Source organism: Pseudomonas canadensis (assembly GCF_000503215.1).
GTDB lineage: Bacteria > Pseudomonadota > Gammaproteobacteria > Pseudomonadales > Pseudomonadaceae > Aquipseudomonas > Aquipseudomonas canadensis.
Genome location: NZ_AYTD01000010.1, coordinates 57672 through 115342, shown reverse-complemented (window position 1 = coordinate 115342; position 57671 = coordinate 57672). Strand labels below are relative to the sequence as shown.

Below are 57671 nucleotides of genomic sequence, written 5' to 3'. Positions count from 1 at the left end.
CCACCTCTTTTGACAAACCGAGGGTGAAGGTGTCGAGTGCACCTTTGGAAGCTGCGTAGTCGACATATTCACCTGGCGAACCCAAGCGAGCCGCCACCGACGACACGTTGACGATACTGCCGCCCTGCCCGCCATGCTTGGGCGACATGCGCAGCACCGCATGCTTGGCGCACAGGATCGGGCCGAGCACGTTGGTCTTCATGATTTTCAGGATGCGGAACTCGGACATCTCGTCAACGCGGGACTTGTGCCCCACCGTGCCCGCATTGTTGACCAGTGCGGTCACACGGCCCAGCTCGGCGTCTACACGGTGGTACAACGCGATCACTTCATCCTCGATGCTCACATCTGCCCGCACGGCAATGGCTTGGGCGCCCAGCGCACGCACTTGTTCGAGTACGCGGTGGGCCGCCTCTTCGTCGGACTGGTAGTTGATGCAGATGCGATAGCCTTGGCGAGCGGCCAGCAAGGCCGTCTCAGCGCCAATCCCACGACTGCCCCCGGTGATGATGACGACTTTGTCCATGCGTGCGGTCTCCTGATTCAACCTGATGTTTAGGGTTGGATCCAAGAATACCTGTCACGCGCGGCTTTTGTCAGGCGCAACGGCTTCTTCGGCGCGTTGGATATCTGCCATGAAGCCCTCTGCTGGCAACGGGTGGCCCAGCAGGTAACCCTGCAGGGAATTACACCCAAGCCGTGTCAGGAAATTCTGCTGCACATCCGTCTCGACACCCTCGGCAACAATCCGTAACCCTAGGGCCTGGCCAAGGGCGACGATGGCCGAGACGATGGCGGCGTCGTCGCTGTCGTGTTCCAGGTCGCGCACAAAGCCTCGGTCGATCTTCAGTTCGTTGGCCGGCAGGCGCTTGAGGTACATCAGGCTGGAATAACCGGTACCGAAGTCATCGATGGACAAGTCGACGCCCATGTCCGACAGCTGCTGCAACACCGTCATGCTCGCGTCGGCGTCGCTCATGGCCGTGGTTTCAGTGATTTCCAGGGTCAGGCTGTTGGCCGGCAATTGGTGCCGCTCAAGGGCCGCCGCCACGCTCTTGACCAACCCGGCGTGGCAGAACTGCAAGGCCGACAGGTTCACGGCGATGCGCCAATGTTCGTAGCCCTGAACGTACCACAGACTCATTTGACGGCAGGCTTCGTTGAGCACCCACTCCCCAATCGGAATGATCAAGCCGGTCTTTTCCGCCAGTTCGATAAACGTCGCCGGTAGCAGCAACCCCTGCTGCGGGTGTTCCCAGCGTAGCAAGGCTTCGGCGCCGACCGGGATGCCGCTGACCGCGTCGAACTTGGGTTGGTAGTACAGGCGCAATTGCTCCTGTTCCACCGCATTGCGCAAGTCCTGCAACAGCTGCAATTGCTTGCGTGCGTTGTTGTTCATCGACACGTCAAAGAAGCTGTAGCCGTTCTTGCCCATGCCTTTGGCGTGGTACATCGCGGCGTCGGCGTTCATCAGCAATTCCTGAGGGTTGCTACCGTTACCCGGGAACATTGCGATGCCGACGCTGGCAGAGATCTTCAGCTCATGCTCGGCCACCTGGAAGGCGCGGTTGATCAAGATCACCTGGCGTTCGGCAAGACCAAGGGCATCGTCCGGCTGGCTCAGTTGCACCAGCAACACAAACTCATCGCCGCCGATGCGCGCCAAGGTGTCCTGGCTGCGCAAGTCTTCGCGCAGGCGCAGGCCGACTTCACGCAACAATTGGTCACCCATATGATGACCAAAGGCATCGTTGACCGGCTTGAAGCCGTCGAGGTCGATAAACATCAGCGCAAAGCAACCGCCCTGCTCTTTCACCGCTTGCATGGCCTGTTGAATGCGATCGGCCAGCAACGTGCGATTCGGCAGGCCAGTGAGCATGTCGTGCAGGGCCAGGTGGGTCAGTTCCTGGTTGGCTTGGGTCAGGGAATCGGCCAGCACGGCGGTGCGGGCTTCCAGGCGGGCGTCGAGCAGCGAGGTGAGCAAGGCGATGGCCAGCACCGCCAGGGTCGTGACCAGCACCAGGTTATCCAGGCCCTTGCCGCTCAGGCCGTTCAGCGCGGCACCGCAGAAACTGTCATCGGCGAAACGAGCCGCGGCCATGCCGGTGTAATGCATGCCGACGATGGCAAAGCCCATTACCACCGCTGCGCCACCTCGTAAAAGCCGCACGTACGGTGTGTTACGGCGCAAATTGTGGGCGATCCACAGTGCCGCGCCAGACGCGACCACGGCGATCAGCAACGACGCGCCAAACAAGGTGGGGTCATAGTCGATGCCTGGGGTCATGCGCATCGCGGCCATGCCGGTGTAATGCATGCACGCGATGCCGGTGCCCATGACCAGCGCGCCAAACCCCAGTTGCCAGGCAGGCAAACGCGGCTGGCTGATCAACCACAAGGCAAAGCCGCTCGACAACACCGCGATCAACAACGACAGCGCGGTGATGCCCAAATCGAAGCCCAGGGCAAACGGCAAGCGCAGCGCCAGCATGCCGATGAAATGCATCGACCACACCCCCACACCCATCGCCATGGCGCCGCCGGCTATCCATAGATAAACGGTACGACCTTTGGCGGTAGCGATGCGACCGGAGAGATCCAGTGCGGTGTAGGAAGCCAGGATCGCAACGAACAGTGAGATCACGACCAGTGAGGGTGAATAACTACCGATGAGCATGGGACTTCTCGTGCGCAGCGGGCCTGAGACGCCCGTGCCAGGTGGCAAAGCGGGCGATTGTAGCGAGAATAATTCTTGAGCAGTTGATTAATTATCAGAGGGCCATTAGTGGCATTTTGACGCCAATCTACTGGCTCAAAAGACCCTCGACGACCGCGCCTTTGCACTGCGCGGAGGTCGACCTTCACCCCCCCTGTAGAAGCCGGCAAGCCGGCTTCTACAGATGACCGGCGTTGCAGAGTCAGTCTTTCTCGGCAATCGGCGTCTGCCCGTCCCAGCCACCGCCCAATGCCGCGATCAATTGCACACTGGCCACCAGGCGTGTCTGCAGCAACGTCAATACCGTGCGTTCGTTGCTCAGGGCTGTGGCTTGCGTGGTGACCACATCCAGGTAGGCAATCAGCCCCGCCTTGTATTGGTTCTGGGTCAGACGTAACGATTCACGGGCGGCGTCCAGTGCTTCATTGCTGACCACCGCCTCGTCTTCCAGCACCTTGAGCTGCACCATGTAGTTTTCCACTTCACGGAAACCATCCAGCACGGTCTGGCGGTACTTGGCGACAGTCTCGTCGTAGCTGGCGATGGTGCGGTCGACTTCCGCTGACCGTTGGCCACCGTCAAACAACGTCATGGCCAGTTTTGGCCCCACCGACCAGAAGCGGTTCGGCAGGCTGATCCAGTCGGCGTAGGTGCTGCTGGAGTAACCACCGGCCAGGCTAAGGCTCAGGTCCGGGTAGTAGGCGGCCTTGGCCACGCCGATGTTGGCGTTGGCGGCAATCACCGAGCGTTCGGCCGAGGCGATGTCCGGGCGGCGCTCCAGCAGTTGCGATGGCAGGCTCACTGGAATCTGCGGCAGTGCCGGGATGTCCTTGCTCACCGCCAGGTTGAAGTTGGCCGGCGCTTCGCCGATCAACACTGCAATCGCGTTTTCCAGCTGGGCGCGCTGCCAGATCAGGTCGATCAGGCTGGCCTGGGTGGTCTTGAGCTGGGTTTGTGCCTGGGCCACCGCGTCCTTGCCGGAAACCCCGGCACGGTATTGGTTTTCGGTCATTTGCAGGGAGCGCTGATAGGTCTCCAGCGTGGCTTGCAGCAAGCGCGTCTGTTCATCCATGACGCGCAGTTGCAGGTAGCTTTGCACCAGTTCCGATTGTTGGCTCAGGCGCATCGCCGCCAAATCCGCAGAGCTGGCTTCGGCGCTGGCTTCATTGGCTTCCAGGCCACGGCGCAATTTGCCCCAGATGTCCGCTTCCCAGCTCACGCCCAACTGGGCATTGAGGGTGTCGCGGATGCCGCTGCTGGAGCTGCTCAGGCTCGCGTTGCTGCTGCCGGTGCCCTGGCTGGCGCGGGTTTTCCCGACGCTCAGGTCGACAGTCGGGTAAAACGCGCCCCGGGAGCTGCGCACCAGGGCCTGGGCCTGGCGGAAGCGTGCTTCGGCCTGGGCTACGGTTTGGTTGGACGTGTTCAGGCGTACTACTAGGTCGTTGAGCTGACGGTCGCCGTACAGTTCCCACCAGGCGCCACGGGCCAGGGAGTCGCTTGGGGTGGCTTGGCGCCAGCCTTGGGCTTCCTTGAATTGCGCCGGCTCGATGACCTCTGGCCGGTGGTAGTCCGGGCCAACGGCGCAGGCGCTGAGCAACAACGCCAACCCCACCGTAGGTGCGAGCTTGCTCGCGAAGGTCGCCAACGATAACGCGCCCAACCGGGAGGTACGTGGTGCCTGGGCGTTTATCGCCGGCAAGCCGGCTCCTACAGGGGAATGCGGTACGCCGGGAGTCGTTGAATCGCGCGGACGTGGTGCATTGGCGTGAGTTGAATCGGTCATAGCGCAGTGTCCAGGGCAGCATCGGTACGCACGCCGCGCCATTTGTTGAAGCGATGGCGCGCGCGGTCGAGATAGAGGTAGACCACCGGGGTGGTGTAAAGGGTCAGGACCTGGCTGAACACCAGGCCGCCGATAATCGTCAGGCCCAACGGACGGCGCATTTCCGCACCATCGCCCGCCCCCAGCAGCAACGGCAAGGCGCCGAGGATGGCTGCCAGAGTGGTCATCAGGATCGGGCGCAAACGCAACAGGCAGGCGCTGCGGATTGATTCCAGCGGGTTCATGCCATCGTGGCGTTCCAACTGCAAGGCCAGGTCGATCATCAGGATCGCGTTTTTCTTCACCACGCCGATCAGCAGGAACAGCCCCAGCAAGGAAATCAGACTGAATTCGCCCCCGGTCAGGTAGATCGCGAGCATCGCGCCTACACCGGCCGACGGCAAGGTCGAGAGGATGGTCAGCGGGTGAATATAGCTTTCATACAGAATGCCCAGCACCAGGTACACCGCCACCAGCGCGCCGAGGATCATGAACGGCTGGCCCTTCTGCGTGGCTGCAAAGGCATCGGCGGTACCGGCCATCTTGGCGATCACGTCTTCGGGCAAGCCGACCTTGGCAATCGCCCGTTCGATAGCGGCGGTGCCCTGCTCCACCGTCACGCCGGGGGCCATGTCGAACGCGATGTTCTCCGAGGCGAACTGGCCTTCGTGGCTGACGCGGTCGTCGGCCAGGCTGTTCTCATAATGGGCAATGGTCGACAGCGGCACCCGTGCGCCCGTGGAGGTAATCACCTGCATCTGGTTGAGCGTGATCGGGTCCTGGGCATATTTTGGATTGACCTCCATCACCACCTGGTACTGGTTGAGGCTGTCATAGATGGTGGAAATCTGCCGCTGGCTGTAGGCGTTGTTGAGCACCGCCGTGACCATATTCATGTCGATGCCCAGGCGCTTGGCCTGGTCGCGGTCGACAATCAGCGTGACCTGCGCCGCGCCCCGGCCTTCACGGGCGTCGATGGCGGTCAGTTCGGGCAACTCGCGCAAGGCGGCGACTACTTTCGGATACCAAAGGCGCAATGCCGCCAGGTCGCCGCTTTGCAGGATGTAGGAATACTGCGCGCTGGTCTGGTCGCGGCTGCCGCCGAATTGCAGGTCCTGATCGGCCATCAGGAACAACCGCCCGCCCGGCACCAGCGGCACCTCCTTGCGCAGACGCTCGATCACCGCCTGGGCGGAAATCTTGCGCTCGCTGATGGGCTTCAGGCGCACCAGCATCACCGCATTGTTGGTGCCGTTGTTGCCGCCGATGAAGCCGGCCACGCTGAGCACCGCCGGGTCCTTGAGCACCGCCTTGCGGAAGGTTTCCATTTTCGGCTGCATCACACTGAACGACAGGCCGTCGTCACCGCGTACAAAACCGATCAACTGGCCAGTGTCCTGCTGCGGCATAAAGGTTTTTGGCACCACCACGTACAGCGCCACGTTCATGCCGATGGTCAGCAACAGGCTGAGCAGGGTCAGGCGACGATGGCGCAACACCCAGTCCAGACTGGTGGCGTAGCCGGCGACCATGCGGTCGTTGATCTTCTGGCTCCAGCGCTGCAGACCGGTCATCTGGGTTTTGACATGGGGCTTGAGCCAACGCGCGCAGAGCATCGGGGTGAGGGTCAGCGAGACAATCAGCGACACAATGATCGCCGCCGACAGGGTGATGGAAAACTCGCGGAACAGGTTGGTGACAATCCCACCCATGAACAGGATGGAGAGGAACACCGCCACCAGCGACACGTTCATCGACAGCAAGGTAAAGCCGACTTCCTGGGCCCCCAGGTACGCCGCCTTCATTGGCGGCACGCCTTCGTCGATATGCCGCGAAATGTTCTCCAGCACCACGATGGCATCGTCCACCACCAAACCGGTGGCCAGGATCAACGCCATCAACGAGAAGTTGTTCAGCGAGAACCCGTACAGGTACATCACCGCAAAAGTGCCCACCAGTGAGACCGGCACCGCCAGGGTGGGGATCAGCGAGGCGCGGAAGTTACCGAGGAACAGGTACACCACCAGGATCACCAGGCCCACGGCGATGAGCAAGGTCATCTCGGCTTCGTGCAAGGTCGCGGTGATCACCGGCGAGCGGTCCATGGCCAGGCTCAGCTTGACGCTGGACGGCAGCACCGCCTGCAACGCCGGTAACTGTGCCTTGATCTGCCGGACCGTCTCGATGATGTTGGCGCCAGACTGGCGGTTGATCACCAGCAGCACCGCCGGTTCGTTGTTGAAGAAACCGCTGTTGTAGCGGTCTTCCACGCCGTCACTGATCTTGGCCACGTCGCCCAGGCGCAGGGCCGCGCCGTTCTGGTAGCGGATCAGCAGCGGCTCGTAGTCCTTGGCCTTTTCCAACTGGTCATTGGCCTGGATCTGCCAGTTGCGCTGGCTGTCTTCCAGGGAACCCTTGGGCCGGCGCTGATTAGCGTTGGCGATGGTGTTGCGCACATCGTCGAGGGCCACGCCGTACTGGTCGAGGGCCTTGGGTTCGAGCTCGATGCGCACCGCTGGCAAGGAACTGCCGCCGATCTGCACTTCCCCAACGCCAGGCACCTGGGACAGGCTCTGCGACAGAATGGTCGAGGCCAGGTCGTACAGTTGGCCCTTTTGCAACACATCCGAGGTCAGCGACAGCACCATGATCGGCGCCTGGGACGGGTTGATCTTCTTGTACGTGGGCATGCTGCGCATACCGCTGGGCAGCAGATTGCGCGAGGCATTGATCGCCGCCTGCACTTCCCGCGCCGCGCCGTTGATATCGCGGTCGGAGTCGAACGCCAGGATCACCCGCGTAGAACCCTGGCTCGACGAACTGCTCATGGTGGTGATGCCGGCAATCGCGCCGAACGAGCGCTCCAGCGGCGTCGCCACCGTAGACGCCATCACCTCGGGGCTGGCACCGGGCAAGCTGGCCGACACCACGATCACCGGGAAGTCGATCTGCGGCAGCGGTGACACCGGCAACAGGTTGAAGCTCACGCCGCCCAGCAACAGGATCGCCAGGCTCAGCAGCATGGTCGCGACCGGCCGGCGGATGAAGGGTCCGGACAGGTTCATGACTCAACCGGCTCCAGGCTTTGCGGCTCTTTGCGCCAGCGGCGGCCGAGGCGGTCGAAATACAGGTAGATCACCGGCGTGGTGAACAGGGTGAGCACCTGGCTCACCAGCAGGCCACCCACCATCACCAGCCCCAGCGGCTGACGCAATTCCGCACCGGAACCGGTGGCGAGCATCAACGGCACCGCGCCGAACAATGCGGCCAGCGTGGTCATCAGGATGGGCCGGAAGCGCAGCAGCGCCGCCTGGTAGATCGCGGTCTGCGGGTCAAGGCCCTGGTTGCGTTCGGCGTCGAGGGCGAAGTCGATCATCATGATCGCGTTCTTCTTGACGATACCGATCAGCAAGATGATGCCGATGATCGCGATCATGCCCAGGTCATTGCCGCTGAGCAGCAACGCCAGCAAGGCCCCCACCGCCGCCGACGGCAAGGTCGAGAGAATGGTGATCGGGTGGATATAGCTCTCGTAGAGCACACCCAGCACGATGTACATGGTGACCACCGCCGCCAGGATCAGCAGCAAAGTGCTCGACAGCGAGGCTTCGAAGGCCTGGGCCGCGCCCTGGAACTGAGTCTGCACACCCACCGGCATGCCGATGTCTTTCTGGGTCTGGTTGATCAGCTCCACGCCTTTGCCCAGCGCAACGCCGGGGGCCAGGTTGAACGACATCATCACTGCCGGGAACTGGCCGATATGCGCAATCGCCAATTGCGCCTGGCGCTGTTCCACACGGGCCAGGCTGGACAGGCGCACCTGGCCGCCGTCGGTGGTTTTCACGTGGATCTGGTTCAGCGCATCCGGGCCGAGGGTTTCGCCGGACTGGGCCTGCAACACCACGCGGTACTGGCTGGCCTGGGTGTAGATGGTGGAGATCTGCCGCTGGCCGAAGGCGTCATACAACGCGTCGGTAATGGTCGATACGCTGACGCCCAGGCGCGAAGCCGCGTCGCGGTCGATCACCAGGTACACCTGCAAGCCCTTGTCCTGCAGGTCGCTGGCGACGTCAGTGAGTTCGGGCAACTGGCTCAACGCGTGGACCAGTTTGTCACTCCACAGTGCCAGCAACTCGGCGTCCGGCGAGGACATGCTGAATTGGTACTGGGTGCGGCTCACGCGGTCTTCGATGGTCAAATCCTGCACCGGCTGCATGAACAGGCGGATACCCACCAGCTTGTCGATTTCCGGCTGCAAACGGGTGATCACCTGGGCCGCGCTCAGGTCGCGCTGGCCGTGGGCCTTGAGGTTGATCAGCAGGCGCCCGCTGTTGAGGGTGGCGTTATCGCCGTCCACACCAATATAGGAAGACAGGCTTTCCACAGCGGGATCGGCGAGGATGATCTTCGCCAGGTCCTGCTGGCGCTGGCTCATGGCGGCAAATGAAATCGACTGTGGCGCTTCCGAAATGCCCTGGATCACGCCGGTGTCCTGCACCGGGAAGAAACCCTTGGGCACGATCAGATATAGGAACACGGTCAGGCCCAGGGTCGCGATGGCCACCAACAGGGTCAGCGGCTGATGCTTGAGCACCCACTGCAGCATGCTGCCATAACGCGCGATCAACCAATCGATCCAGGCGCCGCTGGCCTTGTAGAAGCGGCTTTGCTCTTCCTCCTTGGGCTCACGCTTGAGCAAGCGTGCGCACATCATCGGCGTGAGGGTCAGGGACACCACCAGGGAAATCAGGATCGCCACCGCCAGGGTGATGGCGAATTCGCGGAACAGGCGCCCGACCACGTCTGCCATGAATAACAGCGGGATCAGTACGGCGATCAGCGACAGGGTCAGGGAAATCAAGGTGAAGCCGATCTGCTTGGCGCCCTTGAGCGCGGCGGCCAGCGGGGTTTCGCCTTCCTCGATATAACGGGAGATGTTCTCCAGCATCACGATGGCATCGTCCACCACAAACCCGGTGGCAATGGTCAGCGCCATGAGCGTGAGGTTATTGATGGAGAACCCCGCCAAGTACATCACGCCAAAGGTGCCCACCAGGGACAGCGGCACGGCTATGGAGGGAATGATCGTGGCGCTGACCCGGCGCAGGAACAGGAACGTCACCATCACCACCAGGGCAATGGCGATGAGCAATTCGTGCTGCACGTCTTTGACCGAGGCGCGGATGGTCTGGGTACGGTCGGTGAGTACCGTCACGTCGAGGCCGGCCGGCAGGTTGTCAGTGATGCTCGGTAACAGCGCCTTGATGCGGTCCACCACCTCGATCACGTTGGCCCCCGGCTGGCGCTGGATATTCAGCAGCACAGCCTGGTTTTCGTTGGCCCAGGCGGCAAGGCGTTCGTTTTCGGCGCCGTCGACGATCTGGGCCACGTCTTTCAGGCGCAGCGGCGCGCCATTGTTGTAGGCCAGGATCAGTTCGGCGTATTGCTGGGGCGAGACCAATTGGTCGTTGGCGTCGAGCATCGACACGCGGGTGGGGCCGTCGAAATTACCCTTGGGCTGGTTGACGTTGGACGCGGCAATCAGGGTACGCACGTCCGACAGGTTCAAGCCATTGGCCGCCAGGGCCTCGGGGTTGACCTTGATGCGCACGGCCTGACGTTGGCCGCCTGCGATGCTGACCATGCCGACGCCGCTGATCTGCGCGATTTTCTGCGCCATGCGCGTGTCGACCAGGTCATTGAGTTTGGGCAGCAGCATGGTCTTGGAGGTGATTGCCAAGGTCAGTACCGGGGTATCCGCCGGGTTGACCTTGTTGTACACCGGCGGCGCCGGCAGGTCCTTGGGCAACAGGTTGGTCGCGGCGTTGATCGCGGCCTGCACCTGCTGCTCGGCGACATCCATGTTGATGTCAAGGTTGAAACGCAGGGTCAGCACCGACGCACCGCCGGAGCTGGTGGAGGCCATCTGCGTAAGGCCGGGCATTTGCCCGAACTGGCGTTCCAGCGGCGCGGTGACCGCACTGGTCATCACGTCGGGGCTGGCGCCGGGGTAAAGGGTCATCACACGGATCGTCGGGTAATCCACCTGGGGCAAGGCCGACACCGGCAGCAAGCGATACGAAATGATGCCGGCCAACACAATGGCCAGCATGCTCAGCGTGGTGGCGACCGGGCGAAGGATAAACAGCCGCGACAGGTTCATGAACCGACCTTTTGCGCCTTGCCGGCAGTGGTGCCGGTCTCCCCTTTCGCCGCGGGTTTGCCTTGCAAGTGCTCGGTCGGGGTGGTCGGCACTTCGCTGCTGTCGTTGACCACCTCGATTTCACTGCCGTCCTTCAAGCGGTCGGTGCCTTCCAGCACCACGCGATCGCCGGCCTTGAGGCCTTCTTTGATCACGGTGTTGTCGCCATCTGTGTCACCAATCACCAGGGGCTGCACCTTGACCTTCTTGTCACCGTCCAGCACGTAGACAAAAGTGCCGGTGTTGCCGAACTGGATCGCCGCCGACGGCGCCAGCACCACGTTGTGCAGGGTATCGGCCAGCAGGTGCACATTGACGAACTGGTTGGGGAACAGCGCCTGGTCCTTGTTATCGAAACGCGCCTTGAATTTCAGGGTGCCAGTGGTGACGTCGATCTGGTTGTCCAGGCTCTGCAGCACGCCGGTCGCCTGTTGCTTCACGTCGCCACGGTCCCAGGCTTCCACGGGCAGCTTGTTGCCGGCGTGGTAGCGGGTGAGTACGGTTTCCAGGGTATTTTCCGGCAGGGTGAAGGCCACGCTGATTGGCTGGGTCTGGGTAATCACGGCGAGGAACGTGGTGTCGTTGGCTGCCACCAGGTTGCCGACGTCCACCTGGCGCAGGCCGACGCGGCCACTGATCGGCGCTCGGATCTTGGTGAATTCGAGGTTGAGCTTGGCGTCATCCACCGCACCCTGGTTGGTCTTGACCGTGCCCTGGTATTGCAGGACCAGCGCTTCGGCGGTGTCCAGGGTCTGCTTGGCGATACTGTCCTGGGCGTACAGGTCGCGGTAACGCTGCACGTCGACCTGGGCGTTTTTCAACTGGGCCTGGTTCTGCATCAGCGTACCCTGGGCCTGGAGCAAGGCGTTCTGGTAACTGCGCGGGTCGATCTCGGCGAGCAGGTCACCGGCCTTGACCATCTGGCCTTCTTCAAAGGCGATCTTTACCAACTCACCGCCCACCCGGCTGCGCACATTGATGGTGTTGAGCGCGGTGACGGTGCCCAAGGCCTTGTAGTACACCGGGAATTCGCCCAGCACCGCAGGCGCCACGCGCACTGGCACCGGACCGGTAGAGCCACCGAAACCCGGGCGCATCATCCCCGACTTGCCGGCACGTCCGGCTGGCGCCTGCGCGGCGGCATCCTTGTGGCTGGCGGGCCAGAACTTCCAGCACAGGCCGGCGATAACCAGCAGCACAAGCAGGCCGAACAGCCAGCGGCGGGACTTACGGGGGGAGGATTGCATGGAGTGATCAACCATTGGGCGCGAGAGCTTCTTCTTTGGGAGGCTGAAAGATAAGCACTGGGGCGCATTTAGAAAAGCGCCTTTACCGGCTATTTACCTTGGGCTTACAACTTTTAACTTCTGACCTTAGTTCATCGGCCGTTTCGCTAAGCATCTGAGCTACCAATAAAAACGGCCTGGACTAGGCCAGGCCGCAATCATGCATCAAGCGTGTTACTGCAAAACGACAGTAACGTACCGAAACAGTTACTTCAAAACAGCCAGGGCTGCTTCGTAGTTTGGCTCTTGGCCGATTTCGCTGACCAGTTCGCTGTGCAGCACATTGTCATTTTCGTCCAGCACGACAACGGCGCGTGCGGTCAGGCCTCTGAGCGGGCCATCAGCAATCGAAACACCGTAGTCCACTGCGAAATCCGAATCACGGAAGTCGGACAGGTTCTTCACGTTTTCCAGACCTTCGGAGCCGCAGAAACGCGCTTGGGCGAATGGCAGGTCGGTGGAGATGCACAATACAACGGCGTTGTTCAACTCGTTGGCCTGGGCATTAAACTTGCGAACCGAGGTCGCGCAGGTCGGGGTGTCAACGCTTGGGAAAATGTTCAGCACTTTGCGCTTGCCGGCGAAGGTCGCCAGGGTCGCGTCCGACAGATCGCCGGCAGTCAGGGTGAAATCAGGGGCTTGGGTGCCGGTTTTCGGCAATTCGCCTTCAACCTGGACAGGGTTACCACGAAGGGTGACTTGAGCCATGAACGGAATCCTTATGCTGATTTGGGTTTAACGAATTCGAGAGGCCGAAGTTAACCACAAAGTACGTTCGCTACCTACCGCCAAACATAAATTGTCATGTCGTCGGTTATGGTTTAATTGCGCGCTTTGCGCCCTGCCCCTCAAGGAAAACGATGTCGATGAATGCCCCTGCCACCAAAGTCCTGGTCATTGGATACGTCTGGCCGGAACCCCGTTCCTCGGCCGCAGGCGGGCATATGATGCAAATTCTTGAGAGTTTTCTTACGCAAGGTTGGGATATCACCTTCAGTAGCCCCGCCACTATTGGCGAACACAAGGCCGATTTGACTGCACTGGGCATCGCCGAATGTGCCATAGAACTCAATAACAGCAGCTTCGATGATTTTGTCCGCGAACTGGCGCCGGATATCGTGCTGTTCGACCGTTTCATGATGGAGGAGCAGTTCGGCTGGCGTGTCGAGAAGCACTGTCCCGATGCCCTGCGGGTGCTGGAAACCTGTGACCTGCAGAGTCTGCGCGACGCGCGCCAGCAGCGACTGAAGGATCACCTCAAAGCCCATCCCCACAGCGAGGATTTCAGCGCCCTGTTCGCGCCAGCGCTGAACGATGAATTCCAGCTGATGGCCGATACGGACATCGCCAAGCGCGAAATTGCAGCGATCTACCGCTGTGACATCAGCCTGATGATCTCGGACGTGGAAGCGCAACTGCTCACCGAGCAATTCAAGGTACCCGCCGCCCTGCTCCACTGGTGCCCGCTGATGTTGCAGCCGCCGACCGAGCCCTTCGTGCCGTTTGAAGACCGTGCGCACTTCCTCAGCATCGGCAACTTCCGCCACGCGCCCAACTGGGATGCGGTGTTATGGATGAAAAACAGCCTGTGGCCGCTGATTCGCCAGCAATTGCCCGGCGCGCAGCTGCATATCTACGGGTCCTATACCCCGCCCAAGGCCACGGCATTGCACAACCCGGCGCAGGGTTTTCATGTGATGAATTGGGCCGAAGATGCCCTGCAAGTCATGACCGCCGCGCGTATCTGCCTGGCTCCCCTGCGCTTCGGCGCCGGCATCAAGGGCAAACTGGCGGACGCGATGCTCTGCGGCACACCGAACATCACCACGCCCATCGGTGCCGAAGCCATGGGTGATGATCAGCCGTGGCCTGGCATGATCGAACATAGCGCCCCCGCCCTGGCCGCCGCCGCCGTGGCGCTGTATCAGGATCGTGAACGTTGGACCCAGGCCCAGGAAGACGGCCGCCGGTTGCTGGCACGACGCTACAACGCGGCCACCCACCGGCCGGCGTTGGTGGCGTGCCTGGAACACTGTCGCGGCAACCTGGCTGCCCACCGCCGGGACAACTTCACTGGCAGCATGCTGCGCCACCACGCCCATAAAAGTACGCAGTACATGTCCCAGTGGATCGAGGCGAAAAACCGCCCCTTATAAACACCAGCGCTGGCGAGGGCGCGCGCGACGGGGCATCATCCTACGCAGCAACCACAATAAAGCGACGGCAGCATGACCCGAGCAACGCGTATCACCGACCCTTCCTACGAACTGATGGACGACCACAACGGCCTGTCCATCATCTATCGCCAGCACGGTTTCCCCTGCCCGCTGGTGCGCTGGCACTTCCACAAAGAATATGAGCTGCACCTGATCGTGGCCAGCTCCGGCAAGGTGTTCATCGGCGACTACATCGGCAACTTTTACCCGGAAAGCCTGTTTCTCACGGGTCCCAACCTGCCCCACAACTGGATCAGCCAGGTGGAGGAAAACGAGGTGGTGCCCAAGCGTGACATGCTGGTGAATTTCACTGATGAGCTGTTCGAGCAAGGCAGCCACATCTTCGCCGAACTCAAGACCCTGGCGCCGCTGCTGGAGCGCGCGCAGTACGGCATCGAATTCCGCTGCAAAAAAACCATCGCCCAGGCCATGACCTTGATGCAGCGCATCGAGGACACCCAGGGCATGGCGCGCCTGGGGCACTTCTTTATCCTGCTGGACGTGTTGAGTGCGTGTGAGGACTACCAATTGCTCTCCGGAGTGACCACGCCGCAACTGGCCGATGAACACAGCATCGACCGTACCAACCGCGCAGTGGACTATATCTTTGCCCACTACGCGCGCGAGTTGCCACTTGAAGAAGTGGCGGAGTATCTGGGGATGAAGCCCACGTACTTTTCGCGGGTATTCAAACAGGCCACCGGACGCACGTTTATCGAATTCGTCAATCGGCTGCGCATCAGCAAGTCCTGCGAGTTGCTGGCCGACGGCGACAAGGCTGTGACCGATGTGTGCTTCGAATCGGGCTTCAATAACATCTCCAACTTCAACCGGCGCTTTCAGCAACTCAAGGGCATGACACCCTCCCACTACCGGCGCCTGGCAGTGCAACGGCTCACCGAAGAAAACCGCGGCCAGCATCTTACGACACCAGCAAACGGCTACAGATCAGGCCTTTAGATCGCTGCCTTCGCGCAATGGAACCTTGTAAATAGCCAAGCCACAGAGTGAACACTCCCAACGCTTCTTTTTTATTCGTTGGGTGGCGTATTTTTCACATGCAGGCATAAGGCGCTCGACTAATGACCAGAGTTCACCGCTCTCGCTTAACCACCTCTGTTACGCCCACGGAACCTACAAGACAAAGCCTGCAGGCGGCACCTGAGAACCCGGCGGCCGCCAAAGTCGTCGGACTTTTTCAGGCACGTCAAAACGGGCAAATGGAGCGCTCGCAACCCGAATACGCCGAAAATATGCCCAAACACGCGCCGCAGCGGCTCTTTGATCTGCTCAGCTACACGGTGACAGAAGAGCAGCCAAGTCTGGCCGAACAGATCAGTCAGTTGGTACAGGGCACCGGTAAGTCACTCACAGACGAAGCAGTGCTGCACAATGAAGTCGAGCGGCTCCTGAACCAGCCAAGCGCGCTCAATCCGCAAAAAACTTACACCCAGCTTATTGACGAAATACTCCAAAACCCGTCGCGCGCCATGCCTAACAAAGCCCATGGTTTTTCTCGAGTGCGCCGAGAACTGGGAAATGCCGCCCCTGCGCAAAACGCAGGCGACACTGCGGTCCAGCAGTTCGCCAATGCCTTGGTTGAAGACAGCGACAGCCAACTGGCGATTAACTTCGCCAATCATCTGATCCGCATTCGGGTGAATGCGACCCCATACAGCCTCGCTAGTGCAGCCCCAATTGCCATCCCGCCCAGCTCAACGTTCGGGCTTGCCTGGAACGAACTGGCTGACGCACTCGACGCGGAGCCTTTCAAGACCTTTGCCCAAACCAAAGGTATTGATATTTCAAGTCTTGTCATCAAGGCCAATGGAGACCTGACTGGGCGGATACACAATCAAACCTTCAGCTTCTCTTTGACACAAGATCCCGAATGGGCGAACGCTTCATCTGCCGTTTTGACCGCGTCGAACAAAATGCGCGGGGACATCACGTTCCGCGACCGAGGGCACGCACCAGCGGAGGACGTCGCAGGCTTTTATCTGGAGCGCAACAGCCGCTTCAACAGTGACGACACGCTAATGGCGATTGATCGGCTGATGAGAGAGAGAAACTTCAGTTCGATAAGTAATACCGACAGCTACTACGCGGCTCGATACGTCCCAGTCCAGGAGCGCCAAAAGGACGCCAAACAACAGCTTGCAAACCTGCCACCTTCCCGGTTGAACCGACTACTGGCAGATTTCGCGCCCGCGTCGGCGGCACAAAAAATCAAGGACGCCGATCAGGCCCTGGCCCGCCTGAGCAGCCAAGCGATTGGCACGTTGTCAGGGTTCACGATTGAAGAACTGCCCGAGTACTCGACCTTCAACCTCGTACGTAACAACCTCAAGGAGGCGCTGAACGGCGTTGCCTTTACGGCGTTCGCAAAGGAACAAAACCTTGACGTGTCGAGCGTCCGGATCTTTTCGGAGGACGGAACCTTGATAGGCAAAGTCAATGGCGTCGACACCACCTTCGTTTTGAACGGCCTCTCCGGTTGGTCCGACGTCTGGCCGCAAGTACAGCCTGCGGTAGAACGTATGGCGACAGGCTCAGGCGACTACGTGTATTACCCCAGCGCACGCTCTGCAGAGGTTTCAGAAGTGCTCCGTTTTTACGCGGAAGAAGGACTGCCTCGAAATGACTTCCCTAAGCCTGGCTGGGAGCGAAGAGTGCACGAAGCGAGTCTGCGCAGAAGTGCCAAAATCACTCAAGTCGACGGCTTCAAGGCATTGGTCGGCACGCCCACTGACGATGCCCGCTCGCTGAGCGTACGCGCGGCGCAGCAGGCTGTCATAGTGCAACTCACTGGAAAACCACTGCACCTTACGCCGCTTGAAACCCTGGCGGCAGCAGCCAAGGCCAACGTGCCACAGACCACCCCCGCACCGCCCGTAAACGCGGCACCAGGCCCCGACACGCCAGAAGACACCTTGGCACGTGCCGAAGCCGAACTGGTCGGCACTACACATCGCGTGATGCTTGAGCTCAAGAGCGACCCGACCCCTCCTGCATCAAAAAAGATTGCACCGATCCCGGCCAACAGCCTGTTCGGACAATGGCGGGCTTACTTGGACAAAGCCCTGAAGAGCAGCGGTTTTACCGAGTGGGCCGCGAAACAGGGCATTGACCTGAGCGCCTTGCGCTTTGACCCAACGGACCGCGCGCTGATCGGCAAGGTCGGTGGTGTTGAGCAGCGTTTTACCGCCACTGACTTCACGAAAAAATACCCGGAAGCGCATTTTGACGTGCTCACGCCAGTGTTGACCGCTGCCGAGGCATTCACCGCACACGGAAAACCGATCACGCTGGCTCAGGCCAACGACAGCAGCGCATCCTTTGAGTGGGTGGCCAATTTCTATTCCATCAGTACCGACTACGGCAGCGAGGCGTTCACGCGACACACGGAGCTGATGGGCCGAACATTGGAGTTTCCAACGCCACCTGAAAACCCACGAAAAATCGTGAGCTGGCTGAACCAGCGCAAAACCGCGTTAGGCGACAGCAATGATAGGTATGCGCTGATCCATCAGCTTAAATCCGGGAATGTTGATAACGACGCCACAACCGGCTTTACGGTGGATCCGGACTCCAGCCACCAGCCCAAGGGCACCACGACACTCCAGAAGTTTCTGTCAGACCACGGCTGGTACGGCGCGACGTGGGCCGCACAGGTCGATAACTTGCTGCTGGCGTTGCAAACCGAGATCCCGCAGGCACCTCCCTTAGGCAACCAATGGGGCTTCTTGTCCACGGACCTACCGTTGAGTGCCGAGCAACGCGACGCCGTAGGTAGGTTTGTCAAAACGGCTATTGGCAACCACGACACCCTTCTCAGTTTCTTGAGTTCCGGCGTTTCCCACCTGAGCAGCGACCCTGATCAAGCACTGCAACAGCTCCTCGCCAGTGACATCGCCCAAGAACTCGCCGCGAACCTGCAAACCGCAATGACGGGCGCTGCCACCCCAACCAGCCTTAAGCAATGGCTATTGACCGCCGTTGTGTTGGAGCTTGATCCAACGGCCGGCACCCAGCGCAATATCGTCGCAGGTTTCGACTTCATGTGGTCTGGGAGATGGGGCTACGGCGCCGACAAGATGCATGAGTGGTTCAGCCAAAATTTGGCCAAAACCAAGGAGATCCCGGCAAACCTCCTCCCGGCAGTCACACGCTTGTTAATGTCAGGCGCTGCGCCACATCTGTTGGTAAAAGACTTACCCTCGACGCTGACGCTCGGCTCCACGGAATGGCTCAGCTTTTCAACGGCGGTGAATCTAATCGAACTGCTAAGTGCTGGTGCCAGCGCAAACATGACTTACCAGCAGGTCATGGACTTTCATAAGATCAAGCCCATTTCAGCAGATGAAAACCGCTTACACGCCATCGCCCAACTGAACCCGGTGATTGATTGGGCAGTCATCAATAACCATCTTGTGAAAAATGACAACGACGAATACAGCTTCGAACAACTGAACGACAGCCAGGAAAAACTCAATACGCAGATCAAGGAGACCTCGCAAGCCAAGCGTTACCTGCGAACCTTCGAACCACCAAGCAGAAGGGCCATGGCCCTGGCGGCACTGAAAGAGAAATTTGGCTCAGCCATCGATTTTGAGCGCCCGGTCCTATGGGAAAAGGTTGCAGGCGGGCTCTTTTCCGGCATTCACGCAAGCATCGTCGAGGTCTATGAGGCTGGCCGCCTGGGTGAAAGTTGGCGTACACACCAACCAGGTCTGAACTTCGAAGACCTGCGCAAAAAGGCACATGAGTTGCCGGATATCAACGAGCAATTCGACAAAGCCATCCAGCCAGACTTCACCCAGCGCAGGGCCAGTACGATTTCCCTGTTCAAAGATATGCTCAGCAAGTTGCCGCTGGAAGAGCGTAATAGCCTTAACTTTGGCGCGGTTGAACTTCTGCAAGTGGAAGGTGCCGCCGGTGGCATCATCATAACCTCCGTCTACGAAGGCGTGAGGAGGGATTTCGCGGTCTATCCGGCAACTGGGCAAATCGTCAAAATCCCCGACATTGATCCATTAACGCCGCTAGACAAAAAAGTCAGCCTTGTTATCGACATGGACGCGCTCAAAAACGGGACAGAGCCCAAACAGGGTGTCACCTCCGATGTTGTATTGAGGGAAAGCGAGCAATTCATCCTCATCGAGCGTGCTGACGACGACAAACGCCCTGAGTTGCGTGAAAGGCTCTTCCTTGAACGCCCTGCAAGTGACACGTCCTCCGTTTACGACGGCGAGAGGATGGAGGACCTCGCCAAGGTGCTGGTTGACACGGCCTACCTGCGCAAAAGTACCTTCGTCGCTACCCACCGTGGGTTGCACAATGCAGTTGAACAGGGAGTAGAACCCAGCGACTTCTTCAAAGGTCTTTTACGTGCCCTTCCAGGCGGCAGCAGCCTTGAAGATATTTACCACGGTGAATACGTCAAAGCGGCGGGTGATCTACTCATTGATATCGCGCTCTACGTGGCCACTGAAGGCGCTGGGAAAATATGGACGCTAGCAAAAACAGGTGTTGCGTGGGCCACTGCCAAGGTTTCCGACAAGTTTGTCGAGAAGTTCGGAGCAGAAGAAGCCGAAAGCATTGCACTCAAGGATGTAAGCGCCGCCAGCACCTCGAATTCGATCAACTCATTGAGCCGCATGCAGGATAGCCGCATTGCAGAGTACACGGCAGACATGGCCGACGGCAGAGTCATACGTTCCGACATCCAGAACCAAGTCAAGGTCACCACAGTATTGCAGGACGGTAAATGGTACGCCTACGACGCCAAGACACAGACGGCTTATGGCCCCGCCCTGGAGGGTTTTATCTCGGATACATCAGCCCCCCTGCGCCAAGAGACTTTCTCAAGCGGCACTCAAGCCCTGGTAACTGAAAAGCCCCTGGCCGCCGATGCATATTCCCTGCCTCGCGCCCATGGCTTCGACCTGGTCAATGAGGGCAAGGTCTACCGTTACGATGCCCGAAATCCCAATGTGCTCACCGACCTGGAGTCGGCCGACCACTTTAAGCCCTTGGATAAGGTCGAAGCGATCTGTGAGGCACCGTCCGTTGGCGGCAGAGCCAAACGCGGTGCCAATGATGCGTGCTTCTCCAAAATCATTGGGAACACTCCCAACGAATTGACTCAGGAGCTACAAGCACTTGAGCATGTGCGCTTGTTCCCCTCACCGTCGAAGCTTTTCAGAAAGGATCAATTTGTCGTCTTCGAACGACGCCGCTACCAAGTGATTGAAAGCGAAACAGGGCCTCAACTTCACCCGACGCTGGACAACAAGCCCATCACCTACAAATCGCTGATAACCGGCAGCATCAAACATGATCCACAGTTTGGCCTTTACGTTGGGCAAACCAACGAAGCACTGAACCAGGAAACGCGTGTTATCAAGCTCAACAGCATCAGCGATATCAGTGACGACAAGCGCGAAGTTCGCGCGGTCATCGTTAACGGTCGAACGCTTGGTGACACCGAAAAGTACCTGGTGATCGAGGCGGACACCGCGCAGTTTTATTACGCGAAACTGAATACCACGGCATCCGGTGAACTCACATTCTTTAAAACCACACCCAACGACCTATCACTCGTAAATGGCTATCGGAATAAATTCAGCACCCGCCAAGGCGTGGCCAGAACACCACTGGATGCCGAATTCATCGCCCTGCCCAAACTGGACTCGGCGCTGGCAGAGTTGAAACGTTCGGGTTACCAGAAAAAAGATGTCGACGAGTTAGGTGCTTTCGTTAAAAACATGACGAAGGAGCAGCAGCGCGAGGTGCTCTATCAGTTGCAACGTAGCGAAGCGATTGGCAAGGCGAATATCGCCCTGAAGCCAAATCAAGTAACCGCTCTGACAACGCCTGCGAACTTCTCGACGTTAACAGCCGAGCAGCAAAACACACTCCTGGCGCAGCAGGTAAAAGACACGGTAACCCGTTCCATGACGGCCACCGGGCTAGGCCCAGGCAACCGGATACGCTCAGCATCGGATATTGCACGAGCAGACGCAGCCAGCCAGACCGTCGAATGGTTGCGTCGAAGCATTCCCAGCAGTGCGCGGAATCGCTCTGACATGATTTTGAAAGCCGGCGCCGGCAATTGCGGAGAAATGGCCCTGCTTTCGAGGGACATCATCAAAAAGAGTGGTGGCAATGCCTACGAATGGGCAGCCTCAGATGCTCACGCATTCACTGTGGTGGGCGGCCCCTCCGGGCTACCTGCAGCAACGGTCGACTTCTCGGAACCTGAGTGGACGGATGCCTGGGTTGTCGACCCGTGGGCAGGCATTGCCAGCCCCGCTCGTGAGTACACGCAAAAATTGAAAGCGGTCATGACGCAATGGGAGCGTGATGGCATAAAAATAGTGGACGGCAACAAGACCATAAGCCCACTGGACAAAGACTGGATGGGTGCCCTTATCACGAAACCGAAGACGCCGTATCCTCACGGTTATATCAACCCCTAAGCCCCTGCTGCGCCGGGCGAAAAGCGCACGCAGTTGCAGTGCAGCGATTTTCGCCCAGGCCGGGCAGTGAAAAGTTTCAGCCACCGCCAAAGACAGTGCAAAAAAGTATCAGTCCCAGTGTTCCCAAGGATTTGTCACAGCGCAATTAGAAGGCTGTAATCAACGCACACTCTTCCTGACTCCCTGTGGGAAGACACAACAACAATAACTGTCCTTCTGTAGCCCCGTGGGCGCGGAAATGGAGTGCGCGATGAAGTTCACAGCAAAAGCCCTGCTTGTCTCTACCTGCATGATGACCTGCATGACCCTCAGCGCCGTCAGCCTTGGCGCGCAGACCCTGACCATTGCCACCGTCAACAACAGCGACATGATCCGTATGCAGAAGCTCTCGAAAACCTTCGAGACCGAGCATCCGGAGATCAAGCTGAACTGGGTGGTGCTCGAAGAAAACGTGCTGCGCCAACGCCTCACCACCGACATTGCCACACAGGGCGGGCAGTTCGACGTGTTGACCATCGGCATGTACGAAGCTGCACTCTGGGGTGCCAAAGGTTGGCTGGAACCGATGAAGGACCTGCCGGCGTCCTACGACCTCGATGATGTATTCCCTTCGGTGCGTGACGGTTTGTCCGTCAAGGGCTCGCTGTACGCCCTGCCCTTCTACGCCGAAAGCTCGATCACCTATTACCGCACCGACCTGTTCAAGGACGCCGGGCTGACCATGCCCGAACACCCGACCTGGACCCAGATCGGCGAATTCGCCAGCAAACTCACCGACAAGACCAAAGAGCAATACGGCCTGTGCCTGCGCGGCAAAGCCGGTTGGGGCGAGAACATGGCGCTGATCACCACCCTGGCCAACGGCTACGGTGCGCGCTGGTTCGATGAGAAGTGGCAGCCGGAATTCAACGGTCCAGAATGGAAAGACGCGCTGAACTTCTACGTCGACAACATGAAGAAATCCGGCCCGCCGGGTGCTTCCAGCAACGGTTTCAACGAAAACCTGGCGCTGTTCAACAGCGGCAAGTGCGCAATCTGGGTCGACGCCAGCGTGGCGGGCTCATTCGTCACCGACAAGACCCAAAGCAAAGTGGCTGAGCATGTCGGCTTTACCTTTGCCCCGCACGAGAAGACCGACAAAGGCACTTCATGGCTGTACTCCTGGAGCCTGGCGATCCCTACCAGCTCCAAGGCCAAGGACGCCGCCAAGGTGTTCACCAGCTGGGCGACCTCTAAAGAATACGGCGCCTTGGTCGCCAAGACCGACGGTGTTGCCAACGTGCCGCCAGGCACGCGCAAATCAACCTACAGCGACGAGTACATGAAGGCCGCGCCGTTTGCCAAGGTGACCCTCGAATCGCTGAAAGTCGCAGACCCGACCAAACCGACGCTCAAGCCGGTGCCGTATATCGGTATCCAGTTGGTGACCATTCCTGAGTTCCAGGCGATCGGGACGCAGGTCGGCAAGTTCTTCTCGGGCGCGCTGACGGGTCAGCAGACAGTGGATGCTGCATTGACCGCCGCGCAGACCACCACCGAGCGTGAAATGAAGCGGGCCGGTTATCCCAAGTAACCTCCCTGACCTGTAGGAGCGAGCTTGCTCGCGAAAAAGGTACATCCGAAGCCGCACTGGGCCTGGAATGCCTTCGCGAGCAAGCTCGCTCCTACAGGGGTTTTGCGCACCTGCCTCTAATCGGTCTTGATTACCATGAATACACCCGCCAAAAACCGCCTGGCCAACCCCGGCTGGTTCCTTGTCAGCCCCTCGGTGGCCTTGCTGCTGCTGTGGATGATCGTGCCGCTGGGCATGACCCTGTACTTTTCGCTGATCCGCTACAACCTGCTCTACCCCGGCGAAAACCAATTCGTGGGGTTGGAGAACTTCACCTACTTCATCACCGATTCGGGCTTCCTGCCCGGCGCCACCAATACCTTGTTGCTGGTGGGCAGCGTGTTGCTGATCAGCGTGGTGTTCGGTGTGCTGATCAGCGCCCTGCTGGAGGCCAGTGAGTTCTTCGGCCGTGGCTTGGTGCGAGTGTTGTTGATTTCGCCGTTCTTCATCATGCCCACTGTGGGCGCGCTGATCTGGAAGAACCTGATTTTCCACCCGGTCTCGGGGATTCTCGCCGCCGTGTGGAAGTTCTTCGGCGCAGAACCCGTGGACTGGCTGGCGCACTACCCGTTGCTGTCGATCATCATCATTGTGTCGTGGCAGTGGCTGCCCTTCGCGATTCTGCTGCTGATGACCGCCATGCAGTCCCTCGATCAGGAACAAAAGGAAGCCGCGCGCCTGGACGGTGCCGGCGCCATCGCGATTTTCTGGCACCTGACCCTGCCCCACCTGGCCCGCCCGATTGCCGTGGTGGTGATGATCGAGACGATCTTCCTGCTCTCGGTGTTCGCTGAAATCTTCACCACCACCAACGGTGGCCCCGGCTACGCCTCGACCAACCTCGCCTACCTGATCTACAACCAGGCGCTGGTGCAGTTCGACGTGGGCATGGCGTCGGCCGGCGGCTTGATTGCCGTGGTCATCGCCAATATCGCGGCGATCATCCTGGTGCGGATGATCGGCAAAAACCTGACTGACAAGCCTTGAGGGCCGCGCCATGACGCTTCAACAATCCCGCCGCCTGCAAAGCCTGTTGCTCGGCACATTGGCCTGGGCCATCGCGATCCTGATCTTCTTCCCGATCTTCTGGATGGTGCTGACCAGCTTCAAGACCGAAATCGACGCGTTCGCCACGCCGCCGCAGTTCATCTTCACGCCGACGCTGGAGAATTACCTGCACATCAACGAGCGCAGCAATTACTTCAGCTACGCGTGGAACTCGGTACTGATTTCCTTCAGCGCAACGGCGCTTTGCCTACTGATCTCGGTGCCAGCGGCCTACTCCATGGCGTTCTACGAAACCCAGCGCACCAAAGGCACGCTGCTGTGGATGCTGTCCACCAAGATGCTGCCGCCGGTGGGCGTACTGATGCCGATCTACCTGTTGGCCAAGAGCTTTGGCCTGCTGGATACGCGTATTGCGCTGATCATCATCTACACCCTGATCAACCTGCCGATTGTGGTGTGGATGGTTTACACCTACTTCAAGGACATCCCCAAGGACATCCTCGAAGCCGCGCGCCTGGATGGCGCGACCCTGTGGCAAGAGATGGTCCGCGTACTGTTGCCGATTGCCAAGGGCGGCCTGGCGTCTACCGTGTTGCTGTCGCTGATCCTGTGCTGGAACGAGGCGTTCTGGTCGCTGAACCTGACCTCTTCCGCCGCTGCGCCGCTGACCGCGTTGATCGCCTCCTACTCCAGCCCCGAAGGCTTGTTCTGGGCCAAATTGTCCGCCGTGTCGACCTTGGCCTGCGCGCCGATCCTGATCTTTGGCTGGATCAGTCAGAAACAGCTGGTGCGCGGTTTGTCCTTTGGCGCCGTTAAATAATAATTCCTAGCGGAGGCTCATCATGGCCAACCTGAAAATCAAGAATCTGCAAAAAGGCTTCGAAGGCTTTTCCATCATCAAGGGCATCGACCTTGAAGTGAATGACAAGGAATTCGTGGTCTTCGTCGGCCCGTCGGGCTGCGGTAAGTCCACCCTGCTGCGCCTCATCGCCGGCCTGGAAGAGGTCAGCGAAGGCACCATCGAACTGGACGGCCGCGATATCACCGAAGTGACCCCGGCCAAGCGTGACCTGGCGATGGTGTTCCAGACCTACGCGCTGTACCCGCACATGAGTGTGCGCAAGAACATGTCGTTTGCCCTGGACCTGGCCGGTGTCGACAAGAAGCTGGTGGAGAGCAAGGTCAGCGAAGCGGCGCGCATCCTGGAGCTGGGCCCGCTGCTGGAGCGCAAGCCCAAGCAGCTGTCCGGCGGCCAGCGTCAGCGTGTGGCCATCGGCCGCGCGATTGTGCGTAACCCGAAGATCTTCCTGTTCGACGAACCGCTGTCCAACCTCGACGCCGCCCTGCGCGTACAGATGCGCCTGGAACTGGCGCGCCTGCATAAAGAGCTGCAAGCGACCATGATCTACGTAACCCACGACCAGGTTGAAGCCATGACCCTGGCCGACAAGGTGGTGGTGCTGAACAGTGGCCGTATCGAGCAGGTCGGGTCGCCGCTGGAGCTGTACCACCAGCCGGCCAACCTGTTTGTGGCGGGTTTCCTCGGCACGCCGAAGATGGGTTTCCTCAAAGGCAAGGTCACCCGTGTTGAAAGCCAACGCTGCGAAGTGCAGTTGGACGCTGGCACGTTGATCAACCTGCCGCTGAGTGGCGCCACCTTGAGCGTGGGCAGTGCAGTGACCCTGGGCATTCGTCCGGAACATCTGGAAATTGCTTCCCCGGGCCAAACCACCCTGACCGTCACCGCCGACGTCGGCGAGCGCCTGGGCAGCGACACTTTCTGCCACGTCATCACCGCCAACGGCGAGCCGTTGACCATGCGGATTCGCGGCGACATGGCCAGCCAGTACGGCGAGACGCTGCACCTGCACCTGGACCCGGCGCACTGCCACCTGTTCGACACCGACGGTGTAGCCGTGGCCCGCCCACTGCGCGCCGCCGCCTGAATTCGCGAGACTTTGCTGATGAAACTGAATAAACAGAACCTCACCCAGTTAGCGCCGCATGTGAAACTGCCGGCCTACGCGATTGCCAGTACCACGCAGGGCATCGCCCATATTGGCGTCGGCGGTTTCCATCGCGCGCATCAGGCGTATTACACCGACGCGCTGATGAACACCGGCATCGGCCTGGACTGGAGCATCTGCGGCGTCGGCCTGCGGGCCGAAGACCGCAAGGCCCGCGACGACCTGGCCGGCCAGGACTACTTGTTCACCTTGTATGAGCTGGGCGATACCGACGACACCGAAGTGCGTGTGATCGGCTCGATCAGTGACATGTTGCTCGCCGAAGACGGCGCCCAGGCGCTGATCGACAAGCTGGCTGACCCGGCGATCCGTATCGTCTCGTTGACCATCACCGAAGGCGGCTACTGCATCGACGACAGCAACGGTGAATTCATGGCTCACCTGCCGCAGATCCAGCATGATCTGGCGCACCCGCGTGCGCCAAAGACCGTGTTCGGCTTCATCTGCGCCGCCCTGACCCAGCGTCGCGCTGCGGGCACACCGGCGTTTACCGTAATGTCCTGCGATAACCTGCCACATAACGGCGCCGTGACGCGCAAGGCACTGCTGGCCTTCGCTGCCTTGCACAATGCCGAGCTGCACGACTGGATCAAGGCCAACGTGAGCTTTCCGAACGCCATGGTCGACCGCATCACACCGATGACCAGCACCGCGCACCGCCTGCAATTGCATGATGACCACGGCATTGACGATGCCTGGCCGGTGGTGTGCGAACCTTTTGTGCAATGGGTGCTGGAGGACAAGTTCGTCAACGGTCGCCCGGCCTGGGAAACGGTCGGCGTGCAGTTCACCGATGACGTCACGCCGTATGAAGAAATGAAGATCGGCCTGCTCAACGGCAGCCACCTGGCACTGACCTACCTGGGGTTTCTCAAGGGTTATCGGTTTGTGCACGAGACCATGAACGACCCGGTGTTTGTCGCCTACATGCGCGCCTACATGGACTTGGACGTCACGCCAAACCTGGCGCCAGTGCCGGGCATCGACCTGACGGACTACAAGCAGACGCTGGTGGATCGCTTCTCCAACCAGGCGATTGCCGACCAACTGGAGCGCGTGTGCTCGGATGGCTCATCGAAGTTTCCCAAATTCACCGTACCGACCATCAATCGCCTGATTGCCGATGGCCGCGAGACTGAGCGTGCGGCGCTGGTAGTAGCGGCGTGGGCGCTGTACCTCAAGGGTGTGGACGAGAATGGCGTGAACTACAAGATTCCCGATCCGCGTGCGGAGTTTTGCCAGGGGCTGGTGAGTGATGAGGCGTTGATCAGCAAACGGCTGCTGGGGGTGGAAGAGATTTTTGGCAAGGCTATTCCCAATTCGCCTGAGTTTGTGGCAGCGTTCGAGCGGTGCTATGCAAGCCTGCGTGACAATGGAGTCACCGCAACCCTGCAAAACCTCCTGAAGAAACCGAATTAACACTGTGGGAGCGGGCTTGCTCGCGAATGCGGTCTGTCAGAGACAAATGTATCGACTGAAACACCGCATTCGCGAGCAAGCCCGCTCCCACTTTTTGATCGGGTTAACACTCCAAAAAATAAGACTGCTGAGCACCCCATCATGACCCAGCAAAACCTGTTTCTCGGAATCGACTGCGGCACCCAAGGTACCAAGGCCATCGTCCTCGACGCCTCCAGCGGCAAGGTACTGGGCCTCGGCGCGGCGGCCCACACCCTGATCAGCGGCGCCAATGGCCGACGCGAGCAGCACACCCAGGAATGGCTGGACGCCTTTACCGAAGCCACCCATCGCGCCCTGCAACAGGCAGGCGTGGACGGCCAGGACATCCTCGGCATCGGCGTTTCCGGCCAGCAACATGGTTTGGTGCTGCTGGATAACCAAGGCCAGGTACTGCGCCCGGCGAAACTCTGGTGCGACACCGAGACCGCGCCGGAAAACGACCGACTCTTGCAGCACCTGGGTGGTGAACGCGGTTCCCTGGAACGTCTCGGCGTGGCGATTGCACCGGGCTACACCGTGTCCAAGCTGTTGTGGACCCGCGAGCAGCACCCGGACATCTTTACGCGCATCGCGCATATCCTGCTGCCCCATGACTACCTCAATTACTGGCTCACCGGCCGCGCCGTCGCCGAGTATGGTGATGCGTCGGGCACCGGCTACTTCAACGTGCGCACCCGCGAATGGGATGTGGCGCTGCTCAAGCACATCGACCCGAGCGGACGCCTTGAAAACGCCTTGCCACAACTGATCGAGGCCGATCAAAGCGTCGGCACGATTCTTCCGGCGATTGCCGAACGCCTGGGCATCAACCCCAACGCCATCGTCTCCAGCGGCGGTGGCGACAACATGATGGGCGCCATCGGCACTGGCAACATTGCCCCTGGCGTGATCACCATGAGCCTCGGCTCGTCGGGCACCGTGTATGCCTTTGCCGACCAACCCAGCGTCAGCCCGCAAGCCTCGGTGGCCACCTTCTGTTCATCCAGCGGCGGCTGGCTGCCGTTGATCTGCACCATGAACCTGACCAACGCCACTGGGGTGATCCGCGAGCTGTTCGACCTGGACCTGACCGCGTTCAACGCCCTGGTCGAGCAAGCGCCCATCGGCGCCGACGGCGTGAGCATGCTGCCGTTTCTCAACGGCGAACGCGTGCCCGCCCTGCCCCACGCCACCGGCAGCCTGCACGGCTTGACCATGACCAACCTGACCCGCGCCAACCTGTGCCGCGCGGTGGTCGAAGGCACCACCTTCGGCCTGCGCTACGGCCTGGACCTGCTGCGCCAGACCGGCCTGCAAAGCCAGAGCATCCGCTTGATCGGCGGCGGTTCGAAAAGCCCGGTCTGGCGGCAGATGGTCGCCGATATCATGAACACCGAAGTGGTCTGCACCGAACAAAGTGAAGCCGCCGCCCTGGGCGCGGCGATCCAGGCGGCGTGGAGCCAGTCCGGCGAGCCACTGGCCAGCCTGTGCGACAAATGTGTGAGCGTCGACCCGGCCAGCCGTACTCTGCCGGTAGCGGCCAGTGTCAGTGCGTATCAACAAGCCTACGAGCGCTACCAGCAGCTTGTGGCAACCCTTTAAGAGCGAACGACTATGTATCTGGTGTGTGGTGAAGCGCTGTTTGATTTTTTCAGCGAGGAAGACGCCAGCGGGCAGGCTTCCAAAGTCAATTACAAGGCGATTGCCGGCGGTTCGCCGTTCAACGTCGCGGTAGGCCTGCGCCGCCTGGGTATCGAGGCGGGTTTGTTCGGCGGCTTGTCCACCGACTTCCTTGGCCGCCGCTTATTGCAGGTGCTCAAGGATGAGGGCGTCAGCGAGCGGTTCCTGGTGGAATTCGCCGCGCCGACCACCTTGTCGATGGTCGCCGTGGGCGCCAATGGCTCACCGCAGTACAACTTCCGTGGCGAAGGCTGCGCCGACCGACTGCTGGACGTCAGCCATCTGCCCGAGCTGGGTGATGACATCCGTGGCCTGCATATCGGCTCGTTCTCGCTGGTGGTGCAACCGATCGGCGACACCTTGCTGAGCCTGGTCAAGCGCGAAAGCGGCAAGCGCCTGATCAGCCTCGACCCCAACGTGCGGCTCAACCCGCAGCCGGATATCCAGCTGTGGCGCGACCGCGTAGGCGAGTTGGTCAAACACGCCGACCTGATCAAAGTCAGCGACGAAGACCTGCACTTGCTCTACCCCGATCAGTCGCCGGAAAGCGTGCTGCAGGGCTGGCTGCAGCATCGTTGCCAGTTGGTGTTCCTCACCCGTGGTGGCGACGGCGCCAGTGTGTTCAGCCGACAGCATGGCCACTGGTCGGCGCCGGCAGTCAAGGTGGTAATGGCCGATACCGTGGGGGCTGGTGATACCTTCCAGGCCGCGTTGATTGCCTGGTTGACCGAGCAGCAGCGTGACTCGGTAGAGGGCCTGCAACAGCTCACCCGTGGGCAAATCGACGCCATGCTGGGTTTTGCAATCCGCGCTGCGGCGTTGACCTGCACCAAGACCGGTCCGGACCTGCCTTACCGCCACCAGGTGAGCTGAACCCGGCAGCAACATGACCAATGTGCCACCACGCAGGCCACGTATTCCGTGGCCTGCGCGCGTTTATATAAAAATTGCCATGTGGGAAAACTGTGCTAAACCCACAACAGGAGCAGTAATTACAACACATGCAGGACAGACCCATGCAAAAGAGCAACGGTTTTTCAACCCGCGCCGTTTTAGCTGTCGGCCTCCTCTCACTGCAGTACACCACACCACCACAATCCTACGCTGCCTGCACACTCACGCCCGGCCCGGGCAACGACACATTTATTTGCGACAGCGGCACCAGTGCCGGCCTGACCGATCTCCTTGGCAATAACCGCCTGACCCTGCCTGAAGGTAACAGCGGCATCATCAACGGCAGCGTCATCTTCGGTCCGGGGACAGACGCCGTGCGGATCGACTCCGGCCAGATCACCGGTGCTGTACAGCAAGGCGCCGGCAGCGATGATTTCATCATGACCGGAGGGCAGATCCAATCCTTGGCACAGGGTGACGGCCGTGACACCTTCCTGATGACTGGCGGCATCATCGTCGGCGAGGTCGTGGACGGCGACGTGTCGAAGCAAACCGGTGGCACCATCGGTCGGGTCGACATGAAGCTCGACAAGAACCTCTATGACATGTCTGGCGGCGCAATCCTGGGCAACCTGGTCACCGGTTTCGATACCGATACGATCATCGTCTCGGGCGGCAGCATTGGTGGCAATATCAGCACCAGCGGCGGCGACGACAGCATCACGGTCAGTGGCGGCATGATCAATGGCGAGATCCGCGCCAGCGTCGGCAATGACACGTTCAACTGGCTCAATGGCGGCCAGATCAAATCGGCGGTGCTGATGGGCGATGGCGACGATACCGCGCTGCTGCGCGGCCTCAGCGAAAGCCTGCTGGCTGCCACGCCCTCCATCGACGGCGGCCTGGGCAACGATCAACTGACCTTCGACAGCACGACGTCCAGCACGGCGTCCCGCTACATCGGCTGGGAGACGGTCAATCTCAACAACAGTTCGCGCTTCGACCTGGCGGGAGATTTTTTCCTGGGTGACAGCGCGAGCAATACCGGCACCTTCAACATTGACGGCAGCAGTACGCTGGCCGTGACCCAAGGCAGCGTGCGGCCCTATCTCGCCGGCCAACTGGCGACGCTGAACAATGCCGGCAAGATCGACATGACCACCGGCAGCGCCACCGCCAACGATGCGCTGACGGTGCATGGCAACTACGTGGGCAATAACGGCCAGTTGTGGCTGCAAACCGTGCTGGGCGATGAAAACTCCGCGACGGACAAGCTGGTAGTATCCGGTGGCACGCTGAGCGGTCATACCGAATTGGCGGTGAGCAACCTCGGCGGCGTCGGGGGCTTTACCCGCAATAACGGGATCGAGGTGGTACAGGCGCTCAACGGCGCGGTGAGCAGCACCGATGCCTTCTCGTTGAAGAGCTCGGTCTCGGCCGGGGCCTATGAATATTTGCTGTTCAAGGGCGGCGTGACGGCCGGTACCGAAAACAACTGGTACCTGCGCTCGTCGGTGGTTGCCGTGCAACCGCCGGCGGTGCCACCCGTGCCACCGACACCACCGGTGGTGGTGCCCGTACCGCCGATTCCAGCGACACCGCCGGTGGTCGACTCCGACGAGCCGCCGGTGGAACCGCCGACCTCGCAACCCGTCGCGCCGGTCGAGCCCCCCGCCCCGCCGCCCAGCCAGGTTGCAGCAGGCAACTCGCCGGAATCCGCCGCGAGCAACCCGGCGCTGCCGACCGCCATTGCCGGTGCCGAGCCCATCCCGCTGTACCGCTTGGAAGTGCCGGTGTATTCGGTGGTGGTGCCCGCCGCACAGTTGATGACCCTGCAAGCGCTGGGCACCTTTCATGATCGCCAAGGCGAGCAAAGCCTGCTGACCGAAAGCGGCGCGGTACCGGCTGGCTGGGGGCGTGCCTATGGCAGCGACTTCAACAAGCACTGGTCGGGCACCGTGGCGCCAAGCTTCGACGGCTCGGTCAAGGGCTATCAGGTCGGTCATGACCTGTATGCATCCGAAACCAGCGGCGGGCAGATCCAGCGCTTCGGGCTGTTTATCGGCCAGAGTCGCCTGAGCGGGGACGTGAAAGGATTCTCGATGGGCTGGCAGAACAATCGCTCCGGGCGGGTCAAACTCGATGGCGATAACTTCGGTGCCTACTGGACGCTCACCGATCCGACCGGCGGGTATGTGGATCTGGTTGCGATGGGCACGCGCCTGAAGGGCGACAACAAGTCCGAGCGGGGCATAAAGATGGACACCAAGGGCCATGCCCTGGCGCTGTCCGCCGAAGCCGGCTACCCGATTGCCGTTTCCGAGCATTGGGTCGTGGAACCGCAGGTCCAGGTAATCCGCCAGACGATCGACCTGGACAGCCAGAACGACGGTATTTCCAGGGTGTCATTCGACTCCCAGGATTACTGGACCGGTCGCCTCGGCGCCCGCCTCAAGGGCCGCTACCTGGTGAATAACACGCCTGTCGAACCTTATCTTCGGGCCAATGCCTGGCGCACCTTCGGTGGCAGCGACACGGTGACCTACGATGATGTGGACCGCATCAAGAGCGATCACAAGTCATCCACGGCGGATGTGGGTGTGGGCGCGGTTGCTCGGCTGTCGCCTTCGGTGAGCGTCTACCTGGCCGCAGACTACAACACCAACCTGGACGGCAACGCGATGGAGGGTGTCAGCGGTAATGCCGGGGTGCGGATGAGTTGGCAAAGATGAAGGTTTTGTCAGCCAGGCAAACATTAATCGATGGTTAATCCCGCGAGTCGAGAGTGAAGCTGTACCCACTTGCGGAGAACCACCATGAAACTGCGCACGTTTATGCTCGGCGGCACCCTGGCACTGGCAGCAGTGTCAGGCCTGGCCCAGGCTGACGATCAGACAAACGCCGTCAAAACCGTGCCTTACCAGTACGGCATGCCGATGGATATCGCCAAGGTATTGGCCATGAACGAAACCCCGACCAATGACTGCAAAGTCATCAAGGCCGATATCAAGTTCCTGGACAAGGCCGGGAAAGTGGAAGATGTCAGCTACCGGAAGATGTCCGAAGCCTGCGATTTCCAGAACTGATCGACAGGCCTGAACAGCATTGGGCCTGGCAATCACCAGGCCCACAGGTCAAGCATCAAGCATTTTCAGTAAGCGCGCCCTCCTACGCGTTGCAGGATGGGGGTATGTGCGTGTTTCAGGTCCTCACGCAACCCGGCGATCAGGTTGCAAATCGCTCGACTGCTGTCGAGTTTGTCCGCGTTGATCCCTTTGACTTCCAAATCGACCCGGTCACGATCACGGTCGTCGTAAACCTTGATCGTCAGCGAAGCATCTTCGGCTTTGGTGCATTCGCACCGTTTAGGTAGGAAACTTCCTTCAATAATGCTGCGAAGTTCTAATTCCGAAAGCATGGTCAACCTCTCCTTTTCTGAGACTGCCAACAGATTGTTGTGTATCCGACGAGCTCATGCCCGCCGCGCCTTGCCGGCCCTGGAAGACGCTTGTAACACCCAAGCCTACTCGGCAAAATCGGCCTTCGTTGTAACTTTTCCTCATAAGCCACATGCCGAGATATATAAGTAAAAGTCTGCGGTTTGAATCTTCGTCGAACCTCAGCGATTAAACGTTTAACTCTGGACTCAAAATTCATTGCAGGCCTGTGCGGCGACCCTTTCGGCAACATGTCGCAAACTATCGAAGTTGATGTTCGCTCCGGAATTGATCGCCACCAAGGTCTGTTTGCGCAGGCCATGATGGGCGACGTACTTGCGCACGCCCGCCACTGCCAACGCGCCAGAAGGCTCGGTGATTGAGCGCGTGTCGTCGTAGATCAGCTTGATGGCGCTGCACAGTTCGTCGTTGCTGACCGTGATAACGTCATCCACCCAATCCCGGCAGATTTCAAACCCGTAGGCCCCTACCTGCGCTACCGCCGTGCCGTCGGCAAACCCGTCGACACTGGGCAGCACCACCCTTTCGCCGGCACGCAGCGCTGCCAACAGACAGCTTGAACCCTCGGGCTCGACGCCGATGATGCGCACCTCGGGCCGTAGGTATTTGACGTAGGCGGCAACCCCGGCAATCAGTCCACCACCGCCTACCGGTACGAAGATCGCATCCAACGGGCCCTGTTGCTGACGCAGAATTTCCATGGCTACAGTGCCCTGACCGGCGATCACATCCGGGTCGTCGAAGGGCGAGACAAAGGTGCAACCGGATGACTCAGCCAGTTGCAGCGCGTGGGCCAGGGCAAAGGGGAAACTCTCGCCATGCAGCACGGCTTCAGCGCCACGGGAACGTACGCCGAGCACCTTCAACTCCGGCGTAGTGCTGGGCATGACGATCCGCGCCTGGATCCCCAACTCCCTTGCTGCCAGCGCCACGCCCTGGGCATGGTTGCCAGCCGATGCGGTGACCACGCCGCGCGCCTTTTGCTCGTCGCTCAACTGCACCAGTTTGTTGTAGGCACCCCGGATCTTGAAGGAAAACGTTGGCTGCAAGTCTTCGCGCTTGAGCAGCACCTGGTTGCCCAGCAACGCTGACAATGCGGGTGCGGGTTGCAACGGCGTGCGCACTGCCAGGTCGTAGACCGGCGCGGCGAGGATCTTTTTTACGTAATGCTCAAGGAGTGCCGAGTCGGCGGTGCAGGTGCTCATAGGTGTTTCCTGGCTTTTTGTTCAAGGCCCAGGAGACGGAAAAACAAAACCCGCCTCTAGGGCGGGTTTGGGTACAGCCGTGCGCTATCCCGCCAAATGAGGAATGGCGGTAATAATGCTTGGCTGGCTGCGAAAAGGTTGAAAGGTCATGCCACGAAATTAACCGTCCCCGGCCGGACAAGTCAACAAAAGGTTTACTTAGAACATACGAAACGTATACGCTTTGTATATCAACCTAGCACAGTGAACCCCATGGGCATCGTCAAGATCACCGACCAACTGCACGAACAACTGCGCCTGGCCAGCGCTGCGATGGACCGTTCCATCAACGCCCAGGCCGAATTCTGGATCAAGATCGGCCTGCTCGCCGAGCTCAATCCTCACCTGCCCTACAATGAATTGATCAACAAACTGTTGCTGGACAAACCCGACCTGATCCGGGGGCGCAGTTGATGATCAAGACTGCCGCCCAACTGGCCGTGATGCGTGAATCCGGGCGCCTGCTGGCTCAGGTCTTTACCATGCTTGACGGGTTTGTCGCCGTTGGCCGCTCCACCCTGGAGCTGGACGCCGCCGTCGAAGCCTTCATCCGCAACGACCTCAAGGCCCGCCCCGCCAGCCTGGGGCAATACGACTACCCCTTCTCCATCAACACCTCGATCAACGAGGTGGTGTGCCACGGCATGCCCAGCGCCAAGGACATCCTCAAGGACGGCGACATCATCAACATCGACATCACCTTGGAAAAAGGCGGCTACATCGCCGATTCCAGCAAGATGTACATGATCGGCACCGTCGCCCCCAAGGCCCGGCGCCTGGTGGAGATGACTTTCGAAGCAATGTGGGCCGGCATCCGCCAGGTCAAGCCCGGCGCGCGCCTGGGCGATATTGGCCACGCTATCCAGAGCCATGCGCAAGCCAACGGCTACAGCGTGGTCCGCGAGTATTGCGGCCACGGCATTGGCCGACAGATGCATGAAGAACCACAGGTCCTGCACTTTGGCCGTCCCGGCACCGGGTTGGAACTGCGTGAAGGCATGGTGTTTACCGTGGAGCCGATGCTCAACCAGGGCAGCTCGAAAGTACGCAGCCTCAAGGATGGCTGGACGGTGGTGACCAAGGACAACAGCCTGTCGGCGCAGTGGGAACATACCGTGGCGGTGACGGCGGATGGGTTCGAGGTCTTGACCTTGCAACCCAGCGCCTGAACGACGCAACCCCTGTAGGAGCCGGCTTGCCGGCGATGGCATCGCCTGAAACACCGCGTTGCCTGCATCGCCGGCAAGCCAGCTCCTACAAGGACCGGTGTTCACACGACATTGGCGCCGCCCGCTATCCGCTTCAGCCCCACCACCATCAAGCCCGCCCCAAGCCCCATCGCCGCCAGAAACAACGGATACGACACCCACCACGGCGTCCCCGCCGTCATCATGCTGAACTCCGACATGCCGCCAATGCTCGCAATCAGGTTCAGCGGCAGGAACACCACGTTGATCAGCGTGAGCTTGCGCAGCAGGTTGTTCATGCTGTTGTTCATCAGGTTGCCGCGGGCGTCGATCAGCCCGGAGAACACGTTGGAATAGATCTCCGCCTGTTTGTAGCACTGGTGGTTCTCGATGATCAGGTCGTCGATCAGCGCGAGTATTTGCGCACTGAAGTGTTCCTTTTCTGCATGATTGCGCAGCCGCGACAGCACCGCGCCGTTGCTGTGCAGCGCGTTGATGTAATAGATCAGGCTTTCGCTGAGGCTGAACATCTGCATCAGGTGGTGGTTGCTCATGGACGCATTGAACTGCTGCTGCAATTCCCGTGCGACCAGCTTGATCACCTTGAGGTGGCCCAGGTAGTGGTGAATGTTGTTGAGCAACAAGTCGAGCAATACATCCAGCGGCGTGTGTAACGGGCGGCGCTTGCCGAGGCCGGTCAGCGGGGTTTCGTCGGTGGCGATCACCAGCAGGCGGCCAGGCGAAAACAGCAGGCCGCAGGACGACACCTCGAACACCAGGTTGCCGCCACCGGAGTAGTTTTCCGGGCGTTTCCAGATCAGGAACAGATTGTCCGGGTGAAACTCGATGCGCGAGACCTCATCGGGGTCCAGCGCCGAGGCCAGGGCGTGCTCGTCGAGCTTGTGGTGGTCGCGCAGCCACTCGCGCTCGGCAAGGTCAGGGTTGTTGAACAACTGGATCGGGGCATCATCACTTTCCCCACTGTGCAGCTTGCCATCGGTCAGTTGAAAACGCTGGATCATCGCCGGGTCACCAGACCTGGCCCTGACGCTTCAACTCCAGGCGCCGCACAAACTCCTCCAGCACCAGCCCATACAGATCGTCCTGCAAATAGGCATCTTCGATACCTGCGTCCAGGTTCGGGTTGTCGTTGACTTCGATCACCACCACCTTGTCGCCGGACTGCTTGAGGTCGACGCCGTAGAGACCATCGCCGATCAGGTTGGCGGTCTTCACGGCCAGCTCCACCACCGCCTTGGGCGCTTCATGGACCGCCAGGGTACGGCATTCACCGTTGATGTCCTGGCCGATGGCCTTGTGGTTGTAGATCTGCCAGTGGCCCTTGGACATGAAGTACTGGCAGGCAAAGATCGGCTTGCGATTAAGGATGCCGATGCGCCAGTCGTACTCGGTGTAGAAGAACTCCTGGGCCAGCAACAGCACCGAATGTTCGAACAACTCGGCAGTGGCCTTGAGCAAGGCTTCCTGGCTTTCGACCTTGATCACGCCGCGGGAAAAACAGCCGTCGGGGATCTTCAGCACCAGCGGGAATCCCAGACGCTCGCCGACCCGTTCGAAGTCTTCCGGTCGCTCCTTGTAGAGGATTTCGGTGGCGGGCATGCCCAGTTGGTGACTGTTGAGCAGGTCGGTGAGGTAGACCTTGTTGGTGCAGCGCAGGATTGACGCCGGGTCGTCCATCACCACCAGGCCTTCGCTTTCGGCTTTCTTGGCGAAGCGGTAGGTGTGGTTATCGACGCTGGTGGTCTCGCGGATCAGCAAGGCGTCGTATTCGGCCAGGCGCGAATAGTCCTTGCGCTCGATCAGTTCCACATCGATGCCCAGGCCCTTGCCAACGCGGATGAAATTATCCAGGGCCTTGGCATTGGAAGGCGGCAATTGCTCTTGAGGGTCGTGCAGGATGGCCAGGTCATAACGGGCCAGGCGACGTGAACGCGGCTGGCGCCAGATCTTGCGGCTGAAGTTGTCCAGCGCGTGGGCGAATTGATCTTCCTGATCGTCGCGCAACTTGTGCAGCACGCCCGATTTAACGCCTTCAATATGCCAACCGTTATTCTTTTTAAAATCAACTAACAAGATCGGGCACGGAAAGGCTTCAAACAACTGACGGGCCAAATCTTGCAACGGCTCTATATTGGTCCGACCAAAATAAAGTGTTAGGGTAAAGCCTTCGGTATTGCTGTAAAGATGATGACTCAAGGCTTTATCGAGGGTTTTATCCAGGTCGTCCAAGGCCAGGCCGTACAGCGACTTCTTCGTCAGTTCGCTGATGGTGCGCACCGACGGAATCACCTTGTGCCCGCGGGCTTCGGCCAGCAGCGAGCAGTAATAACCGTGCCCCAGGTACTTGTAGCTGCGGCACAGGTTGATCACCTGTACGCGCTTGCCACTCTCGTTTTCACGGGTCTGTTCCAGGTATTCCTGGGCGGTGACGATGTCTTCGCTGGGAAAGTAGGAGGCCCAATCTTCCTTGCGCTCGACAATGATCACGACTTGACTGCTAGCTTTCGGTGGTGCGCAAAAATAACTTTTATTAGTTATTGTCGCCGCGAGGGTTTGCTCGGATACTTCACGCCAATGACCTTGTACCGCCGACATAATATTTGATCCGCTTTAGAGAACTCGACCTTTTCTATTAAGCACGATCTTTTAGAGAAGTCCCGTTTCGTTACGCAACTTTTACGGCGGTCATATGGCTCTTTGCTTTCGCGTTGCAACCCTCTTGGATGTGCCCGGATTAGTGGCACTGGAACAGCACTGCTTCACCACTGACCGGCTGTCACAGCGCAGTTTCCAGTGGATGGTCAGCCGCGCCCATGGCCAGTTGCTGGTGGCGGACAATGACGGGCAATTGCTCGGTTATGCGCTGGTGCTGTTGCGCCGTGGCACCTCGTTGGCGCGTCTGTATTCCATCGCCGTTACCGAACCTGCGCGTGGCACGGGGCTGGGCAAACAGTTGCTGAGCCGCGTTGAAGCTTTCGCCGTGGCACAGGGTTGCACGCGCCTACGCCTGGAAGTACGCACCGACAACCCCGACGCTCTCAGCCTTTATGAGCGCAACGGTTATCGGCGCTTTGCCCTGATCGACGCCTATTACGAAGACCACACCGCCGCCCTTCGGTTAGAAAAGACCTTGTCCAGACTCAGCATCCTGTAGGAGCGAGCTTGCTCGCGAAGATCCACCAGACGCCGCGTTAAACCAGGAGTCTCGCGTCATCGTTGACGTTTTTCGCGAGCAAGCTCGCTCCTACAGTGGTCTTGGCTTCCAGCTCGCGCACCAGTGGCAACACACGCTTGCCGAAGTACTCGACTTCTTCCTGGAAGTGCAGGAACCCCGCCAGCACCAGGTCCACCCCCACCGCCTTGAGCGCGACGATGCGCTCGGCAATCTGTTGGGGCGTGCCGATCAGGTTGGTCTTGAAGCCATCGTTGTACTGCACCAGGTCTTCAAAGCTGGACTTGGCCCAGTTGCCCTCGCCTTCCGGCGATGCCTTGCCCGCTTGCTTCGCTGCATCGCCAAAGGCATTCACCGCCTCCGGGTCGGCCTTGTCGATGATCTCCGCGAGCACGGCGCGGGCTTCTTCCTCGGTGTCGCGGGCGATCACGAAGGCGTTGACGCCGACTTTGACCGAATGGTTGTTCGCCGCCGCTTTCGCGCGAATGTCATCGACCTGGGCCTTGATGCCTTCCGGGGTGTTGCCGTTGGTGAAGTACCAGTCCGACACCCGCGCCGCCATGTCCCGCGCGGCCCGCGAGCTGCCGCCCTGGAACACCTCCGGTTGGCCCAGTGGCTTGGGCTTGAGGGTGTAGTTGTTGAAGCGGTAGAAGTCGCCCTTGAAGGTGAACTCATCCTGGGTCCAGATGCCTTTGAGGGCGCGGATGAACTCTTCGGAACGGCGATAACGCTCATCGTGCTCCAGCCAGTGTTCGCCGATGGCCTGGAACTCGCCCTTGAACCAGCCGCTGACGATATTCACTGCGATACGGCCGTTGGTGAGCTGGTCGATAGTCGCCAGTTGCTTGGCCGCCAACGCCGGTTGCCAGGGGCCTGGCAGGATCGCGGCGATCACCTTGAGCGTGGTGGTCGCGGCCAGCAGCGCATGGCTGAATGCCACGGACTCATGCTGGTTTTCGGCACCGTAGCCCGCGGTGAAGCGGATCTGGGTGAGGCCGTATTCGAAGCCGGCGGCCTCCGCCAGTTGCGCCAGTTTGCGGTTGTAGTCGATGCCCCAGTGGGTACGTTGTTCGATCTTACTGACCACTAACCCACCACTGACGTTGGGCACCCAGTAGGCAAATTTCACGGCTTGCTGACTCATCTCGCGTTTCCTCGCACAAAGGGGATGTACCCAGGGCTTGAGCAGCAAGCGTGCCAGGCCGTGAAAACGCCCGGGCCAGGGGCGTTGCACGCAATACCGCGTGCGGGCGTCGATGTCGCAGAGTGTACGGGTTTGTCGATCAGCTGTTGCCAGGGCAACAGTGGCTGAGCGCTTTGGCCCGTAAATACGGGCGCCGATACCCGGCACGGAGTATGCAATCTCCCCTGCATTGATCACTGCCCAGGAACCTTGCCCATGACCGAACAACACGTCATCAACCCGCTGTCCACTGGCGTCGACTATTCGACCTTGGCCGCGCGCTTTCGCCCGATCTTCCAACGCATCGCCGACGGCGCTGTAGAACGCGAACAGTCGCGCACCCTGCCCCATGAACCGATCCAGTGGCTCAAGGAAGCAGGCTTTGGCGCAGTACGCGTGCCGGTGGAATATGGCGGCGGCGGTGCTTCCCTGCCGCAGCTGTTTGAACTGCTGATCGAATTGGCCGAAGCCGATTCCAACGTACCCCAGGCCCTGCGCGGGCACTTTGCATTTGCTGAAGATCGTCTGAACGCCCCGCCCAGTGCCGGCCGGGATCTGTGGTTCAAGCGGTTCGTGGACGGCGATATCGTCGGCTGCGCCTGGACCGAGATTGGCAACGTGGCGATCGGCGATGTGGTCACCCAGGTCAGCCCTGACGGCGATGGCTGGAAGCTCAACGGAGAGAAGTTCTACAGCACTGGCAGCATCTTTGCCGACTGGATTGATGTGTATGCCCAACGCAGCGACACCGGTGGTGATGTGATCGCCGCCACCCGCGCCCGTCAGCCTGGGGTGGTACACAGCGATGACTGGGACGGCTTTGGCCAGCGCACCACCGGCAGCGGCACGTCGCGTTTTACCGACGCGGTGGTGGATGCGGAAAACGTCATCGACTTTGCCAGCCGGTTTAAATACCAAACGGCGTTCTATCAGTTGGTGTTGCTCGCCAGTTTGGCGGGGATTGGGCGTGCGGCCTTGCGCGATGTGGCGCATCAGGTGCGCAGCCGTAAGCGCATCTACAGCCATGGCAATGCGGCGCATGTGAGCCAGGATGCGCAGGTTCAACAGGTGGTCGGGGAAGTGGCGGCGCTGGTGTATGCCGCTGAGGCGAGTGCGCTGAGGGCGACGCTGCCGGCGCAACGGGCGTATTTGGCGCGGTTTGGGGGGGATGATGCTGCTGAGCGTATAGCCAATGTGGCTGCAGAGATTGAGTCGGCTACGGCGCAGGTGGTGGTGTCGGGGTTGATTCAGCGGGCTACCAGTGAGTTGTTTAATGCACTGGGGGCTTCGGATGTGCGGCAGGGTAAGGCGCTGGATCGGCATTGGCGGAATGCGCGGACGGTGTCGTCGCATAATCCGGTGATTTATAAGGCTCGGATTGTGGGGGATTGGGTGGTTAATGGGGTGGAGCCGCCGTTTGTTTGGCAGATTGGGAATGGGCGGGGTTGAGTTGTGGGTTTGATTGGGGGCATATCCGTTATTTAGGTGATGGCGGCTTATGGTTCCGCCCTTACGGCGGGTCACTTTCGAAAAGCGCGAAAGTAACCAAAGCGCTCTTGCCCCAACACTCGGCACCTCGCCTAGGCTCGGTGTGCCCGTAATCCGACAGTGATTTGGGGGGCCGCCGCCACGCGCCATCCATGGCGCGGGGCGGCTAAACCGGCATCCCTGCCGGTTTACCCCCCAAATCCCTGCCGAATTCCGGCCAGCGTGTTTGACGGGGCGCCTAAGATCAAGATCAAAAGCAAGAGCACAGCGGCCTGACAGCCGGCTTGAGTGGTGTAAAGCAAAGGCAAAATCAAACGCGGTCCTGTAGGAGCCGGGGGGACGCCTAGTTCTTGCCGGCGATGGTCTTCAACGATAATGCGGGGGAACCAGACAAAACGCGGCGGTCTCACGTTTTTCGCCGGCAAGCCGGCTCCTACAGGGACCGCGTATCTACGATGCGAAGCGAGTCGCTCTTGATCTTAGGCGCCCCGTCAAACACGCTGGCCGAACGCAGGCTTGAATCCGTGGGTAACCCGGCAGGACGCCGGGTTAGCCGCGCTGGGCCAAGGATGGCCCATCGCGGCGGCCCACGGATTCAAGCCGGAGTGAGGGCACACCGAGCCTAAGCGAGGTGCCGAGTGTTGGGGCAAGAGCCTTTTGGTTACTTTTGGGCTCTTTTCAAAAGTGACCCGCCGTAAGGGCGGAACCAATACCAGCCATCACCCAAACAACGGATATGCCCGCAATCAAAACGCCAACTTATAACCAATGGCCATCAACATAACCGCCAAGCAAGGCCGCAACACGCCATCAGGCAGTTTGCCCGTCATATGGCTACCCACATAGATCCCCGGCAACGACCCCATCAACAAAAAACCCAACAAATGCCAGTCCATATTCCCCATGCTGGCATGCCCCAACCCCGCCACCAGGGTCAACGGCACAGCATGCGCAATCTCAGTCCCCACCAACCGCCGCGTCGCCAGGAACGGATACAAAATAAACAACGCCACCGTCCCCAACGCACCCGCACCAATGGACGTCAGGGCCACCATGGTTCCGAGGATCGCCCCCGTCACCACCGTCAGCGCATTCAAATTGCGCGGACTCATGTGATAGCTGTCTCCCGCATGCCGCTGGGCAAACCCCAACAGGCTCTTCTTGAACAGAATCGCCAATGCAGTCAGCAACAACACCACCCCAAGCGCCTGCTTGATCACTGCATTCATCACGCTAGGGTCGGTATGCAAACTGGCCAGAAACCACAAGGTCAACAGCACCGCAGGCACGCTGCCCAAGGTCAGCCAGCCAGTAATGGTCCAATCGATATTCTTGTTCTTGCTATGCACCAGCACGCCACCGGATTTGGTGATGGCGGCATACAACAGGTCAGTGCCCACGGCGGTGGCCGGGTTGATACCGAACCACAACAGGATCGGGGTCATCAGCGACCCCCCACCCACACCGGTCATGCCCACGATAAAACCAACGATCAGGCCCGCCACCACAAAACCAAAATTACCCACATCCATTCCAGCTACCTGCGGCCTTATAAATTTCTGGCCGCAGGATAGCGATTTTTCTTATAACGACTTATATCAATATGATCTGACTTTATGCCTTTTAGCTCAGTCGATGACAGACATACGCTTGGGTTTGATACGGAAAGGCCACGGTGTCGCGCCCCTTCAGTGAAGGATGCGTGTCGATCAGTGCCTGCAGTTGCGCGGTCACCACAGCCTTGGACGCCTCCGGCAGCGCAGCAATAAAGCTCACGGAGAGAAAGCGATCCATGATCACCTCCTGAGGACTGCCCACATGACTGTAGGGAAAACAGGTCATTTCAGGCTCGGAAAAATACTTGCCAGTGAAGGCCTCACGCCAACGCCCCGTATGAAAACGCGGCGTATCCCCCTCGTACGGAGTAATGATGTCAGTGATGGCGGCGACCCAATCCACCGACTCATCCCGCACATTCCACACCAGGCCCAGTCGGCCGCCGGGCTTGAGCACGCGATGGATTTCCGCCAGCGCGGCCTCGGTGGAGAACCAGTGGAACGCCTGGGCACACACCACCGCGTCAGCGCTGGCGGCCGGCAGCGGGATGGATTCAGCCGTGCCATTGACCAGGCGCACATCGGGCAGCAGCTTGGTCAACTGCGCGCCCATCGCCGCCACCGGCTCGACGGCAATCAAGGTCGGCGCCAGGGTGCTGAGCAAGCGGGTGAATTTGCCAGTGCCGGCGCCCAGGTCGATCACACTGGACAGCGCGTCGATGTGCAGTGTGTCGGCGAGCCAGCCCGTAAGTTGTCTTGGATAATCCGGCCGACCTTGGGCGTAGGTGACGGCCTGGGTCGAAAAACCCTGTTGAGCAGACGTGTGAACACCAGTCATTGCCAATCTCTCCTCGGGTAAAGCGGGGGCACAGTGTGCGCCCTCTCACCTTTATTTTCTAATCGCTGCATCCAATCGCGCAGGCCCTGGGTAGTCCTTTCAGAACCCCCGCTGTTTGACTGAAATGGAGAAGTACCCATGAACGCTAAAGCACTGTTCTGCCTCACCGCCCTGCTCGCTGCCACCCCCGCAGCGTTCGCCCAGACCGGCTTGCCCGACAGCATCAAGGTGCCGGACGGCCATAAGGTGGCGATGGAAACCACCGGCGTCGGCGAAATCACCTACGAATGCCGCGACAAAGCCAACGCCGTCGGCCAGACCGAGTGGACCTTCGTCGGGCCCAAGGCCGTGTTGAATGACCGCAGCGGCAAGCAAGTCGGCACTTACTTCGGCCCGCCGGCCACCTGGCAGGCCAAGGACGGTTCGAAAATCACCGGCACCCAATTGGCCGTGGCGCCATCCGGTGCGGGCAACTTGCCGTATCAATTGGTCAAGGCCAACCCCGCTGAAGGCAAAGGCGCGATGAGCGGCGTGAGTTACATCCAGCGCGTGGCCCTCAAGGGCGGCGTGGCGCCGAGCAGCGAGTGCACCGCAGCCAACAAAGGCAAGCAGGAAGTGGTGAAGTACCAGGCGGATTACATTTTCTGGGCGGCCAACTGAGTAAAGTCGTCTACGCTGCCCCCCATGCCGATCATTGGGGGGTAGCCATCCGTGTTTGATTACGAAGCCTGTCTGCAGGCTTGCGCCCGTGGCGATCAACGCGCCTTGCGCCAGCTGTATGAGCAGGAAAGCAGCCATCTGCTCGGCGTGGCGTTGCGCATCGCCAGGGACAAATCCCTGGCCGAAGATATCGTACATGATGCGTTTATCAAGATCTGGCGAGGCGCCAGTAGTTTTGACCCCAGTCGCGGCTCGGCCCGTGGCTGGGTGTTCAGCGTGACCCGGCACCTGGCGCTCAACGTGGTGCGTAACCATTACCGCGAAGTGCCTTTGGGCGACGAACACGAGCAAGTCGCCGCAACCGAAACCTTTGAATTCAGCGCGCGCTCGGGACAGGTCCACACCTGCCTGGAGCAACTCGACCCGGCCCGTCGCACGTGCATCCTGCATGCCTATGTCGACGGTTATTCCCACAGTGAAATCGCCCAGAAACTCGACACCCCGTTGGGGACCGTCAAGGCCTGGATCAAACGTAGCCTCGCCGCGCTGCGGGAGTGCATGGCATGAACGACCCACTGGACGAACTGGCCAGCGAATACGTGCTGGGCACCTTGCCCGGCGAACAACGCGCCGACGTCGAACAACGCCTCAAGCACGATGCCGAACTACGCGCTGCAGTGGACGCCTGGGAGCAACGCCTGTTGCCGCTGACCGCCTTGGCGGAACCCGTACCGCCCTCCTCTGAGCTGTGGCGGCGTATCGAACGTAACATCGCCACTGCCCGCACGCACTGGTGGGACCTGCTGGCCGTGTGGCGCGGCCTGGCCGGTGCCGGGCTTTTGACCACGCTGGTACTGGCCGGGTTGCTACTGACCCGCCCGCCCACTGCCGACCCAAGCTTCGTGGTCGTGCTGGTCGCGCCGCAAAGCCAGGCACCGGGATGGGTGATCCAGGCCAGTCATGATCAGCAGATTCAGCTGATCCCGTTGGGCGTGATGGAAGTGCCGTCCGACAAGGCCCTGCAGTTCTGGACCAAGGGCGACGGCTGGCAAGGGCCAGTGTCCCTCGGCCTGGTCAAACCGGGCCAGACGCTGTCGGTGCCGCTGGACAAGCTGCCGCCGCTCACGCAAAACCAGCTGTTCGAACTGACCCTGGAAGACCCGCGTGGCTCGCCGACCGGTAAGCCCACTGGGCCGATTCAGGCGATCGGCCGCGCGGTGAAGGTGCTCTGATCAGGCGACGGTGGGCAACCACACGCGAAACCGCGCACCACCCAGCGGTGAAGCCAACGCCGTCAGGCTGCCGCCCTGCGCTTCCAGGGCGCGCCGGCTGATGGCCAGGCCCAGGCCGAAACCACCCGTGGCGCGGTCGCGGCTGCGGTCCAGGCGGTAGAACGGTTCGAAGATGCGCTCGCGCTGGTCCACAGGGATGCCGATCCCGTCGTCGTCCACCCAGATTTCACAGCCCTTGGCACACACCTTCACGCCGACCTGGATACGCTTGTCGCAGTAACGCGTGGCATTGCGCAACAGGTTCTGCAACGCGCGGGCGGTGAGGCGTGGGTCGAGGCTGAAGCGCTCCACGGCGCAGTCGAGCGCCACATCGATGACGATCTCTGGGTTTTCCAATTCGTCATCGACACTGCCGAGCACGCTGTCGATGAATTCATCGAGGACCACTTCGACCCGCTCCGGCAACTGCGCCGGGTTTTGCAGGCGGCTGTAGGACAGCAACTCCAGCACCAGCTCATCCAGCTCGCGGATATGCGCCACCAGGCTTTGCAGACGTTCGCGACTGGCTTCGGGCAAGTCTTCGGACAATGCCAGGGCCAGGCCGAAATCCAGGCGCGTCAGCGGCGTGCGCAGTTCGTGAGAGACCGCATTGAGCAGGTCGCGTTGCTGGTTGAGCAGGTGTTCGATGTCGTCGGCCATGGTGTCGAACACCGTGGCCAGGCTGCCGATGTTGGAGCTTGGGGGAATGTGTGTGCGTTCGCTCAGATTGCCCTTGCCTAATTGGGCTGCGGTGTTTTTCAGGCGTTCCAGATCACGCCAGTGGGGGCGCAGCCACATCAGCAGACAGGCCAGTAACGCAGCCACGATCAACACATTGATCGCCCAGTACAGTACGTTCATGTCGAGTGGATCGGGCGGTATGGTCAGCTTGACTGCGAACTGCTCGTTGACCGGCGAGCTGATTTCGGTCATCCAGCCCCACTCCCCCAAGCGCACGACCGACTTGCCCTGCTCCAGCAGTTGTTCTTCCGCCGGGGTGTAACTGGCGTCCTGGCGCAGCAGTAATTGCACTTTCAGCGGTGCAAAATCGCGCCCCAGTTGCTCGGTCACCTGTGACCAGCGCTCTACCGGCGCCCGCAGGTATTGCTTGACGATCAGTTTCTGCTGGCCGCGGGTCTGCTCGATGTTGTAGTTCATGTAGCGGTGTTCGAACAGCTGGATCACCAGCGAGGGAATCAGGTAGATCGCCAGACTGTAGGTGACGATGGTGATCAGGTAGAGCCGCAGCAGTACTCTGAACATGGCTCAGCATTCCCACTCGGAACGGCTGAAGAGGTAGCCCTTGCCCCACACCGTCTTGATCTTGCGCGCTTCACCGGCATTGTCGTCGAACTTGCGGCGCAGCTTGGAGATGGCCACGTCCACCGAGCGGTCGGTGCCATTGAACTCGATACCGCGCAGGCGTTGCAGGATCTGGTCACGGCTGAGGACTTCGCCGGCATGCCGGGCGAGCACCACCAACAGGTTATATTCGCCGCTGGACAACTCCACCGGCTGCTCGCGCCAGGTCACCGTGCGCTCCGACAGGTCGATGCACAGGTTGCCCATGATGATCTGATCATTGGCCACCTGGGGTTCGGACAGACTGCTGCGCCTTAACAACGTACGCACCCGCGCCAGCAATACCCGTGGCTCACAGGGCTTGGTCACGTAGTCGTCGGCGCCCATTTCCAGGCCCAGCACCTGGTCGTGGCTGTCATCGCGGGCGGTGAGCATCAGGATCGGCAGCCCTGCCGAATCGGCGCGTAGCAGGCGGCAGACTTGCAGGCCGTCGAGGCCTGGCAGCATCAGGTCGAGGATCACCAGGTCCGGCGGGTTCAGGCGCGCGCGTTCACGGACGTGGTCGCCACGGCTGAGCACGCTGACGTGGTAGCCATTGCGTTCCAGGTAGCTGGCAATCAGCTCGGAGAGTGCGGCGTCGTCTTCCACCAGGAGGATGTTGGGCATGGTGTTTCCAAATAATGCGGTTTGTTGGTGTGTTGCAGGATTGTGCAAGGATATACGCCCCCGGCGCCCCGCGCGCCGCACCTTACATTTCTTCACAGACGAGCTACACAGCTTCACAGCACCACGGCGCAGGTGACTTTAGGATGCGCCAGTCAATATTGGGATAAGAGCATGTCGAAGAATCTGTTTGCGCCATTTTGCCTGCTGGCCCTCACCCTGGCCCTGAGCGCATGTGGCGACTCCGCCGCCGAAGCGCCGCAAATGCCCCTGGCCAAAGTGCGCGTCGAAACCCTTGAAGCAAAGCCCCTGGCCATTACCAGCGAATTGAGCGGGCGTATTGCCGCACCGCGCATCGCCGAAGTGCGTGCACGGGTCGCAGGCGTGGTGATGCAACGGGTGTTCAAGGAAGGCCATGACGTGAAACAGGGCGACGTGCTGTTTCGCATCGACCCCGCGCCGTTCAAGGCCGACCTCGACAGCGCCCAGGCCAACCTGAGCAAGGCCGAGGCCGATGCCTTCAAGGCGCGCCTGCAGGAACAGCGCTACAGCCAATTGGTGGAAGGCAATGCCATCAGCGGCCAGGACTACGATAACGCCCGCGCCGCCGTGCGCCAGACTAACGCCGAAGTCGCCGCCAACAAGGCTGCCGTCGAACGCGCCCGCTTGAACCTGGGCTACGCCACCGTGACTGCGCCGATTTCCGGTCGCATTGGTCGCGCATTGGTCACCGAAGGCGCACTGGTCGGCCAGAACGAGGCCACGCCGCTGGCGCTTATCCAGCAACTGGACCCGATCCACGCCGACCTGACCCAGTCCACACGCGAGCTGAACGACCTGCGCCGCGCCTTCCGTGCCGGCAGTTTGAAGCAGGTCGGCCAGGACCAGGCCAAGGCCACGCTGATCGAGGACGACGGCAGCCTCTACCCGCTGCCGGGCAAGTTACTGTTCGCCGAGATCAGCGTCGACCCCGGCACCGGGCAGATCATCCTGCGCAGCGAGTTCCCCAACCCGGACCTTGACTTGCTGCCCGGCAGTTTTGTGCGTGTGCGCCTGGAACAGGCTGTCGACAAGCAAGGCATCAGCGTGCCGCAACGCGCCATCACCCGTGACAGCGCCGGTATCCCGATGGTGTTGCTGCTGGACGCCGAGCAGACCGTGAGCCAGCAGCCGGTAGAACTGGGTGCAGTGATCAATGACCGCTGGATCGTCAGCAGTGGCCTCAAGCCCGGTGACCGCATCATCGTCGAAGGCCTGCAACACGCGCGCCCCGGTGAAAAAGTTGAAGTGGACGACAGCCCGCTCGTAAAGGAATAACCCGCCATGCCGCAGTTCTTTATTGACCGCCCGATCTTCGCCTGGGTGGTCGCCCTGTTTATCCTGCTGGCCGGCCTGCTGGCAATCCCGCAATTGCCGGTGGCGCAGTACCCCAACGTGGCTCCGCCGAAAGTCGAGATCTATGCGGTGTACCCCGGTGCGTCGGCGCAGACCCTGGATGAAAGCGTGGTGAGCCTGATCGAGCAGGAGCTCAACGGCGCCGATCACCTGCTGTATTTCGAGTCCCAGAGCAGCCTGGGTTCGGCCACCATCACCGCCACCTTCCAGCCGGGCACCAACCCGGAAATGGCCCAGGTGGACGTGCAGAACCGCCTCAAAGCGGTCGAGCCGCGCCTGCCGCAAGCGGTGACCCAGCAAGGCTTGCAGGTGGAGAAAGTCTCCGCCGGTTTCCTGCTGCTGGTGACCCTCACCTCCAACGACGGCAAGCTCGATGACGTGGCGCTGAGTGATTACCTGGCGCGCAACGTGATGAACGAACTCAAGCGTCTCGACGGTGTGGGCAAAGCTCAGCTGTATGGTGCCGAGCGCGCCATGCGCATCTGGATCGACCCGCAGAAATTGATCGGCTTCAACCTGACGCCGGCCGACGTGAATGCCGCGATCAGCGCGCAGAACGCCCAGGTCTCGGCGGGCAGCATCGGTGATTTGCCGGGCACCAACACCCAGGAAATCACCGCCGCGATCCTGGTCAAGGGCCAGCTTTCAACGCCAGCCGAATTTGCCGACATCGTGCTCAAGGCCAACCCCGACGGCTCGACCGTGCGCATCGGCGATGTGGCGCGGGTGGAAGTCGGCAGCCAGGAATACCAGTTCTCCACCCGCCTGAACGGCAAGCCGTCCACCGCCGTCAGCGTGCAGTTGTCGCCCGGCGCCAATGCGCTGAGCACCGCCACCCTGGTGCGGGCAAAGATGGACGAGCTGTCGCGCTACTTCCCGGCCAACGTGGAGTACAAGATCCCGTATGACACCTCGCCGTTCGTCAAGGTCTCGATCACCAAGGTGGTCTACACCCTGCTCGAAGCGATGGCACTGGTGTTTGCGGTGATGTTCCTGTTCCTGCAGAACGTGCGCTACACCTTGATCCCGACGCTGGTGGTGCCGATTGCCCTGATGGGCACTTTTGCCACCATGCTGTTGCTGGGCTTCTCGATCAACGTACTGACCATGTTCGGCATGGTACTGGCCATCGGCATCCTGGTGGACGACGCCATTGTGGTGGTGGAGAACGTCGAACGCATCATGGCCACCGAGGGTCTGTCGCCCAAGGAAGCGACGAAAAAAGCCATGGGCCAGATCACCGGGGCCATCATCGGCATTACCCTGGTGCTGGTGGCGGTGTTCCTGCCGATGGCGTTCATGGCCGGTTCCGTGGGGGTTATCTACCAGCAGTTCTCGTTGTCGATGGCCACCTCGATCCTGTTCTCGGCATTCCTCGCCCTGACCTTGACCCCGGCCCTGTGCGCCACCTTGCTCAAGCCGATCGCCAAAGGCGAACACCATGCCAAGGGCGGTTTCTTTGGCTGGTTCAACCAGCGCTTTGAAAGCCTCACCGACCGTTATGAAGGCTGGGTGGCGTATGCCCTCAAGCGCAGCGGGCGTTACCTGTTGATCTACCTGGTGCTGCTGGTGGGCCTGGGCTGGATGTTCAGCCGCCTGCCCTCCTCCTTCCTGCCGGTGGAAGACCAGGGCTACACCATCACCGACATCCAGTTGCCACCGGGTGCGAGCAAGAACCGCACGGTGCACGTGGCCGAGCAGATCGAAGCGCACAACGCCGAGGAACCTGGGGTGGGCGACACCACCATGATCATGGGCTTCAGTTTCTCCGGTTCAGGGCAGAACGCCGCGCTGGCGTTTACCACGCTCAAGGATTGGTCGCAACGCAGCAGCGATGATTCGGCCTCGTCGATTGCCGACCGCGCCAACATGGCCTTCAGCGAGCTCAAGGACGCGGTTGCCTACGCGATCCTGCCGCCGCCGGTGGACGGCCTGGGCACGTCCAGCGGCTTCGAGTTCCGCCTGCAAGACCGGGGTGGCGTCGGTCATGCCGCACTGATGGCGGCACGTACTGAATTGCTGGCCGCCGCCGAGAAAAGCCCGATCCTGGCCAACGTGCGCGAAAGCGCCCTGGCCGAAGCACCGCAAGTGCAGCTGGAAGTGGACCGCAAGCAGGCCAACGCACTGGGCGTGTCCTTTGCGGACGTGGGCAACGTGCTGTCCTCGGCCATCGGTTCGGCCTATATCAACGACTTTCCCAACCAGGGCCGCATGCAGCGGGTGGTGGTGCAGGCCGAGGGCGACCAACGCAGCCAGGTGGCGGACTTGATGAAAATCAACGTGCGCAACAACGCTGGCAAGATGGTGCCGCTGTCGTCCTTTGTCGAAGCCAAATGGACCCAGGGCCCGACCCAGCTGACGCGCTATAACGGCTACCCGGCCATCGCGATTTCCGGCGAAGCGGCACCGGGACACAGCACTGGTGAGGCGATGGAGGAGATCCAGCGCCTGGTCAGCCAGTTGCCGGCAGGTTTGGGCCAGGAGTGGACCGGTTTGTCGTTGCAGGAACGCCTGTCCGGCGCTCAAGCACCCTTGCTGTTGGGCTTGTCGCTGCTGATCGTGTTTCTGTGCCTGGCGGCGCTGTATGAAAGCTGGTCGATCCCGACCTCGGTGTTGCTGGTGGTGCCGCTCGGTGTGCTCGGCGCGGTCGTCGCGGTGGGCTTACGTGGCATGCCCAACGATGTGTTCTTCAAGGTCGGCCTGATCACCATCATCGGCCTGTCGGCGAAGAACGCGATCCTGATCATCGAGTTCGCCAAGGACCTGTATGACCAGGGTGAAGACCTGGTCACCGCCACCTTGAAAGCCGCACGCTTGCGTCTGCGACCGATCATCATGACGTCCCTGGCGTTCATCCTCGGCGTGGTGCCGTTGGCGATTGCCACGGGCGCCAGTTCCGCCAGCCAGCAAGCGATTGGCACGGGGGTGATTGGCGGCATGATCACGGCAACGCTGGCGGTGGTGTTTGTGCCGGTGTTCTTTGTGGTCGTGATGAAGTTGGTGCGTAAACGCCACAAAACAGACTGATCAACGCCCCCCTGTAGGAGCTGGCTTGCCAGCGACGCAGACACCTCGGGCTTTCAGACACACCGAGTCGATGCGATCGCTGGCAAGCCAGCTCCTACAAGGGTTATGGTGTTCACATACAACTGCCTGTGAGCCTCCATGCCCTTCCTCGCCCGCACCCACCCTCGCCTCTCCGCTGCTGCCGTGTTCGGGATTACCTTGGGCATCCTGGCGCCGGCCGACAGCCTCATCAGCAAAATCCTCATAGGTTGGAACGCCGGGGTTTGGACCTACCTGGTGCTGATGCTGTGGCTGACCCGCCGCGCCAAAGCCGAAGACGTCAAACGCATCGCCGAGATCGAAGATGAAAATGCCGGCCTGGTGCTGTTCACGGTGTGCATCGCCGCCCTCGCCAGCCTGGCGACCATCACCTTCGAACTGGTGGGCAGCAAAGACCTGGCCACCTCGGAACGCCTGCTGCACTACGGTTTCACCGGGCTGACGGTCATCGGTTCGTGGTTGCTGATCGGAGTGATCTTCAGCGTGCATTACGCGCGTCTTTATTACACCTGGGACGGCAAGGAGCCGGCGCTGCGTTTTGCCGAGGGCCTGACGACGCCCAACTACTGGGACTTCCTGTATTTCTCGTTCACCATCGGCGTGGCGGTGCAGACTTCGGATGTAGGTGTGGCCACGCGAAGCATGCGCAAGGTGGTGCTGGGGCAGTCGTTGATCGGGTTTCTGTTCAATACAGCGATCCTGGGATTCTCGATCAATATTGCGGCAGGGCTTTTCGGCTAAGCGATACCCTCTCGTGCTGAGCACTTGCTTAAGCCTAAAAGAAATAAAGAACCGACCTATTGAACTGTCATATCTGACAGTAGATTTATTCAAGAAAACGCGTCTAATTGAAACCTAGGTACGTTGGCTGATTCGAGGACAGTTGTCGATAAAGCCAGGCACCGTTCAGTGTTTTGACCTATTCATCAAAGATGGAGACACAATCATGCCAGCACAAACTGCAACGCTGAATTCCCACCAACAGAGCGTATTGATCCCCTGGGCACTTGAGGCAGCGGGAACCTTCTCTGTGTTCCTGGATGGCCAGGACATCGACATCCAAACCATCACTATTGTGAATGACCCCTCCCAACGCATTCTGCGTATTACCGGGCGCAACACCGTGGGCCAGGATACAGTGCGGGAAATCGACATTGAGTTTGCGGATCACACGCCGGCCGGCACGACGTTCATTTTGGAGGATACTGAATTCACCTCCACCAGAATCTGGCTATCGGTCAAGACAGCGACCGAATCCTATGCTGTTCGCGGCGTTAACGGCACCTTGTCCATTCAACAAATCTCCCCGCAGCTTATCAAGGTACAAGGCGCCGCCGTTGCTCGCACCGATACCGACCCGAACGGACAGAAACACGACTTGATCATTAACTTCGACATTCGCACCTGAACCAGCAAACAAAAAAAAGCCCGTATCTAGCGATACGGGCTTTTTCCTAATCGGGATTTACCAGGTGTAACGAACACCCACGTTGGCACCCCAAGGCTGTTCAACTTTGCCGCCGCTGCTGTGTTCAAGGTCAGCATGCAGTTGCAGGTTCTTCGACAGCTTCACCGCTACCCCCGCACCGAACTCGGCACGCGAGCCAGATAGGTCGTTGTTGAATACATTGTTGTTCACCGACACCTTATTGTTGTTGGCAAACTCGTGCACCATTGCCGCCCGCAGGTAGGGCTGGACCACGCTGCCACTGTCGAGTTGGATATCACGCCCAACCGTTGCACCGGCCTTGGCCATGATCGAGCGAGTGCGCTCACCCTTGGCTTGCAGGCCATTGTCCAGGTTGTAATTGGCACCCTGGATCACCACGGTCGACACCTGGGCATACGGCTCAACAAAGAAGCCGTCATCGAGCTTGATGTTGCGACCGAACTCAGCCGACAAACCACCACCGGTGTTGTTGTACTTGCCTTTCGACGTGGTGCCATCGCTCAAACCGACCTTGGACTCGTTGTGGAACCGGTTGACCTTGGCGACCGCATCGAAATACAGGCCACTCTCCTCGTCCAGCCATGTGGCATAAGCGCCCAGGTAGTAGCTTTTCACGTTACCGGACGTACCGCGTTTGAGGTTCAGGTCAGATGTGCTGTGACCGGCCATCACACCCACCAACCACTGGCTATCGGCCAGCGGCATGTCGGCGCCCAGGGTAAAGCCCTGTTGAGTCTGGTCGTAGCCTACGCCCGTGCTGTCAGACACTTTGTATTTGTTGCCATAACCGCGTATCCACAGACCCGACTGGCCCGGTTCGAAGCGCAATTCACCCATACGGGTACGCAGTGAAGTTGCCTCGCCGTACCACACGGTAGGTGCAGTATTGAACAGCGCCATTACCGAACGCGTGCCAGGGCTGATTACGCGATTGTTCGGGTCGAGGAACCAGTCGGTCCCTTCCTTTTTCAAGCCGTAGGAGTAGGCACCTACGTCGACCACATCGCCCACCAGGGAGAAATGGGCGTCGCCGCCACCGGTGTGCACGATGCGAATGTCTTCAGGGTCGACCGGCTCCGCACCGCTGGCAGCAAGCAACAGGCTGTGATTGCCCTTGGCCTCACCGTCGATGTTAAGAAAGTCCGTGATACCACGGGCAAAATCGGTGCCCATGACAAAGGTGCCGTTGCCTTCCAGGGTGTCCAGGTCCAACTGATAAAACGCATCAGTGGCACCAAACTTCACCGTGCCACCAGCCAGGTTCAAGGCGCCCACCTGGCTGTCGCCGGTCAACTCCCAAAAAGATGCATCGCCCACGTTCAGGCTGGTGACATTTTTCAACTGGCCGGTAAGGCCGGCATTGTTCTGCAGGCTCAAATGCGCGGTGCTGCCATCCTCGACAATCACATTGCCGTTCAAACGACTGTTATCGATATTCATATTGGCGGTCGCGCCACCGTTCACTTCCAACAGCGTGCCGTTACCACCGGTCAAGGTCGAACCATTGCGTACGTCGATGTCGACCGTCGGAACACGACCCGGCCTGCCTTCTACAAGAATCGCGGAACCCGTGCGGCCTTCGACATGCGAGTTGTCCAGCACCAGCTTGCCGGTTTCAGCGCTGTTCAACAGGTTCGTCATGAGTACACCGTTCTTGCCACCGATCAATGTACTTTGGCTGGCGGTTACGAGCGCGCCGCTGTCCAGTCGAACGCCGGCACTGTCGGCACCGGTGCCTTCAACCCAGGTATTTTGGTTGAAATGCAGCTCGCTGTTACCTTGCGCAAGCGCACCGGCAGTAGCGCCTTTGATGACACTGCTGAACACTTCAGCAACCCCACCCTTAAGCGAACCGGCACTCTGGAACGCCTGCAAGCCAAAATTGGTATGGCTGATCAGGGTGCTGCCGGTTATGGTTGCGGTGCTGTCATCCAGGCGTACGGCGCCAAACGACGGGTTGCTCGACTCCACATGTGCACCAGTGAGACTGACAGTCGAGCCTTGCGTAGCGCGGATATCATTCACTCGACTGCCGGCGTTCACGATCAACGCCGAATCATTGACCCGGATACTCTGTGCAGCGGCGCCATTAAGGGTCAGTTCGGACTTATGATCCAATTGCCAGTCTTTGGACGTTTCACTGGCGTCAATGGTCTTTTGTTCGCCAATCAAATGATCGGCGTGGGCAGCCCCATGAACCGCTGCAAACATAAGCAGGGTCATGGTCGGGACTTTGATAATCGCGCTCAGGGGCTTGAGCTTGAAGTGGGCTGGTACGTGCATGGTCGTTCACTCTCTGGGGTTAGAGCCGATGAAAACGGTTTGGCTCGTTCCCAAGGAATGGAGCCTTACCTGTGCGGCGCAGAGAGTACGGATAAAGCATCCCAATCTATGTAGGATTTATCTTATTAAGGCGAGTGAACCGGCAGCGGTCAGGGCAGGGGGAAATACTTGCGCAAAACAAAAAAGGGGAGCTGCGCTCCCCTATTCTTTTCAGGCTTGATCAAGGTGAGGGAATATTGGTCCCATCGCAGAAGTAGTGGGTGTTCGCCAACGTGCTACGTATATCCGATGGCTCACCATAGCCGGTCACTCCATTGCTCAAAACCGTCTCATAGGTCGCCGCGCACGTCCCCCTCGGGGCCTGAGCCAGGTAAGGCTGGTAGTCAATTTCGAACGTGATCCCGTTGTCGATGTCGGCTTGGCTCAAGCTCGGGTGAGTAAGCGTCAACGTGAACGGCCCGGCTGGCAGGCCGGCGTAGGTATTGTGAAGGCTCAACGTCAATGTCAGTGGCATACCGACGGCCATGCGTGTATCGCCTGGCACATGAACCTTACCAAACAGCACGGGCGGAGTGCCGGGCGTCCGAGTCTCCAAGTCCGAACAGAACCAACGACCCGCAGTCGTAACCACATACTGTGCTTTCGCCAACTCCACGACGACGGCGCCCTGCACATCGACCGTGGTGGGTGGCGACTCGTTTTCGTTGGTTGTCGCCGGGTCGAGGACCAGATACTTGATGGTCTTCATGTCGTTGCCATGACGGGCGACTACGTCCCAGTCAATAAAGAACGAGATCGGATTGGCCGTCGCGCTGACAGGGAACGGTCCGACCCGCTCATCCTCCCAGAGGAAGATGATCGACTGTCCCGAATGCGGCAACTCTGCAACGGTCCACGGTGCGATGTCCACGCGTACCTGTTGATTAGCATGGGCAGGCAGCAATACGTCCGGAGTGGTCGAGCCAGCACCGAATACGTGGGCCTGGTTAAGGTTGGGGTTGGGTGAACCCGGCTCACCAGGGTTGACGGGACCGCCTACCGACAAAT

The 57671-nt window shown here is 60.1% G+C and carries 39 protein-coding genes and 2 pseudogenes (2 of these 41 cut by a window edge); 23 read left to right on the top strand and 18 right to left on the bottom strand.

The features are described 5' to 3' along the window. The 7 genes from U367_RS0105050 to tpx form a co-directional block, all read right to left on the bottom strand. On the bottom strand, positions 1–526 hold the 5' portion of the coding sequence (locus U367_RS0105050; protein ID WP_028615947.1) for an SDR family oxidoreductase. Its footprint begins 221 nt before the window's first position; 526 of the gene's 747 nt are visible here — the first part of the coding sequence; its start codon is at positions 524–526; its stop codon lies off the left edge, out of view. Between the two features lie 54 nt (positions 527–580). Next, entirely contained in the window at positions 581–2677 is a 2097-nt protein-coding gene (locus tag U367_RS0105045; RefSeq protein WP_028615946.1) for a putative bifunctional diguanylate cyclase/phosphodiesterase, read from the bottom strand. Between the two features lie 241 nt (positions 2678–2918). After that, the gene (locus tag U367_RS0105040; protein WP_122554762.1) at positions 2919–4499 is read right to left on the bottom strand and encodes an efflux transporter outer membrane subunit; all 1581 of its coding nucleotides are present in this window, start codon (positions 4497–4499) and stop codon (positions 2919–2921) included. Next, positions 4496–7603 carry an efflux RND transporter permease subunit gene (locus tag U367_RS0105035; protein WP_028615944.1) on the bottom strand — a complete coding sequence of 1036 codons (3108 nt, stop codon included), beginning with the start codon at positions 7601–7603 and terminating at the stop codon, positions 4496–4498. The genes U367_RS0105040 and U367_RS0105035 overlap by 4 nt, the downstream gene beginning before the upstream one ends. Then, positions 7600–10701, bottom strand: a complete 3102-nt coding sequence (locus tag U367_RS0105030) for an MdtB/MuxB family multidrug efflux RND transporter permease subunit (RefSeq protein WP_016980347.1) — start codon at positions 10699–10701, stop codon at positions 7600–7602. The genes U367_RS0105035 and U367_RS0105030 overlap by 4 nt, the downstream gene beginning before the upstream one ends. Further along, positions 10698–12002 carry an MdtA/MuxA family multidrug efflux RND transporter periplasmic adaptor subunit gene (locus tag U367_RS0105025; RefSeq protein ID WP_028615943.1) on the bottom strand — a complete coding sequence of 435 codons (1305 nt, stop codon included), beginning with the start codon at positions 12000–12002 and terminating at the stop codon, positions 10698–10700. Before U367_RS0105025 ends, U367_RS0105030 begins: the two co-directional genes overlap by 4 nt. A 231-nt stretch (positions 12003–12233) precedes the next feature. Beyond that, positions 12234–12734: a thiol peroxidase gene (tpx, locus tag U367_RS0105020; protein WP_028615942.1), complete on the bottom strand. Its 501-nt coding sequence runs from the start codon at positions 12732–12734 to the stop codon at positions 12234–12236. Positions 12735–12892: 158 nt separating this feature from the next. Between tpx and U367_RS0105015 the strand changes: the two genes are divergently transcribed. The 12 genes from U367_RS0105015 (at position 12893) to U367_RS0104960 (ending at position 33473) form a co-directional block, all read left to right on the top strand. Next, positions 12893–14182, top strand: coding sequence for a glycosyltransferase (locus tag U367_RS0105015; protein WP_028615941.1), 1290 nt, complete (start codon positions 12893–12895; stop codon positions 14180–14182). A gap of 72 nt (positions 14183–14254) precedes the next feature. Then, the gene (locus U367_RS01000000129880) at positions 14255–15202 is read left to right on the top strand and encodes an AraC family transcriptional regulator (RefSeq protein ID WP_050587833.1); all 948 of its coding nucleotides are present in this window, start codon (positions 14255–14257) and stop codon (positions 15200–15202) included. 122 nt (positions 15203–15324) lie between these two features. Beyond that, positions 15325–21726, top strand: a complete 6402-nt coding sequence (locus tag U367_RS01000000129875; RefSeq protein WP_236639966.1) for a hypothetical protein — start codon at positions 15325–15327, stop codon at positions 21724–21726. Positions 21727–22015: 289 nt separating this feature from the next. After that, a complete protein-coding gene (locus tag U367_RS0105000; protein WP_372514806.1) occupies positions 22016–23299 on the top strand; it encodes an ABC transporter substrate-binding protein in 1284 nt (427 codons plus the stop codon). Between the two features lie 135 nt (positions 23300–23434). Continuing rightward, the gene (locus U367_RS0104995) at positions 23435–24325 is read left to right on the top strand and encodes a carbohydrate ABC transporter permease (protein ID WP_032864136.1); all 891 of its coding nucleotides are present in this window, start codon (positions 23435–23437) and stop codon (positions 24323–24325) included. Positions 24326–24335: 10 nt separating this feature from the next. Continuing rightward, on the top strand, positions 24336–25166 hold the full coding sequence (locus U367_RS0104990; protein WP_003173672.1) for a carbohydrate ABC transporter permease: 831 nt from the start codon (positions 24336–24338) through the stop codon (positions 25164–25166). Between the two features lie 22 nt (positions 25167–25188). Further along, a complete protein-coding gene (locus tag U367_RS0104985; RefSeq protein ID WP_028615939.1) occupies positions 25189–26292 on the top strand; it encodes an ABC transporter ATP-binding protein in 1104 nt (367 codons plus the stop codon). Between the two features lie 18 nt (positions 26293–26310). Continuing rightward, positions 26311–27792: a mannitol dehydrogenase family protein gene (locus U367_RS0104980; protein WP_028615938.1), complete on the top strand. Its 1482-nt coding sequence runs from the start codon at positions 26311–26313 to the stop codon at positions 27790–27792. A gap of 141 nt (positions 27793–27933) precedes the next feature. After that, positions 27934–29415 (top strand): xylulokinase, encoded by a 1482-nt coding sequence (xylB, locus tag U367_RS0104975; RefSeq protein WP_028615937.1) that lies wholly within the window; start codon positions 27934–27936, stop codon positions 29413–29415. Positions 29416–29427: 12 nt separating this feature from the next. Next, on the top strand, positions 29428–30366 hold the full coding sequence (locus tag U367_RS0104970; RefSeq protein WP_028615936.1) for a carbohydrate kinase family protein: 939 nt from the start codon (positions 29428–29430) through the stop codon (positions 30364–30366). A gap of 143 nt (positions 30367–30509) precedes the next feature. Continuing rightward, positions 30510–33119 (top strand): autotransporter family protein, encoded by a 2610-nt coding sequence (locus U367_RS0104965; protein ID WP_028615935.1) that lies wholly within the window; start codon positions 30510–30512, stop codon positions 33117–33119. Positions 33120–33203: 84 nt separating this feature from the next. Continuing rightward, complete coding sequence (locus U367_RS0104960) at positions 33204–33473, top strand: DUF2790 domain-containing protein (protein ID WP_028615934.1); 270 nt, start codon at positions 33204–33206, stop codon at positions 33471–33473. A 65-nt stretch (positions 33474–33538) separates the two neighbouring features. On the opposite strand, the gene U367_RS0104955 is transcribed toward U367_RS0104960, so the two are convergent. Together U367_RS0104955 and ilvA are read right to left on the bottom strand one after the other, a co-directional pair. After that, positions 33539–33805, bottom strand: a complete 267-nt coding sequence (locus U367_RS0104955; protein ID WP_028615933.1) for a DUF1652 domain-containing protein — start codon at positions 33803–33805, stop codon at positions 33539–33541. Between the two features lie 258 nt (positions 33806–34063). Continuing rightward, a pseudogene (gene ilvA / locus U367_RS01000000129870) lies at positions 34064–35050 on the bottom strand (threonine ammonia-lyase, biosynthetic); the annotation flags it as partial. 252 nt (positions 35051–35302) lie between these two features. Here ilvA and U367_RS0104945 point away from each other — a divergent pair. Together U367_RS0104945 and map are read left to right on the top strand one after the other, a co-directional pair. Further along, positions 35303–35503 carry a ParD-like family protein gene (locus U367_RS0104945; RefSeq protein WP_003190946.1) on the top strand — a complete coding sequence of 67 codons (201 nt, stop codon included), beginning with the start codon at positions 35303–35305 and terminating at the stop codon, positions 35501–35503. After that, the gene (gene map, locus U367_RS0104940) at positions 35503–36258 is read left to right on the top strand and encodes a type I methionyl aminopeptidase (RefSeq protein ID WP_028615932.1); all 756 of its coding nucleotides are present in this window, start codon (positions 35503–35505) and stop codon (positions 36256–36258) included. Before U367_RS0104945 ends, map begins: the two co-directional genes overlap by 1 nt. 101 nt (positions 36259–36359) lie before the next feature. Here the strand turns inward: map and U367_RS0104935 are convergent, their stop codons facing one another. Both U367_RS0104935 and U367_RS0104930 read right to left on the bottom strand, forming a co-directional pair. Next, positions 36360–37298, bottom strand: coding sequence for a magnesium transporter CorA family protein (locus tag U367_RS0104935; protein ID WP_028615931.1), 939 nt, complete (start codon positions 37296–37298; stop codon positions 36360–36362). A gap of 7 nt (positions 37299–37305) precedes the next feature. Beyond that, on the bottom strand, positions 37306–38892 hold the full coding sequence (locus U367_RS0104930; RefSeq protein WP_028615930.1) for a RimK family protein: 1587 nt from the start codon (positions 38890–38892) through the stop codon (positions 37306–37308). 94 nt (positions 38893–38986) lie between these two features. Here U367_RS0104930 and U367_RS01000000129865 point away from each other — a divergent pair. Next, a pseudogene (locus tag U367_RS01000000129865) lies at positions 38987–39430 on the top strand (GNAT family N-acetyltransferase); the annotation flags it as partial. 58 nt (positions 39431–39488) lie between these two features. Here U367_RS01000000129865 and sfnG read toward each other — a convergent pair. Beyond that, positions 39489–40613 carry a dimethylsulfone monooxygenase SfnG gene (gene sfnG / locus U367_RS0104920; protein WP_028615929.1) on the bottom strand — a complete coding sequence of 375 codons (1125 nt, stop codon included), beginning with the start codon at positions 40611–40613 and terminating at the stop codon, positions 39489–39491. A gap of 255 nt (positions 40614–40868) precedes the next feature. Between sfnG and U367_RS0104915 the strand changes: the two genes are divergently transcribed. Further along, entirely contained in the window at positions 40869–42101 is a 1233-nt protein-coding gene (locus U367_RS0104915) for an acyl-CoA dehydrogenase family protein (RefSeq protein ID WP_028615928.1), read from the top strand. Between the two features lie 785 nt (positions 42102–42886). On the opposite strand, the gene U367_RS0104910 is transcribed toward U367_RS0104915, so the two are convergent. Both U367_RS0104910 and U367_RS0104905 read right to left on the bottom strand, forming a co-directional pair. Further along, positions 42887–43672 (bottom strand): sulfite exporter TauE/SafE family protein, encoded by a 786-nt coding sequence (locus U367_RS0104910; RefSeq protein ID WP_016979380.1) that lies wholly within the window; start codon positions 43670–43672, stop codon positions 42887–42889. A 91-nt stretch (positions 43673–43763) separates the two neighbouring features. Then, positions 43764–44534, bottom strand: a complete 771-nt coding sequence (locus U367_RS0104905; protein WP_028615927.1) for a class I SAM-dependent methyltransferase — start codon at positions 44532–44534, stop codon at positions 43764–43766. Between the two features lie 138 nt (positions 44535–44672). Between U367_RS0104905 and U367_RS0104900 the strand changes: the two genes are divergently transcribed. From U367_RS0104900 to U367_RS0104890, 3 genes are read left to right on the top strand one after another with little or no spacing between them, the layout of a single operon-like run. Next, positions 44673–45194, top strand: coding sequence for a DUF3455 domain-containing protein (locus tag U367_RS0104900; protein WP_028615926.1), 522 nt, complete (start codon positions 44673–44675; stop codon positions 45192–45194). Positions 45195–45245: 51 nt separating this feature from the next. Beyond that, positions 45246–45761: a sigma-70 family RNA polymerase sigma factor gene (locus U367_RS0104895; protein ID WP_028615925.1), complete on the top strand. Its 516-nt coding sequence runs from the start codon at positions 45246–45248 to the stop codon at positions 45759–45761. Then, positions 45758–46426 carry an anti-sigma factor gene (locus tag U367_RS0104890; RefSeq protein ID WP_028615924.1) on the top strand — a complete coding sequence of 223 codons (669 nt, stop codon included), beginning with the start codon at positions 45758–45760 and terminating at the stop codon, positions 46424–46426. The genes U367_RS0104895 and U367_RS0104890 overlap by 4 nt, the downstream gene beginning before the upstream one ends. Here U367_RS0104890 and U367_RS0104885 read toward each other — a convergent pair whose 3' ends face one another. Together U367_RS0104885 and U367_RS0104880 are read right to left on the bottom strand one after the other, a co-directional pair. After that, positions 46427–47728 (bottom strand): ATP-binding protein, encoded by a 1302-nt coding sequence (locus tag U367_RS0104885; protein WP_028615923.1) that lies wholly within the window; start codon positions 47726–47728, stop codon positions 46427–46429. Between the two features lie 3 nt (positions 47729–47731). After that, on the bottom strand, positions 47732–48433 hold the full coding sequence (locus tag U367_RS0104880) for a response regulator transcription factor (protein ID WP_010210801.1): 702 nt from the start codon (positions 48431–48433) through the stop codon (positions 47732–47734). Positions 48434–48604: 171 nt separating this feature from the next. On the opposite strand from U367_RS0104880, the gene U367_RS0104875 reads away from it, so the two are divergent. The 4 genes from U367_RS0104875 (at position 48605) to U367_RS0104860 (ending at position 54299) form a co-directional block, all read left to right on the top strand. Next, positions 48605–49747: an efflux RND transporter periplasmic adaptor subunit gene (locus tag U367_RS0104875; protein WP_016979386.1), complete on the top strand. Its 1143-nt coding sequence runs from the start codon at positions 48605–48607 to the stop codon at positions 49745–49747. Positions 49748–49753: 6 nt separating this feature from the next. Next, positions 49754–52852 carry an efflux RND transporter permease subunit gene (locus tag U367_RS0104870; RefSeq protein ID WP_028615922.1) on the top strand — a complete coding sequence of 1033 codons (3099 nt, stop codon included), beginning with the start codon at positions 49754–49756 and terminating at the stop codon, positions 52850–52852. A 138-nt stretch (positions 52853–52990) separates the two neighbouring features. Beyond that, positions 52991–53632 carry a DUF1345 domain-containing protein gene (locus U367_RS0104865; protein WP_028615921.1) on the top strand — a complete coding sequence of 214 codons (642 nt, stop codon included), beginning with the start codon at positions 52991–52993 and terminating at the stop codon, positions 53630–53632. A gap of 205 nt (positions 53633–53837) precedes the next feature. After that, complete coding sequence (locus tag U367_RS0104860) at positions 53838–54299, top strand: hypothetical protein (RefSeq protein WP_028615920.1); 462 nt, start codon at positions 53838–53840, stop codon at positions 54297–54299. 57 nt (positions 54300–54356) lie between these two features. Here the strand turns inward: U367_RS0104860 and U367_RS0104855 are convergent, their stop codons facing one another. Then, positions 54357–56624 carry an autotransporter outer membrane beta-barrel domain-containing protein gene (locus U367_RS0104855; RefSeq protein WP_028615919.1) on the bottom strand — a complete coding sequence of 756 codons (2268 nt, stop codon included), beginning with the start codon at positions 56622–56624 and terminating at the stop codon, positions 54357–54359. A 220-nt stretch (positions 56625–56844) separates the two neighbouring features. Then, positions 56845–57671: the 3' portion of a hypothetical protein gene (locus tag U367_RS0104850; RefSeq protein ID WP_028615918.1), read on the bottom strand. 1156 nt of this gene lie beyond the right edge of the window; 827 of the gene's 1983 nt are visible here — the last part of the coding sequence; the start codon falls outside the window, past its right edge — the gene reads right to left on this strand; the stop codon is at positions 56845–56847.

Coding starts and splice junctions, on each gene's coding strand:
- U367_RS0105045 (WP_028615946.1), bottom strand. CDS start 2,677: ATGCTCATCGGTAGTTATTCACCCTCACTGGTCGTGATCTCACTGTTC.
- U367_RS0105040 (WP_122554762.1), bottom strand. CDS start 4,499: ATGACCGATTCAACTCACGCCAATGCACCACGTCCGCGCGATTCAACG.
- U367_RS0105035 (WP_028615944.1), bottom strand. CDS start 7,603: ATGAACCTGTCCGGACCCTTCATCCGCCGGCCGGTCGCGACCATGCTG.
- U367_RS0105030 (WP_016980347.1), bottom strand. CDS start 10,701: ATGAACCTGTCGCGGCTGTTTATCCTTCGCCCGGTCGCCACCACGCTG.
- U367_RS0105025 (WP_028615943.1), bottom strand. CDS start 12,002: ATGGTTGATCACTCCATGCAATCCTCCCCCCGTAAGTCCCGCCGCTGG.
- tpx (WP_028615942.1), bottom strand. CDS start 12,734: ATGGCTCAAGTCACCCTTCGTGGTAACCCTGTCCAGGTTGAAGGCGAA.
- U367_RS0105015 (WP_028615941.1), top strand. CDS start 12,893: ATGAATGCCCCTGCCACCAAAGTCCTGGTCATTGGATACGTCTGGCCG.
- U367_RS01000000129880 (WP_050587833.1), top strand. CDS start 14,255: ATGACCCGAGCAACGCGTATCACCGACCCTTCCTACGAACTGATGGAC.
- U367_RS01000000129875 (WP_236639966.1), top strand. CDS start 15,325: ATGACCAGAGTTCACCGCTCTCGCTTAACCACCTCTGTTACGCCCACG.
- U367_RS0105000 (WP_372514806.1), top strand. CDS start 22,016: ATGATGACCTGCATGACCCTCAGCGCCGTCAGCCTTGGCGCGCAGACC.
- U367_RS0104995 (WP_032864136.1), top strand. CDS start 23,435: ATGAATACACCCGCCAAAAACCGCCTGGCCAACCCCGGCTGGTTCCTT.
- U367_RS0104990 (WP_003173672.1), top strand. CDS start 24,336: ATGACGCTTCAACAATCCCGCCGCCTGCAAAGCCTGTTGCTCGGCACA.
- U367_RS0104985 (WP_028615939.1), top strand. CDS start 25,189: ATGGCCAACCTGAAAATCAAGAATCTGCAAAAAGGCTTCGAAGGCTTT.
- U367_RS0104980 (WP_028615938.1), top strand. CDS start 26,311: ATGAAACTGAATAAACAGAACCTCACCCAGTTAGCGCCGCATGTGAAA.
- xylB (WP_028615937.1), top strand. CDS start 27,934: ATGACCCAGCAAAACCTGTTTCTCGGAATCGACTGCGGCACCCAAGGT.
- U367_RS0104970 (WP_028615936.1), top strand. CDS start 29,428: ATGTATCTGGTGTGTGGTGAAGCGCTGTTTGATTTTTTCAGCGAGGAA.
- U367_RS0104965 (WP_028615935.1), top strand. CDS start 30,510: ATGCAAAAGAGCAACGGTTTTTCAACCCGCGCCGTTTTAGCTGTCGGC.
- U367_RS0104960 (WP_028615934.1), top strand. CDS start 33,204: ATGAAACTGCGCACGTTTATGCTCGGCGGCACCCTGGCACTGGCAGCA.
- U367_RS0104955 (WP_028615933.1), bottom strand. CDS start 33,805: ATGCTTTCGGAATTAGAACTTCGCAGCATTATTGAAGGAAGTTTCCTA.
- U367_RS0104945 (WP_003190946.1), top strand. CDS start 35,303: ATGGGCATCGTCAAGATCACCGACCAACTGCACGAACAACTGCGCCTG.
- map (WP_028615932.1), top strand. CDS start 35,503: ATGATCAAGACTGCCGCCCAACTGGCCGTGATGCGTGAATCCGGGCGC.
- U367_RS0104935 (WP_028615931.1), bottom strand. CDS start 37,298: ATGATCCAGCGTTTTCAACTGACCGATGGCAAGCTGCACAGTGGGGAA.
- U367_RS0104930 (WP_028615930.1), bottom strand. CDS start 38,892: ATGTCGGCGGTACAAGGTCATTGGCGTGAAGTATCCGAGCAAACCCTC.
- sfnG (WP_028615929.1), bottom strand. CDS start 40,613: ATGAGTCAGCAAGCCGTGAAATTTGCCTACTGGGTGCCCAACGTCAGT.
- U367_RS0104915 (WP_028615928.1), top strand. CDS start 40,869: ATGACCGAACAACACGTCATCAACCCGCTGTCCACTGGCGTCGACTAT.
- U367_RS0104910 (WP_016979380.1), bottom strand. CDS start 43,672: ATGGATGTGGGTAATTTTGGTTTTGTGGTGGCGGGCCTGATCGTTGGT.
- U367_RS0104905 (WP_028615927.1), bottom strand. CDS start 44,534: ATGACTGGTGTTCACACGTCTGCTCAACAGGGTTTTTCGACCCAGGCC.
- U367_RS0104900 (WP_028615926.1), top strand. CDS start 44,673: ATGAACGCTAAAGCACTGTTCTGCCTCACCGCCCTGCTCGCTGCCACC.
- U367_RS0104890 (WP_028615924.1), top strand. CDS start 45,758: ATGAACGACCCACTGGACGAACTGGCCAGCGAATACGTGCTGGGCACC.
- U367_RS0104885 (WP_028615923.1), bottom strand. CDS start 47,728: ATGTTCAGAGTACTGCTGCGGCTCTACCTGATCACCATCGTCACCTAC.
- U367_RS0104880 (WP_010210801.1), bottom strand. CDS start 48,433: ATGCCCAACATCCTCCTGGTGGAAGACGACGCCGCACTCTCCGAGCTG.
- U367_RS0104875 (WP_016979386.1), top strand. CDS start 48,605: ATGTCGAAGAATCTGTTTGCGCCATTTTGCCTGCTGGCCCTCACCCTG.
- U367_RS0104870 (WP_028615922.1), top strand. CDS start 49,754: ATGCCGCAGTTCTTTATTGACCGCCCGATCTTCGCCTGGGTGGTCGCC.
- U367_RS0104865 (WP_028615921.1), top strand. CDS start 52,991: ATGCCCTTCCTCGCCCGCACCCACCCTCGCCTCTCCGCTGCTGCCGTG.
- U367_RS0104860 (WP_028615920.1), top strand. CDS start 53,838: ATGCCAGCACAAACTGCAACGCTGAATTCCCACCAACAGAGCGTATTG.
- U367_RS0104855 (WP_028615919.1), bottom strand. CDS start 56,624: ATGCACGTACCAGCCCACTTCAAGCTCAAGCCCCTGAGCGCGATTATC.